General features: G+C 71.8%; 39 protein-coding genes and 3 pseudogenes. 28 read left to right on the forward strand and 14 right to left on the reverse strand.

What is annotated here, in order from left to right; genetic code table 11:
* The first annotated feature begins 230 nt into the window (after positions 1-230).
* From ACWD3D_RS06555 to ACWD3D_RS06575, 5 genes are all read left to right on the forward strand, one after another.
* Positions 231-1,382, forward strand: a complete 1,152-nt coding sequence (locus tag ACWD3D_RS06555; protein ID WP_451459803.1) for an ATP-binding protein — start codon at positions 231-233, stop codon at positions 1,380-1,382.
* A 202-nt stretch (positions 1,383-1,584) separates the two neighbouring features.
* Positions 1,585-2,724, forward strand: a complete 1,140-nt coding sequence (gene pheS, locus ACWD3D_RS06560; RefSeq protein WP_451459804.1) for a phenylalanine--tRNA ligase subunit alpha — start codon at positions 1,585-1,587, stop codon at positions 2,722-2,724.
* Entirely contained in the window at positions 2,724-5,237 is a 2,514-nt protein-coding gene (pheT, locus tag ACWD3D_RS06565; RefSeq protein ID WP_451459805.1) for a phenylalanine--tRNA ligase subunit beta, read from the forward strand. The genes pheS and pheT overlap by 1 nt, the downstream gene beginning before the upstream one ends.
* 489 nt (positions 5,238-5,726) lie before the next feature.
* Positions 5,727-7,070, forward strand: coding sequence for a transcriptional regulator (locus ACWD3D_RS06570; protein WP_451459806.1), 1,344 nt, complete (start codon positions 5,727-5,729; stop codon positions 7,068-7,070).
* An 87-nt stretch (positions 7,071-7,157) separates the two neighbouring features.
* The gene (locus ACWD3D_RS06575) at positions 7,158-7,688 is read left to right on the forward strand and encodes an NUDIX hydrolase (RefSeq protein ID WP_451459807.1); all 531 of its coding nucleotides are present in this window, start codon (positions 7,158-7,160) and stop codon (positions 7,686-7,688) included.
* Between the two features lie 228 nt (positions 7,689-7,916).
* Here ACWD3D_RS06575 and ACWD3D_RS06580 read toward each other — a convergent pair whose 3' ends face one another.
* The 3 genes from ACWD3D_RS06580 to ACWD3D_RS06590 all read right to left on the reverse strand — a co-directional run bounded on the left by ACWD3D_RS06580 (position 7,917) and on the right by ACWD3D_RS06590 (position 10,141).
* A complete protein-coding gene (locus tag ACWD3D_RS06580; RefSeq protein ID WP_451459808.1) occupies positions 7,917-8,537 on the reverse strand; it encodes a hypothetical protein in 621 nt (206 codons plus the stop codon).
* A gap of 945 nt (positions 8,538-9,482) precedes the next feature.
* Positions 9,483-9,938: a hypothetical protein gene (locus ACWD3D_RS06585; protein ID WP_451459809.1), complete on the reverse strand. Its 456-nt coding sequence runs from the start codon at positions 9,936-9,938 to the stop codon at positions 9,483-9,485.
* A complete protein-coding gene (locus tag ACWD3D_RS06590) occupies positions 9,935-10,141 on the reverse strand; it encodes a hypothetical protein (RefSeq protein ID WP_451459810.1) in 207 nt (68 codons plus the stop codon). Before ACWD3D_RS06590 ends, ACWD3D_RS06585 begins: the two co-directional genes overlap by 4 nt.
* Positions 10,142-10,384: 243 nt before the next feature.
* Between ACWD3D_RS06590 and ACWD3D_RS06595 the strand changes: the two genes are divergently transcribed.
* Positions 10,385-11,131: an HAD-IA family hydrolase gene (locus ACWD3D_RS06595; RefSeq protein ID WP_451459811.1), complete on the forward strand. Its 747-nt coding sequence runs from the start codon at positions 10,385-10,387 to the stop codon at positions 11,129-11,131.
* Positions 11,132-11,200: 69 nt separating this feature from the next.
* On the forward strand, positions 11,201-11,833 hold the full coding sequence (locus ACWD3D_RS06600) for an SUKH-4 family immunity protein (RefSeq protein ID WP_451459812.1): 633 nt from the start codon (positions 11,201-11,203) through the stop codon (positions 11,831-11,833).
* Positions 11,834-11,948: 115 nt separating this feature from the next.
* Here ACWD3D_RS06600 and ACWD3D_RS06605 read toward each other — a convergent pair whose 3' ends face one another.
* Positions 11,949-13,289, reverse strand: coding sequence for an MFS transporter (locus ACWD3D_RS06605; RefSeq protein ID WP_451459813.1), 1,341 nt, complete (start codon positions 13,287-13,289; stop codon positions 11,949-11,951).
* Positions 13,290-13,765: 476 nt separating this feature from the next.
* Here ACWD3D_RS06605 and ACWD3D_RS06610 point away from each other — a divergent pair, with 476 nt between their 5' ends.
* The 4 genes and pseudogenes from ACWD3D_RS06610 to ACWD3D_RS06625 all read left to right on the forward strand — a co-directional run.
* The gene (locus tag ACWD3D_RS06610; RefSeq protein ID WP_451459814.1) at positions 13,766-14,494 is read left to right on the forward strand and encodes a dienelactone hydrolase family protein; all 729 of its coding nucleotides are present in this window, start codon (positions 13,766-13,768) and stop codon (positions 14,492-14,494) included.
* A gap of 108 nt (positions 14,495-14,602) precedes the next feature.
* Positions 14,603-15,256: a DUF1707 SHOCT-like domain-containing protein gene (locus tag ACWD3D_RS06615; RefSeq protein WP_451459815.1), complete on the forward strand. Its 654-nt coding sequence runs from the start codon at positions 14,603-14,605 to the stop codon at positions 15,254-15,256.
* A gap of 758 nt (positions 15,257-16,014) precedes the next feature.
* Positions 16,015-16,206 (forward strand): hypothetical protein, encoded by a 192-nt coding sequence (locus ACWD3D_RS06620; RefSeq protein ID WP_451459816.1) that lies wholly within the window; start codon positions 16,015-16,017, stop codon positions 16,204-16,206.
* A gap of 48 nt (positions 16,207-16,254) precedes the next feature.
* Positions 16,255-16,628: pseudogene (locus ACWD3D_RS06625) on the forward strand (helix-turn-helix domain-containing protein); the annotation flags it as partial.
* Positions 16,629-16,780: 152 nt separating this feature from the next.
* On the opposite strand, the gene ACWD3D_RS06630 reads toward ACWD3D_RS06625, so the two are convergent.
* Positions 16,781-17,641 (reverse strand): 3-hydroxybutyryl-CoA dehydrogenase, encoded by an 861-nt coding sequence (locus ACWD3D_RS06630; protein ID WP_451459840.1) that lies wholly within the window; start codon positions 17,639-17,641, stop codon positions 16,781-16,783.
* A 197-nt stretch (positions 17,642-17,838) separates the two neighbouring features.
* Between ACWD3D_RS06630 and ACWD3D_RS06635 the strand changes: the two genes are divergently transcribed.
* Together ACWD3D_RS06635 and ACWD3D_RS06640 are read left to right on the forward strand one after the other, a co-directional pair.
* Positions 17,839-19,071 carry a glycoside hydrolase family 10 protein gene (locus ACWD3D_RS06635; protein ID WP_451459817.1) on the forward strand — a complete coding sequence of 411 codons (1,233 nt, stop codon included), beginning with the start codon at positions 17,839-17,841 and terminating at the stop codon, positions 19,069-19,071.
* A 215-nt stretch (positions 19,072-19,286) separates the two neighbouring features.
* A complete protein-coding gene (locus tag ACWD3D_RS06640; RefSeq protein ID WP_451459818.1) occupies positions 19,287-20,225 on the forward strand; it encodes a phosphotransferase in 939 nt (312 codons plus the stop codon).
* 55 nt (positions 20,226-20,280) lie between these two features.
* Here ACWD3D_RS06640 and ACWD3D_RS06645 read toward each other — a convergent pair whose 3' ends face one another.
* Positions 20,281-20,490, reverse strand: a complete 210-nt coding sequence (locus ACWD3D_RS06645) for a DUF1918 domain-containing protein (RefSeq protein WP_451459819.1) — start codon at positions 20,488-20,490, stop codon at positions 20,281-20,283.
* A gap of 44 nt (positions 20,491-20,534) precedes the next feature.
* Entirely contained in the window at positions 20,535-21,563 is a 1,029-nt protein-coding gene (locus tag ACWD3D_RS06650; protein ID WP_451459820.1) for a DMT family transporter, read from the reverse strand.
* Here ACWD3D_RS06650 and ACWD3D_RS06655 point away from each other — a divergent pair.
* Entirely contained in the window at positions 21,562-23,019 is a 1,458-nt protein-coding gene (locus ACWD3D_RS06655) for an aminotransferase-like domain-containing protein (protein WP_451459821.1), read from the forward strand. The two genes, ACWD3D_RS06650 and ACWD3D_RS06655, sit on opposite strands and share 2 nt — an antisense overlap.
* 156 nt (positions 23,020-23,175) lie before the next feature.
* Here ACWD3D_RS06655 and ACWD3D_RS06660 read toward each other — a convergent pair whose 3' ends face one another.
* Positions 23,176-23,559, reverse strand: a complete 384-nt coding sequence (locus ACWD3D_RS06660; RefSeq protein WP_451459822.1) for a winged helix-turn-helix transcriptional regulator — start codon at positions 23,557-23,559, stop codon at positions 23,176-23,178.
* A 158-nt stretch (positions 23,560-23,717) separates the two neighbouring features.
* Between ACWD3D_RS06660 and ACWD3D_RS06665 the strand changes: the two genes are divergently transcribed.
* From ACWD3D_RS06665 to ACWD3D_RS06680, 4 genes are all read left to right on the forward strand, one after another.
* Positions 23,718-24,599: an alpha/beta fold hydrolase gene (locus ACWD3D_RS06665; protein WP_451459823.1), complete on the forward strand. Its 882-nt coding sequence runs from the start codon at positions 23,718-23,720 to the stop codon at positions 24,597-24,599.
* A 317-nt stretch (positions 24,600-24,916) separates the two neighbouring features.
* On the forward strand, positions 24,917-25,348 hold the full coding sequence (locus ACWD3D_RS06670; RefSeq protein WP_451459824.1) for a GNAT family N-acetyltransferase: 432 nt from the start codon (positions 24,917-24,919) through the stop codon (positions 25,346-25,348).
* Positions 25,349-25,487: 139 nt separating this feature from the next.
* Positions 25,488-26,063: a histidine phosphatase family protein gene (locus tag ACWD3D_RS06675; protein WP_451459825.1), complete on the forward strand. Its 576-nt coding sequence runs from the start codon at positions 25,488-25,490 to the stop codon at positions 26,061-26,063.
* 69 nt (positions 26,064-26,132) lie between these two features.
* Positions 26,133-26,678, forward strand: coding sequence for a DinB family protein (locus tag ACWD3D_RS06680; RefSeq protein ID WP_451459826.1), 546 nt, complete (start codon positions 26,133-26,135; stop codon positions 26,676-26,678).
* Positions 26,679-26,951: 273 nt separating this feature from the next.
* Here the strand turns inward: ACWD3D_RS06680 and ACWD3D_RS06685 are convergent, their stop codons facing one another.
* The 3 genes from ACWD3D_RS06685 to ACWD3D_RS06695 all read right to left on the reverse strand — a co-directional run bounded on the left by ACWD3D_RS06685 (position 26,952) and on the right by ACWD3D_RS06695 (position 28,777).
* On the reverse strand, positions 26,952-27,449 hold the full coding sequence (locus ACWD3D_RS06685) for a peptidylprolyl isomerase (RefSeq protein WP_451459827.1): 498 nt from the start codon (positions 27,447-27,449) through the stop codon (positions 26,952-26,954).
* A 90-nt stretch (positions 27,450-27,539) separates the two neighbouring features.
* Positions 27,540-27,908: a hypothetical protein gene (locus ACWD3D_RS06690; RefSeq protein WP_451459828.1), complete on the reverse strand. Its 369-nt coding sequence runs from the start codon at positions 27,906-27,908 to the stop codon at positions 27,540-27,542.
* A gap of 86 nt (positions 27,909-27,994) precedes the next feature.
* Positions 27,995-28,777 (reverse strand): LysR family substrate-binding domain-containing protein, encoded by a 783-nt coding sequence (locus ACWD3D_RS06695; protein ID WP_451459829.1) that lies wholly within the window; start codon positions 28,775-28,777, stop codon positions 27,995-27,997.
* A 122-nt stretch (positions 28,778-28,899) separates the two neighbouring features.
* On the opposite strand from ACWD3D_RS06695, the gene ACWD3D_RS06700 reads away from it, so the two are divergent.
* The 3 genes and pseudogenes from ACWD3D_RS06700 to ACWD3D_RS06710 form a co-directional block, all read left to right on the forward strand.
* A complete protein-coding gene (locus ACWD3D_RS06700) occupies positions 28,900-29,304 on the forward strand; it encodes a DUF5997 family protein (protein WP_451459830.1) in 405 nt (134 codons plus the stop codon).
* 248 nt (positions 29,305-29,552) lie between these two features.
* A complete protein-coding gene (locus tag ACWD3D_RS06705) occupies positions 29,553-31,136 on the forward strand; it encodes a hypothetical protein (protein WP_451459831.1) in 1,584 nt (527 codons plus the stop codon).
* A gap of 72 nt (positions 31,137-31,208) precedes the next feature.
* A pseudogene (locus ACWD3D_RS06710) lies at positions 31,209-32,111 on the forward strand (NAD(P)-dependent oxidoreductase); the annotation flags it as partial.
* A gap of 63 nt (positions 32,112-32,174) precedes the next feature.
* On the opposite strand, the gene ACWD3D_RS06715 reads toward ACWD3D_RS06710, so the two are convergent.
* Positions 32,175-32,549 (reverse strand): hypothetical protein, encoded by a 375-nt coding sequence (locus ACWD3D_RS06715; protein ID WP_451459832.1) that lies wholly within the window; start codon positions 32,547-32,549, stop codon positions 32,175-32,177.
* A 186-nt stretch (positions 32,550-32,735) separates the two neighbouring features.
* Here ACWD3D_RS06715 and ACWD3D_RS06720 point away from each other — a divergent pair, with 186 nt between their 5' ends.
* Positions 32,736-33,467 carry an HAD family hydrolase gene (locus ACWD3D_RS06720; RefSeq protein WP_451459833.1) on the forward strand — a complete coding sequence of 244 codons (732 nt, stop codon included), beginning with the start codon at positions 32,736-32,738 and terminating at the stop codon, positions 33,465-33,467.
* Positions 33,468-33,494: 27 nt separating this feature from the next.
* Here ACWD3D_RS06720 and ACWD3D_RS06725 read toward each other — a convergent pair whose 3' ends face one another.
* Positions 33,495-35,018, reverse strand: a complete 1,524-nt coding sequence (locus ACWD3D_RS06725; RefSeq protein WP_451459834.1) for a multicopper oxidase family protein — start codon at positions 35,016-35,018, stop codon at positions 33,495-33,497.
* A 244-nt stretch (positions 35,019-35,262) separates the two neighbouring features.
* Between ACWD3D_RS06725 and argC the strand changes: the two genes are divergently transcribed.
* The 5 genes from argC (at position 35,263) to ACWD3D_RS06750 (ending at position 40,314) form a co-directional block, all read left to right on the forward strand.
* Entirely contained in the window at positions 35,263-36,291 is a 1,029-nt protein-coding gene (argC, locus tag ACWD3D_RS06730) for an N-acetyl-gamma-glutamyl-phosphate reductase (protein WP_451459835.1), read from the forward strand.
* A 121-nt stretch (positions 36,292-36,412) separates the two neighbouring features.
* Positions 36,413-37,567, forward strand: coding sequence for a bifunctional glutamate N-acetyltransferase/amino-acid acetyltransferase ArgJ (gene argJ, locus ACWD3D_RS06735; protein WP_451459836.1), 1,155 nt, complete (start codon positions 36,413-36,415; stop codon positions 37,565-37,567).
* Complete coding sequence (argB, locus tag ACWD3D_RS06740; RefSeq protein WP_451459837.1) at positions 37,564-38,550, forward strand: acetylglutamate kinase; 987 nt, start codon at positions 37,564-37,566, stop codon at positions 38,548-38,550. The genes argJ and argB overlap by 4 nt, the downstream gene beginning before the upstream one ends.
* Positions 38,547-39,752 carry an acetylornithine transaminase gene (locus ACWD3D_RS06745; RefSeq protein ID WP_451459838.1) on the forward strand — a complete coding sequence of 402 codons (1,206 nt, stop codon included), beginning with the start codon at positions 38,547-38,549 and terminating at the stop codon, positions 39,750-39,752. The genes argB and ACWD3D_RS06745 overlap by 4 nt, the downstream gene beginning before the upstream one ends.
* Before the next feature lie 25 nt (positions 39,753-39,777).
* Positions 39,778-40,314: an arginine repressor gene (locus tag ACWD3D_RS06750; RefSeq protein ID WP_328722689.1), complete on the forward strand. Its 537-nt coding sequence runs from the start codon at positions 39,778-39,780 to the stop codon at positions 40,312-40,314.
* Positions 40,315-40,383: 69 nt separating this feature from the next.
* On the opposite strand, the gene ACWD3D_RS06755 is transcribed toward ACWD3D_RS06750, so the two are convergent.
* Entirely contained in the window at positions 40,384-41,076 is a 693-nt protein-coding gene (locus ACWD3D_RS06755) for a L,D-transpeptidase family protein (protein WP_451459839.1), read from the reverse strand.
* On the opposite strand from ACWD3D_RS06755, the pseudogene ACWD3D_RS06760 reads away from it, so the two are divergent.
* Positions 41,074-41,167 (forward strand): annotated as a pseudogene (locus ACWD3D_RS06760) (polysaccharide deacetylase family protein); the annotation flags it as partial. The gene ACWD3D_RS06755 and the pseudogene ACWD3D_RS06760 overlap by 3 nt on opposite strands.

Raw genomic sequence — 41,167 nt, forward strand, 5'->3', positions numbered from 1 at the left:
GCTCCGGCGGATTCGCGGGCCGGCCGAAGTCGAAGCCGATCATCGACGCGGGGCCGCAGGCGCCGAGCCCCCGAGCGGAACGGTTTCGGCAGGTCCCGGCCGCGCCCGGGACCGTGTCCCCCGATGCGCCGTTCCGCGCGCCCCCGCAGGGTGTCGCGGGCTCGTCGGCGCCTAGTAGGGTGACGGACTCGGGGCCCACTGCACCGGTTCGAGAGGTGGGGTACGGGAAAATGGCTGTCGGCATGAGCAGGCCGCGTCGGACGGGGACCACCGTCGTCCGCCCCGGGGCGGACGAGTACGGAGCGGGCGCCTTCGCCCCCTCGGACGTCCTCCTCGGCGTCGAGCCGGACGACCTGCCGGACGGACTGATCGTCGCCGACCGCACCGGGCGCATCGTCTGCTTCAACGCCGCCGCGGTCCGGATCACCTCCATCGCACGGGAAACCGCCCTCGGCAGTCACCTGGAACACGCGCTGCCCCTCGAAGACCTCAAGGGCCGCCGCTGGTGGACCCTGACCGACCCGTACGGCGGTCTCTCCACCCGCGTCGGCCAGCCCGAGCGCAACCTGCTGCTCCCCGGCGGGCGCGAGGTCCTCGTCTCCGCGCGGTACGTCCGCGATCACCCCACCGGGCCCGTCCGCCGGGTGGTCGTCTCGCTCCGCTCGACCGAGGCCCGCCGACGCACCGAGCGCAGCCACTCCGACCTCATCGCCACCGTCGCCCACGAACTGCGCTCCCCGCTGACCTCCGTCAAGGGGTTCACCGCCACGCTGCTCGCCAAGTGGGAACGTTTCTCCGACGACCAGAAGCGGCTCATGCTGGAAACGGTCGACGCCGACGCCGGCCGCATCACCCGGCTCATCGCCGAACTGCTCGACATCTCCCGGATCGACTCCGGCCGGCTTGAGCTGCGCCGCCAGCCGGTCGACATCTCCGCCGCCGTCGCCCGCCACGTCCAGGCCCTCGTCGCCAGCGGCCAGTCGCCCGACCGCTTCCTCGTCCGCACCGAGCACCCCCTGCCCGATCTCTGGGCCGACCCGGACAAGGTCGATCAAGTGCTGGGCAATCTGCTGGAAAACGCGGTGCGCCACGGCGAGGGAACTGTCACGATCGACATCGCACCCGCCCCGGCGGACAACGACGAGACAGGAACGGCGGTCACCGTGAGCGACGAAGGGCCCGGCATCCCCGAGGAGTCGATGGCCCGCGTCTTCACCCGCTTCTGGCGCGGCAGCAAGCGCGGTGGCACCGGTCTGGGCCTCTACATCGTCAAGGGCATCGTGGCCGCCCACGGCGGCACCATCACCGTCGACCGGGCCCCCGGCGGGGGTGCGGAGTTTCGATTTATCCTGCCCGTGAGCACCCCCGCGTACCTGCGCTGATCAGGATCGCGCGGCGGGATCGGGCGCCTTCGCACCGAGCGGTGGAGGGCCTCCGAGCAGCCCACGGGCTTCGTACCACCCCCACGGCCTTTAGACTCGACCTTTGGCACCTTTGCGTCCTCCTGCCGTCGAGCAGGGCCACGGGGGTCTCGGGGTGTCCCCCGATACGGGCAGTATCAGCCAATCGGAAGCACGGGAAGAGATGTCGGCACCGAACAAGTCGTACGACCCAGTCGAGGTCGAGGCACTGAAACCGGAAGAGATCGAGCGCATGCGGGACGAGGCGTTCGCCGCCTTCGCCGCCGCGGGCGACCTCGACGCGCTCGCCCAGGCGAAGACCGCGCACACCGGGGGTACCTCGCCGCTGTCGCTCGCCAACCGCGAGATCGGAGCCCTGCCGCCGCAGGCCAAGGCCGAGGCGGGCAAGCGCGTGGGCCAGGCCCGCGGCGCCGTCTCCAAGGCCCTGGCCGCGCGCCAGGCCGAGCTGGAGGCCGAGCGCGACGCCCGGGTGCTCGTCGAGGAGGCCGTGGACGTCACGCTGCCCTACGACCGCGTCCCGGCCGGCGCCCGCCACCCGCTGACGACCCTCATGGAGCGCGTCGCGGACGTCTTCGTGGCCATGGGCTACGAGATCGCGGAGGGCCCCGAGGTCGAGGCGGAGTGGTTCAACTTCGACGCCCTCAACTTCGTGCCCGACCACCCGGCCCGCCAGATGCAGGACACCTTCTTCGTCCGCCGCACGACGGCCGACGGCCGTCCCACCGAGGGCGACGAGTCCGGCGTGGTGCTGCGTACCCACACCTCGCCCGTCCAGGCGCGCTCGCTGCTCAGCCGCAAGCCCCCCGTCTACGTGGTCTGCCCCGGCCGGGTCTACCGCACCGACGAGCTCGACGCGACGCACACCCCGGTCTTCCACCAGATCGAGCTGCTCGCGATCGACGAGGGCCTCACCATGGCCGACCTCAAGGGCACCCTGGACCACATGGTGCAGGCGCTCTTCGGCCCGGACATGAAGACCCGGCTGCGGCCGAACTACTTCCCGTTCACCGAGCCGTCCGCCGAGATGGACATGGTCTGTTTCGTCTGCCGCGGCGAGTCCGTCGGCAACCCCGACCGCCCCTGCCGCACCTGCGGCAGCGAGGGCTGGATCGAGCTGGGCGGCTGCGGAATGGTCAACCCGAAGGTGCTCGTCGCCTGCGGTGTGGACCCCGAGAAGTACAGCGGATTCGCCTTCGGGTTCGGCATCGAACGGATGCTGATGTTCCGCCACAACGTCGAAGACATGCGAGACCTGGTCGAGGGTGACGTCCGGTTCACCCGACCGTTCGGGATGGAGATCTGATGCGCGTCCCGCTTTCCTGGCTGCGGGAATACGTCGACCTGCCGGCTTCCGAGACCGGCCGTGACGTGCAGGCCAAGCTCGTCGACGCCGGTTTCGAGGTCGAGACCGTCGAGCGGACCGGCGCCGGCCTCAGCGGCCCGCTGGTCGTCGGACAGGTACTGACCATCGAGGAGCTGGAGGGCTTCAAGAAGCCCATCCGCTTCTGCACCGTCGACGTCGGCACGGCCAACGGCACCGGCGAACCGCAGGAGATCGTCTGCGGCGCCCGCAACTTCGCCGTCGGCGACAAGGTCGTCGTGGTCCTCCCCGGCGCCGTCCTGCCCGGCGACTTCGCGATCGCCGCACGCAAGACGTACGGCAAGACCTCGCACGGCATGATCTGCTCCACCGACGAGCTCGGCATGGGCGACGACGGCACCCACGGCATCATCGTGCTGTCGCCGGAGACCGAGGTGGGCACCGACGCGATCGAGCTGCTCCAGCTCGTCGACGAGGTCCTCGACATCGCCGTCACCCCGGACCGCGGTTACGCCCTGTCGATGCGCGGCATCGCCCGCGAGGCCGCCACCGCGTACGGGCTGCCGCTGCGCGACCCGGCACTGATCGACGTACCCGCACCGAACGCGTACGGCTACCCGGTCCGGATCACCGACCCCTTCGGCTGCCCGCGCTTCACCGCGCGCACCGTCACCGGTCTCGACCCCGAGGCCCGCTCGCCGATCTGGATGACGCGCCGGCTGCAGAAGGCCGGCATGCGCGCGGTCTCGCTCGCCGTCGACATCACCAACTACGTGATGCTGGAGCTCGGCCAGCCGCTGCACGCCTACGACCGCACCCGCGTCGAAGGCCCCATCGGCGTCCGCCGCGCCCAGCAGGGCGAGAAGCTCACCACTCTCGACGGTGTCGTGCGCGTCCTGGACGCCGAGGACCTCGTCATCACCGACGACCGGGGCCCCATCGGCCTGGCCGGTGTCATGGGCGGCGCCCACACGGAGATCGCCGACAGCGGCACCGAGTCCGCCGCCACCACCGAGGTCGTCATCGAGGCCGCGAACTTCGACGCGCTCTCGATCGCCCGTACCTCGCGCCGGCACAAGCTGTCCTCCGAGGCGTCCAAGCGCTTCGAGCGCGGCGTGGACCCGCAGGCCGCCGCCGCTGCCGCGCAGCGCACCGTCGACCTGCTGGTGCTGCTCGCCGGCGGCACCGCCGAGGCGGGCGTCACCGAGATCAGTGCCCCGTCCGCGCCCCGCACCATCGCGATGCCCGCGAACCACCCCAGCCGGGTGGCCGGTGTCGACTACGGCCGTGAGATCGTCGTCCGCCGCCTCCAGGAGGTCGGTTGCGACGTCTACGGGCAGGACGACCTCCTGGTCACCGTGCCGTCCTGGCGCCCCGACCTGAGCGAGCCGAACGACCTCGCCGAAGAGGTCATCCGGCTGGAGGGTTACGAGAACCTCCCGTCCACCCTGCCGACCCCGCCCTCGGGCCGCGGTCTCACCGACCGCCAGCGGCTCGGCCGCCGCATCGGCCGCGCCCTGGCCGGCGCCGGATACGTCGAGGCGCTGAACTACCCGTTCATCGGGAGCGCCGTCCTCGACCAGCTCGGCCTGGACACCGACGACGCCCGGCGCCGCACGGTCCTGCTCGCCAACCCGCTCTCCGACGAGGAGCCTGCGCTGCGCACCACGCTGCTGCCGGGCCTCTTCGGCGCGCTGCGGCGCAACGACGGCCGGGGCTCCCACGACCTCGCCCTCTTCGAGACCGGGCTGGTCTTCCGGCCGACCGGTCACGAGACGCAGGCCGTCCGGCTCCCGGTGGACCGGCGTCCCTCGGAAGAGGAGATCGCCGCGCTCAACACCTCCCTGCCGCGTCAGCCGCGCCACGCCGCCGTCGTCCTCGCGGGCGCCCGCGAGCAGGCCGGCTGGTGGGGCAAGGGCCGCCCGGCCACCTGGGCGGACGCCGTCGAGGCGGCACGCACCCTCGCCCGCGAGGCGGGCGTGGAGGTGACGGTCCGCGCCGACCGGCACGCCCCGTGGCACCCCGGCCGCTGCGCCGCGCTGTACGTCACGGTGAACGGCGAGGAGACCCTCCTCGGACACGCGGGCGAACTCCACCCGCGCGTCGTCAAGGAGCTGCACCTCCCCGAGCGCACCAGCGCCATGGAGATCGAGATCGACGTCCTGGAGCGGGCCGCCGAAGGCGCGCTCCGCGCCCCCCGGATCTCCACCTTCCCGGTGGCGACCCAGGACATCGCGCTCATCGTCCCCGCCGACGTCCCCGCGGCCGAGGTCGAGGCGACGCTCCGCGAGGGCGCGGGCGAACTCCTCGAATCGCTCCGGCTGTTCGACGTGTTCACCGGCGACCAGATCGGTGAGGGCCGCAAGTCGCTCGCGTACGCGCTGCGCTTCCGCGCCCCGGACCGCACGCTGACGGTCGACGAGGCGTCGGCCGCCCGCGACGCCGCGGTGGCACTCGCCGCCGAGCGCAACGGGGCGGTGCTGCGCGGGGCGTGAAGCCCGGCGCGGCGGCTGCCGCACGGTGAGGAGGGGCGTATCCGGTCATCGGATACGCCCCTCCTCCGTCTCGCCGTCCGCGGTGGGACCGCACCCGGGCCCGGAGTCGGGACCGGAAGCGTTTCGGCCCCGGCCTCCGTCCCGTGGCCACCCTCCTGTTCGTTCGGGCAGTGGGACCGTGCGGTCCGGCACCGCCCGCCCTGCCGTGGTGTGTCGGGCAGGCCGGCAGGGCGGGCGGTGCGGACGAGGGCCGTCGGAGCTGTACGAGGGGGAGCCGCGACGACCCGGCCGCTGTCCGGCGAGACGCCCAGTCAACCCACGTCGCCCGCGGTGCGGGAGGGCGCACAGGGGGACGGTTCGGGCATTCCGTTCACACCCCGTGTGAATCGGTGCTTGGCTGGAACCGTGCGGCGCACGCGTCCAGGACAGGTCCGACCCATCTGCTCAGGCCGATACGCGAGGGCGCGGCACGGAAGGGGGGAGGGGCGCGTGGAACCCAACATCCTGCTGGAGTCCCTCGTGGAAGAGGCGGGGGTCTCGCGGGCAGGGCTCGCCGGACACGTGAACCGGGCCGGCCAGGCCCGCGGGCTGCGGCTGCGGTACGAACACACGGCCGTCTCACGCTGGTTGAAAGGCCAGCGCCCGCGCGGCGAGGTACCTGACCTCATCTGCGAGGTCCTCGGGCGGCGCCTGGGGCGGCCCGTCACTCTCGACGACATCGGCATGGGCGCTCCGGGCGCACCCGCCGCACCGTCACCCGGCACCCCACTCGCCGGGTTCGTCGAACGGGCCACCGCGCTCTGGCGCGCGGACGGGCAGCACAACCCGCGACTGACGGGCGTACCCGCCGTCACCGGTACGGCCGCCGTGATGCCCGTGTGGGAGTGGGAGAACCCGCCCGAGGACATCGACGTCTCCCGCCCCGGCCCGTCCCGCATCGGCCCCGCCGACCTGGAGATCCTGCGCGCCGCCCGCAGCCACTACGAGCACCTCTACCGCAAGGCGGGGGGCATCGCCACGAGAGGCAGAGTGGTGGGCTTCCTCAACGCCGGGGTCGCGCCGCTGCTGCACGCCGGCCACGACGACGCGACGGGCCGCAGGCTGCACCGCGCGACGGCCGGACTCGTCTCGCTCGCGGGCATCTGCGCCTACGACTCCGACGCCCACGGCCTGGCCCAGCGCTACTTCCACCAGGCCCTGCGCCTGGCCAAGGCGAGCGGTGACCGGGCGCTCGGCGGCTATGTGATCGCGCTGCTGGTCAACCAGTCCCTGCACCTGGGGGAGTTCCGCCGCGCGGTGGCCTTCGCCGAGGCGGCGATACGGGCCGCCGGAGACCGCGTCAGCCCCGCGCTCGCCGCCGACCTCCACGCCATGCAGGCCAAGGCGTACGCCCGGCTCGGGGACGGGCGGTGCGCCCGCGAGCGCATCGGCCGCGCCGAAACCCTGGCGGCCCGCATCCTGCCGGGTGCCGAGCCGGAGGAGACGGCGTACGTCCAGCCGGGCCTGGTGGACGTACAGGTCGCCGAGGCCCTGCTCGGCCTGGGCGATCTCAAGGCCGCGAGGGAGCACGCGGCCCTGGCGGTGCGCGCCCCGGCGCACGACCGGGGGTGCGTGCACCGGCTCGCGATGCTGACCCAGGTGGAACTGCGCCTGGGGGAGGCCGACCGGGCGGCGCGAACGGCCACGGAGATGGCGGAACGGGCGCGCGGCGTCGAGTCGCGCCGGCTGCGCGAGCGGATGGGCGCGGTCCGCGACGACTTGGCGGCCAGCGGGAGCGCCGAGGCCGCGCGGGCGGCCGAGGTGATCACAGGAGCGCTGCGCGTGCCCCTGTGAGCCCCGGCGCATTCGGAAGCACACGTTCCCTCACCCTGCCGCCCCTGCTGCGATGTTGCCACTGATCGAACGAAAGGTGGCAGAACTGTGCAGTGGGCGAACTTGAACGAACAATCTGTCTACGAAAACCGATGGTTCCGGGTGAACCTCGCAGACGTCGAACTCCCCGACGGCACACACCTCGACCACTACGTCATCCGGCTGCGCCCCGTCGCCGCCGCCACCGTCGTCAACGACGCCGACGAGGCCCTGCTGCTCTGGCGCCACCGCTTCATCACCGACAGCTGGGGCTGGGAGCTCGCCGCGGGAGTGGTCGAGGACGGCGAGGACATCGCCGTCGCCGCCGCCCGGGAGATGGAGGAGGAGACCGGCTGGCGCCCCGGCGCACTGCGCCCGCTGATGACGGTGGAACCCTCCAACGGACTCACCGACGCCCGCCACCACCTCTACTGGGCCGAGGAGGCGCACTGGACCGGACCGCCCAGCGACGGATTCGAGTCCTCGCGCCGGGAATGGGTCCCCCTCAAGTCGGTACCCGACCTCATCGCGAGGGGCGAGGTGCCCGCGGCCAACATGGCGGCCGGGCTGCTGATGCTGCGCCACCTCAGGCTGGGGTGACGGGCCTCGGGTTGGGGTGACGGGCCCAGGGTTGGGGTGACGGGCCTCGGGTTGGGGTGACGGGCCCAGGGTTGGGGTGACGCGCCTCGGGTTGGGGTGACGGGCCTCGGGCTGGGGTGACAGGGCCGTGAAACGCGCCGGAGGGGCGGGCCGGCTTCCCGGCCGCTCCTCCCGGGGCCACTTCCCCCTCGGGCGCCCGGCCGCCCCACCGCCCAGCCGTCACCGGGCTCAGCGCAGTCCCGCGAACACCGCGGCAGCGGCCGTACCGCCCAGGAAGGCCCCCACGACGACCTGCGCCGTCGTGTGGTCCCGCAGCGAGACCCGGGACCACCCGACGGCCGCCACGCCGAGGAGGAGCAGCGCGGCCCACCACCCGTACGCCACGGTGATGACGACGGCGGCGCCGGAGGCGACGGCGGTGTGGACACTGACCTTCCACCAGACGGTGACCACCATGGTCAGCAACAGCCCGGCGATCATGGCGGCGACCAGGGCGACGACCTCCCGGGGAGCGTCGAGGGCCAGGAGCAGGCCGGTGCCGACGAGGACCGAGCCGAGGGTGACGAACAGTGGTGTCCACCGCTGTTCGCGGATCTTGAGGTGCTTGTCGGACCACCGGCCCCGGCGGACCCCGGCGACGACGTAGGCGATGGGCAGACCACCGCAGAAGACCCCGGCGAGCAGGCCCCAGCCGGCACCCCGGAGGGAACCGGTGGAGTGCACGCCGATGACGATCAGGACGAGGATGACGAGGTTGGGCGGCGCCAGCACCTCGGTGACCAGGCGCGCGGAGCGCCGCTCGGCGGGGGCGGCCGCGGCGGGCGGCAGCTGTGCGACGGGGGCGGTCATGCCGGTGTCTCCTGGAGGCGGGCGCGACGCGGAACGAGTCTGGGCCGCGCGGGAGTCATGAGCGGTTCTCGGGGTGGACCGAACCGGTCCGGTCCCTGGACGAACGGGGCAAGACTATGGTTCCGGCGTCGAACTCAAAGCCGCGGGTCCGCAGTTGTTCCCGACCGGGTCACCACGCTCACGATGAACTCGCCGGCGCCTTTTACCGCACGCTCGCGAAGGTGTGCCTTGTGTCCGCAGAAGCCGTGTGCGGTCGGGGTCGTGTCGTGATTGACCGGAGCGGACGCCGCCGACGGTTTCGCCAGGTCCTTGATTGCGGGTGTTTCATTCCACGGCCCGCGATGTGATACAAGTCACTCACTGGGTCATATTTCGATCCGTCGTTTCCACCAGGGAAGGTCATCTGGTGCGAACGGGTCGTTGACTGTCCGGGCGAGGATGCGGTCGTCGAGAGGTCCGAGTTCTCTGCGCAGTTCTCGGCGGGCCCGAGTTCGCAGCGCCCATACGGCCCGTTCCAGCAAGGTCCTGACGTGGTAGTACTCGCTTCGCGGGTCCGTGTCGTCATAGCCGTACCACGTCACCAGGTTGCGACGCGGGCGACGGCCGGTCCGGGCCCAGCTTCCGAATGCGTGAGCGACAGCGCCAGGGTGCAGTCCGTGGGCCTGCTCGAACCGGGCGATCTGGCGATTCGCGGAGGCCGAGAGCCCTCGAATGACGGGGGGTCGGTGGACGGCTGCGGTTCGGCTGCAGGTGAAGCGTCGCGGCAGGTGTGACCTGATCTCGCCCGGTGACCTGCGAGGCATGAAGACTTTTTTCAGAGATCCAGTTCGTGAGATGGCGCCTGGCGACCTTATCGGCATGTCGGTGGCAGGCTCAAGAGCGTGATCGAGTGCTTGAGTGGCGCCCACGTCGTCTGACTGCCATTCATGTCTACTGTCTCCTACGTCAACTGCACGAGCCGATCGTGCCTTCGCGGGCGGTGGGGAGCCGGGTCACGTGGTTGGCCGCACTGGCGGTCTCGCGCAGGTGGACGATCTCGTCGTGCTGGGCGGCGAGCCGGGCGAGGGCCTGAGTGCGGAAGTCGGTGAGCTCGTCGACGGCGCTGTCTGCGCGGGCCAGCCGCTCCTTGAGCTTGGTGATCTCTGTCTTGAGCCGGTCAATCTGGGCGTCCCTCCGGTCGGGGATGTCTCCGGCGGCTTGGAGGGACTGCAGCCGGTGTTCGAACTCCTCCCGGAGGTGGGCTTGGGGGCGGGTTCCGTAGAACGCGGTGCGGTCGACGGCGGCCTCGCGGACGAGGGTCTTGATGTCGCAGGTGCCGCCGGGCGGGATCTCGCCGCGCAGGAGGCGGTCCATGGCGGCCCGGATGCGGTTCTCGGTCCGTTGTGCTGCGGTGATCCTCATCCGGGGTCCTCGGTGGTGGCTGCGTCGATCTCGGCGACGACCCGGACGGCCCGGTCGTAGTCGCTTCGCAGACGGGCGTGTTCGGTCCTGCGGGTCTTTCCCAGGTCGCCGAGGAACGTCTTCGTCCGTTCGGCGTGCTCGGCCCAGACGGGACGGTGGCAGGGGTGGTGGGTGGCCTGCGGGCAGCGGGCGGAGTCACACATTCCGATCAGTGGCCGGTCGGCGGTGGGGTGCCGGCGAGATTGAGGCAGAGGGCGCGCGAGGGGTCGGTGAACCAGCAGAAACGCCACACGGCCCCCGGCAACTCGCAAACCCCAAGGCCACATGCCTACTTGAAGTCAATCGCCACACGGGAACCAAGCAGAGACAACGTGGCGCGGGACGTGGAGCCGGGATCAGCACGGGGCGGCGTTTCCACGGGGCCGACGGTGGGGACGCTCGCCACCATGCCCATGCCCGCCGGTACCCCCGAACCCACAGCCCCGCGCGGGCTCATCCTGGACTTCGCCGGAGTGCTGACCGCCGACCCCCGGCCGGCCCTGCGCCTCTGGGCCGAGGCCGAGGGCCTGCACACGGAGGCGTGGCGCGCCACTCTCAACGACAGCGCCGAAGGCCGACGCCTGTACGCGGCGCTGGAGATCGGACAGCTCGGTCAGGCCGAGTGGAACGCGCGGACGGCCGCTCTGCTCGGTACGAACGTCGATCCGGTGAACCTGATGGGCCGCGCCTGGTGCGAGGTGCCGGCGGCACTTCGCATGGCCGCCCTCGCCCGCGCGGCCAAGCAGGCGGGCTACCGGCTCGCCCTCCTGTCGAACAGCTTCGGCCTGGACCCCTTCAACCCGTACGAGCACGTCGGTGTCTGGGACCTCTTCGACGTACACGTCATCTCCGAACTGGTCGGCATCGCGAAGCCGGATCCCGCGATCTACCGACTCACCCTGGACCGTCTCGGTCTCCCCGGAACGGCGTGCGTGTTCGTCGACGACCATCCGGTGAACCTTCCTCCCGCCGAAGCCCTCGGGATCACCACCGTCCTCGCGGCGGACGAGGACACCGCGGTCGCCGAGTTGGAGAGCCTGCTCGGAGTGACGGCTACCGTCGCCCTGCGGAGCCACGGTGCGCAGGAGGACCAGGACGAGACACGCACCGACCGCGACGACAGTGGGAGACGATCGGTGTGGGCGGCGGAGTGACCGTCCAGCACCGACCTCGGCCGGGCCGAGAGCAAGTTCGTCCGGCAACGACGAGGCCCATGGGGTTCGATGCTGTTCGCGCTTTCCCGAGAAGAGCTCATCATGTCCCTGGGCGTCGAGGCCGTATTCATGGCGCCGTCCGGTTTCTGGGGGTCCGTGGCCGAGCATTCTCCAGCGGGGCGGATACTGACCTCGGTCGGCATCCCGACGGGAGTGTTCCAGCCGCAGAAGCCCGACAAGCCGGGCCGCTTTCCGCTCGTGGGCGAACGGTTCGAGCTTGCTGAGTACGAGGCCCCGCCCGGGTGTGGAACGGGGGTGGTCTTCGGCTGGATTCCACAGACGCACCTGGCTCTTGACCCGGATACCGGAAAGATCCACGGCTTCTCCGAGAACGGCGGTCCGGTACAACATGGAAGCGAACATGTGGTCCTGACCGGGATTCCGGAGGAACACCCAAGACAGCGCGGGCGTCCCGTGGGTTCCCGGGCCGGAGCCGGGTGGCCGGGACGTGTCGGTGGACTTCACCGCGGTGCGGGCTCATCAGCACGCTGTCGGCGCGGGAACGGCGTCACCGGCCGGAGCCTCCTCAGAAGGGAGCAGGGCGCGAACGGGACCCCCGCGAGACGTCCGGCTGAGTTCGGCTCGTGGACAGCGCTGCGATCACGATCAAGCTCACCTCCGACGGGCGCTCATCCTCTCTGACCGGAGGGAGCGGGTGCGCGGCGTCTGGCGTGCTCGAGAGCCCCGTGACTGACGCCCGCCCGGCCCCGGCGGCGCCTCCATGACGGGACGGCGGTCGGCGGCGCCCCGGCATCGGTCACGTGTGACGTGTCGTCACCTCATCCGATTCCTGGGACCGCGTCGCCTTCTCCACGCTCGCCGCGCCCCCGTCCTTCGGCTTTTCGCGGCGCCCCCCGGCCGACCCCGCGGCCAGGGCGGCCGCCGCGACCACGCCCACCACGGCGATCGCCCCGGCCGACAGCCGCAACGCACCGGTCGCGCCCAGGCCGGCCACCAGCGGTCCGCCGAGCGCGGTGCCCAGCGGCACCGACATCACCCGCACCGCCGAACTCGCGGCCAGCGCCTGCGGCAGCAGGGCGCTGGGCGTGGAGCGCTGGAACAGGGTGGTGGACAGCGTCGAGTACGGCGGCCAGAGCAGCCCGGCCAGGCCGAAGCAGACCACCGACACCGCCGTCGGCGCCCCCAGGCCCATCGGCAGCATGAGCGCCCCGAAACAGATGACGATGCCGATGGTGACGGGCCACAGCTTCCACTTGCTGAGGAACCCCGTGAGCACGGAGCCGACCACCGCGCCGATCCCGAAGGCCGTGTAGAACGACGCCAGAGCTCCGGCCGAGCCCGCCAGATCGTCGGAAACGTGCAGCGGAAGCGCCACGTACACCGGACCGAAGAGGAGGAAGAAGGTGAAGCTCAGCGCGAGCAGCCCGGACAACGCGGGAATGCGCCGCACCACGGCGAAACCGGCCGACCGCGAGGCCTCGTCCTCCTCCGGCTCGGGTACGCCTCCCTTCGGCACGGCGAGGAGGAAGGTGAGCGCGAGCACCAGGAACGTCGCCGCGTCCACGGCCAGCACGGTCGCCGGCCCCCCGAAGACGATGAGCAGCGTGGCCAGCGGAGGCCCCGCCACCGTCGCGAGCGACCCCAGTCCGGAGAGCACGGCGTTCCCCGCCAGATAGTCGCCCTCCGGCAACACCCTCGCGATCAGCGTGTACACCCCCGCCTGCCCCCACGAGTGCAAGACGGACGAGAGTGCCAGGAGCGCGACGTACCCCTGGATGTTCAGCGCACCGAAGGCGTACGACACCGGGATGGCGCCCAGTGCGCACGCCCGCAACGCCGCGTCCCAGCCAGCGAGTTGCGCCGGTGCGCGGTGCTGCAGGAAGCGGCCGAGCAGCAGCGCGCCCGCCGCCCCGGACAGGGTGTAGGCGGCAGCCGCCAGGGCGATCCAGATGCTGCGGTTCGCCTCCGGCGCCAGCTCGATCGCCAGCCAACTCACCGCCACGACGGCCATGCCGTCGCCCAGCGAGGAGACCGCGAACCCGGGCAGCACCCGCCGCAGCGTGCCGTGCGTCACCACGGGCCAGTACGGCGAAGAACGCATCATGCGGCTCAGGGCCATGGTCACGAGGAACCCCATCACTTCACGGAACCACCGGAAACCGGAACCGGAACCGGAAACCGGAACCGGAAACACGATCCTTGCCCGGAAAACGGGAGACGCGACGCGGCTTCACTCTCGGCATATTCGACGGCGTGGCTGTCAGGCCCGTTCGCCGGGGAGGTAAGTGAACTCGAACTCAAGGCCGTTGGCGTCGAAGGCGGCATCTGGATCGGTTGATGCCCCACAGGGTGTGGTTGCCGATCGAGTAGCAGCCATGCCGTGGACGTCTTCGCCCTGCCAGCGCTGCCCTCGGCGGCCAGTGCCGCATCAGCCGGCGTCTGACCTGGCGAGGCGCGGGTGATCGTCTGCGTGATATCTTCCGCTACGCTGTGCGCCACCGCACACTTGAGGAGGTGAGTCCGATCAACGCTGTGACCAGCCGGGGCTCCCTCCTTCGCACGGCCTAGCCAGGGAGCGCCCGCACAAGGCATCCCGAAAGGCCCGGAACGCTGATGCGCTTCACCTCCCAGACGTCGTCGGACGGCGTCAACGAACAGCACTTCATCCTTGATGAGATCCCTGGCGTGCTATGGACGCCGGAAGACTCCCGCGGTACTCGTCCCCTGATCCTGCTGGGCCACGGCGGTGGGCATCACAAGACGACCCCCGGCATCGTGTTCCGCGCACGCCGCTACGCCGCGGAGGGTTTCGCGGTCGTCGCGATCGACGCACCCAACCACGGAGACCGGCCCGCGGACGAGGAGTTCGGCCGGATCGTTGCCGAGATGCGGGCGGGCATGGCCGCCGGTGGGAATCCGGGCGCGCTGGTCGCCGGCATGCACAGGCATCTGGCCCCTCGGGCCGTCGCGGACTGGCAAAGGGTTCTGACCGCGGTCCAGCGCCTCGACCGAGTCGGCGTCGGCCCCGTGGGCTACTGCGGCATGTCGATGGGCTGCGGGCTCGGTATCCCGCTCGTCGCCGCAGAACCCCGGATCCGCGCCGCGGTTCTGGGTCTGCTCGGCGTGCACGGGCTGGCCGAGGACGCCGAACGGATCACCGTGCCGGTGCAGTTCCTGGTCCAGTGGGACGATCGGATGGTGCCGCGGGACCAGAGCCTGGCGTTGTTCGACGCCCTGGCTTCGCCCGAGAAAACGCTGCACGCCAACCCCGGCGAACACGGGTCGGTGCCGTCGTTCGAAGTGGACAGCTCGCTGCGGTTCTTCGTCCGGCATCTGAGCTGAGACGAGATCCCATTCGATGGGCAGGGGCACATGCTCCCACCGCACCCGGCACGGGAAAGGCACCGTGGATCATTGCCCGGTCCGTGTACCTCCCACCAGAATGCGGCCATGACAGTCGAGAACACACCGTTCCCACACGAGCCCGCGCAGGGACCCGGCGCCGAGTCCGCCCCCGCGTTACGCGCCTCCGACCGGGACCGGGACCAGGTCGTCGAGGTCCTCCAAGTCGCCGCCGGAGACGGCCGGATCACCGCGGAGGAGCTGGACGAGCGGCTGGACGCCGCGCTGTCTGCGCGCACGCTCGACGAGTTGGCAGTGCTGACCGCAGACCTCCCGGCCGACGGGATGCCGCCGCAAGCCAAGGAACTGGTGCGGATCGACCAGCGATTCGGAGACGTCTCGAGGAACGGGCGGTGGCTCGTCCCACGCCGCATGGAGATCCGATTGATGTTCTGCGAGGCCAGACTCGACTTCACCGAGGCGGTGATCACCCACTCCACGCTGGACATCGACGTCGATCTGCGGGTAGGGGGGAATCTGATTCTCGTCACCAGACCGGGAATCGTGGTCGAGACCGACGACCTGACCCGCGGCAGCGGCGAGGTGAAGGTCGGCCCGACGCCGGGTCCGGAGGAAGGCCGGGTCCTGAGAGTGAAGCTGACCGGGCAGTCCCGCGGAGGCGACATCACGGCCCGGCCCCCACGCCGAACGTTCTCGGAATGGGCGGGACGCCGCAAAATGCCCCGTGACAAGCGAACCTGAGACAGCGGTGAACCTCGCCGCACCGTAGGGCCGAGGACGAATGACGGGCGCACTTCGTCGCGTTCGATCTCCTGCGGCAGTCCGGTACGGGCACGATGCCCTGGCCGTGCGGGCCACGCCGCGCCCAGTCGGAAGAGCAGTTCGCGGAGCGGCGGCCGAGGGTGCCGTGGACCTGCGCCCGTCGATCTCCGACGCGGACATGGCCGGCCGATGGATGACCTGGTCGTCCGCCGGGACAGAGAGCCTGATGTTCAAGAGGATCGACGGTCTCTGCCGGCCCGGGGGCGGGTTCGGCACAAGCACATGGAGCGTGAACCGGCGAGACGATCGTCGGCGCGGTCACCGGCCCGGTGCCGGCCCCCGGCACGTCGCTGCTCGGCCGGTACGACGAGCAGCTGCGTCTCCGGTACACCGGACGCGCCACCCGCCTCCCCGGGCAGGGGCCTCGCTGGTGGGTGGCATGCCCGCGCCGGTGCACGGCGGGCATCCGCGGAACGGGGGACCTGGTGGCCGGTGCGCAGCGGCACGAAACGGAGAGTGGCGGTCGCCCTCCGGGTCGACCGAGGATGGCAACCTGACGCCGTACACGACCTGCGGTGGCATCGTGGCGTGGCGGTCCCCGTGAGGACCGCGAATTCATCGAGCACCGGGCTCGGTAGCACGGCTAAGGGCTGTCCCGTCATCGGCGTCCTGTTCGACGCAGGGTCTGCAGGACAGCGCGGCCGGAGCTGTTGTCTCAGCACCATGAGAGGGCATCGTTGAACCCGAACCCCATCTGCTGTTTCTGCTATCAGGTCATCGATCTCGACCAGGACGGGGCAGCAACCAAGCTCGGGCTCGGCGCGGTTGACATGGTGCGAGGCGGTACCGTGCGGCAGCAGGCCTATTCACACTCAAACTGCCTGCGCGAACGGGTCCACCCGAACATCGACCTCTGGTTCGAGTTCTGAGGCCAGGTAGCCTCCAAGGCTGCCGCCCGTAGGTGCGATGATCCTGCGATGCCTTGCGTGATCACGGCGTCGGGACCGTCCTGGACAGCCCCGTTCACCGGGCTGAGCCCGTGGGCCTTCGGCAAGCCGGTGACCGTATTGCGGCGCGAGGGTGCGGATGCGGTGCGCAAGGGCCGGCCGTGGAGTCTTCCGCTGGAGGACCGGGCACTGCTGGTCGCGGCGTACTGGCGCACGAACCTGACGTTGCGGCAGTTCGCGCCGCTGTTCGGGGGTCCAACTCGGCGGCGGACCGGACCATCGACCACCTCGGGCCGCTCCTTGCTTTCAAGCCGCGGCAGCGGTTCCCGAAGGACACCGTACTGATCGTGGACGGCACTCTGGCCCCGACCCGGGACCACGCCATTGCCGCGCAGTCGAAGAACTGCATTCGAGGAGGAGCCCGCCGACCAAACTGGTGAGGTCGGGTGCGTCGGGGGTGGTGCCGGCTTCCCTTCGGGGCCGCACACGGTCCTGACCTCGGGAAACGCGCTTCGGCGGGCCCGGCGGCGTCACCGCTGGGCCCACCGGCGGGCGGTCAGGCGTACGGGTAGAACCCCGCGCCCGACTTCCGGCCGAGCCGGCCCGCGTCCACCATGCGCTGGAGCAGCGGGGGAGCGGCGTACAGGGGCTCCTTGTACTCCGCGTACATCGAGTCGGCGACGGAGGCGACCGTGTCCAGGCCGATCAGGTCGGCGAGCTTCAGCGGCCCCATCGGGTGGGCGCAGCCCATCTCCATGCCGTTGTCGATGTCCTCACGGCTGGCGATGCCCGACTCGAACATCCGGATGGCGGAGAGCAGGTACGGGATCAGCAGTGCGTTCACCACGAACCCGGACCGGTCCTGAGCCCGGATGGGGTGCTTGCCCAGCACCTCCCGTACGAGCGCCTCCGCCCGCAGCACGGTCTGCTCGGACGTCGTCAGGGCGGGAATCAGTTCGACGAGCTTCTGCACCGGCGCCGGGTTGAAGAAGTGGATGCCGATGACCTGGTCCGGACGGGAGGTCGCCACGGCGAGCTTCACCAGCGGGATGGACGAGGTGTTGGACGCCAGGATCGCGTCCGCCCGGGTCACCACCTGGTCGAGCACCCGGAAGATCTCCGTCTTGACCTGCTCGTTCTCCACGACGGCCTCGATGACCAGATCACGGTCGGCGAACTGGCCCAGGTCGGTGGTGAAGCTCAGGCGGTCGAGAGCCTCGTCGCGCTCGGCCTCGGTGATCTTGCCCCGCTCGGCGGCCTTCGACAGGGAGTTCTGGAGCCGGGTACGCCCTATCTCCAGGGCCTCACCGGTGGTCTCCGCGACCATGACCTCCAGGCCGCTGCGCGCGCAGACCTCCGCGATACCTGCGCCCATCTGGCCACAGCCGACCACTCCGACGCGTGCAATGTCGGCCACAGTGTCCGTCACCTCGTGCCTCTCCCTGATCTTCGTATCGCGGGGCCCGTGGGTGGCGGTACCCGCTTCGACCTCCAGACGGTACCCGGCGACGCGGCCCAAGTTACCTGCGGGTCATCAACGGTCCGAGAAGGCATGATCTGCGTCACGCAGCCGACCGGAGCGGTACGGCGGAGCGCGAGCGGAAGGTGGAGCGTATGCGGCGCATGGGCCGGAGGGCATTCGTGCTGGGCGCGGCCGGGGTGGTGGCGGCCCTGGCCGCACCGGGCCCGGCGGGGGCGGCGGGGCCCGTGTCCCGTGACCGACGTCACCGCGCGGCGACGGGGCTGCGCGGGATGTGGATCGCCACCGTGGTCAACGTCGACTGGCCCTCGGCCACGGGCCTGTCGGCGGCCACCCAGCGCAGCGAACTGATCGCCCACTTGGACCGGGCCGTCCGGTTCGGCCTCAACGCGGTCATTCTCCAGGTCAGGCCCAGCGCCGACGCGCTCTGGCCCTCGCCCCACGAGCCCTGGTCGCAGTACCTGACCGGCACCCAGGGCAAGGACCCCGGCTGGGACCCGCTCGGCACGGCGGTGACCGAGGCCCACGACCGCGGCCTCGAACTGCACGCCTGGTTCAACCCGTACCGGGTCTCCAACCAGACCGATCCGAAGAAGCTCGTCGCCACCCACCCCGCCCGGGTCCACCCGGACTGGGTCGTTCCGTACGGCGGGAAGTTGTACTACGACCCGGGTCTGCCGGAGGTCCGCGCGTTCGTCCAGGACGCCATGCTGGACGCGGTCAGCCGGTACGACATCGACGCGGTCCACTGGGACGACTACTTCTACCCGTACCCCGTCTCCGGCCAGACCTTCGACGACGCCGACACCTACGCCGAACACGGCTCCGGCTTCAGCAGCAAGGCGGCCTGGCGCCGGGACAACATCGACCGGCTGGTGAAGGAAACCTCCGACCGGATCAAGGCGATCAAGCCGCACGTCCGCTTCGGCATCAGCCCCTTCGGCGTCTGGCGCAACAAGACGACCGACCCGCTCGGCTCGCCGACCGCCGCCGGAGTGCAGACGTACGACGATCTGTACGCGGACACCCGTAAGTGGATCAAGCAGGGGTGGATCGACTACATCTGTCCTCAGCTGTACTGGAGCATCGGCCAATCGGGCGCCGACTACGCCCAACTCGTCCCCTGGTGGGCCGAAGTGGTGGAGGGGACGGACGTCGACCTCTACATCGGCGAGGCGCTCTACAAGGCCGGCGACCCGGCCCAGAACTCCGCCTGGCAGAGCACGTCCGAACTCTCCCGCCACCTCACCCTCGCCGAGGACTACCCGGCCGTCGGCGGACACGCGTTCTTCTCCGCGAACAGCGTGAAGGCGGACCGGATCGGCGCCATGGCCCGGGTGGCGGCGGACCACTACGGGGTGGGGTGAGGCTGCTCGACCGGGCGGGGAGATGGCTTCCGCCTGAACGCTTCCGCCTGAACGCTTCTGCCTGAAGGCTTCCGCCTGAGGGCCGCCCACGTGGTCCGGGCTCGTCCCGCCGTCCGTGGGCCGCATGACGCACGCGGAACGCTCGAACGGCGTGGCACTCGCCGGGCTCGGCGCGTTCCTCGCGGTGAACACCAGCCCCGGGGGAGGACTGATCGGTGAGCGCAGATGCGGGACGGGCACGGTGGGAGGACCTGCCGAGCGGGGTACGGGAAGCGGTGCGGGGGAGGCTCGGTGCGCCGGTGGTGGACGTCATCCACCAGGGAGGCGGTTTCACCCAGGGGCTTGCCGCGCGGGTGAGGTGTGCCGGAGGCGGTGAGGTGTTTCTCAAGGCATCGCCGCTCGGCGCTCGGATGGCGTCGCACTACAGGGCCGAGGCCGTGGTCGGGGAGCATCTGCCGACTGTGATCGCGCCGGAGTTTCTGTGGTCGCTGGAGGTGGGCGACTGGGTCGTCAACGCCTTCGAGTCGGTGCGGGGCCGGGAGCCCGACCTGCGGCCCGGGTCGGCGGATCTGGTCGGCGTGCTGGAGGCGGTGGGCGGGCTGGAGCGGGGGCTGACGCCGTGTCCGGTGCCGGAGGCCGGTGCGGTCGGGGAGACCCTCTCGGCGCTCTCGGGACACTGGGTGCGGCTCGCGGCGGAGCCGGTCGGGTCGGTGGGGCGGAGCCCGTGGACCGCCTCGCGGCGAGCCCGGCTGGAAGACCTGGACAGCGCTGAGCGGCTGGTGGAACTGTCCGTCGGAGACACGCTGGTGCACTGTGATCTGCGCGCGGACAACATGCTGACCGAGACCGGCACGGGGCGGGTCAGAATCCTCGACTGGTCGTGGGGAGCGCGTGGCGCCGCATGGGTGGACGCGGCTTTCCTTGTCCCGCAGTTGATCCTCGCCGGTCACAGTCCGGCGGGCGCGGAGGCCGCTCTCGCCGCCCGGGTTCCGGCCTGGCGTGCGGTGGCTCCCGAGGCGGCGAGCGTGTTCGCGGTGGCTCTCACCGGTTACTGGACCTGGCACCACGCGCACGGCCCCGGCGGCGCGCTGGGCGCGTACCGGGGCCGTGCGGCAGGGGCAGGGCGTATCTGGATCGACCACCGGCTCGGCTGAGCGGGAGATTCCTGGGCCCGGTCCACGTCGGCGAGCTGGGAAAAGGGCGGCCCGATCAGGCGGTTCCTGGCTTGTCCCGCTCGCCTTCGTGCTGCACCACGCTGTCCGGCCCCGGGTACGCCAGTGACTCGTGGCCGTCCGCGTAGCGCAGCCGGTACGGCGGAGTGCCGTGCGGGCCCTTCACCTCGACGATTTCCGCGACCCGGTCGGGGTGGCCCACGGTTCTGCCGTGGGTCAGCAACCGGTCGCCGGTCTGAGCCTCCATGGGGAACGACCTCCTTCAGGACGGCGACCCCTTTGTCGACAAGTCTATGACCGTGCGGCCCGGCTCTCGCGCGGGCGCTTGGCCCCTGCCCGCTGGGTCGCCGCGATGCAGACGAGCACGGCCACCGCCGCGAGCGGGGCCGCCGCCGACAGCTCCTCGCCGAGCAGCAGGAACGACCAGACCAGCGTCAGCAGCGGCTGGGCCAGTTGCAGCTGGCTCGCGCGGGGGATGCCGATCTCCGCCATGCCCCGGTACCAGACGTACAGCCCGACGAACGCGGAGCCGGCCGCCAGCCACGCCAGGCCGGCGATGCCGTGCCCGGTCAGGTGTACCGGCTCGTACGCCAGCGCCACCGCGCTGCCCACCACCGCTACCGGAAGCGAGAGGATCAGTGCCCAGCCGATCACCTGCCAGCCCGGCATGAGCCGTGCCAGTCGCCCGCCCTCCGCGTACCCGGCTGCGCACACCACCAGCGAGCCGAACAGGTACAGGTCACCGGACGAGAGGGCGCCGCCGCTCTGCGCGATGGTGAACGCGAGCACCACGGCCGCTCCCGCCAGCGCCGCGATCCAGAACGCGCGGGGCGGACGGGCGCCCGTGCGCAGGGACGAGAAGACCGCCGTGGTCAGCGGCAGCAGCCCCACTACCACGGCGGCGTGCGAGGAGGTCGTCGTCCGCAGCGCGAGCGTGGTCAGCAGCGGGAACCCGGCCACCACCCCGCCCGCCACGACCAGTAGCCCGCCCAGGTGGCGGCGGCCCGGCCACCGACTGCGGGCCGCCAGCAGGACCGTGCCCGCGACCAGCGCGGCGAGCACACTGCGCAGCGCCACCAGCGACCAGGGCCCGAAACTCTCCAGCCCCCACACGGTGGCGGGAAAGGTCAGGGAGAAGGCGACTACCCCGAGGGAGGCGAGGGCGAAGCCGGACCGTTCGGAGGCCGGGACCTTTGAGGCGCGCCCTACAGGGCTGACGGAAGCAACGGGGATGCCGGAGGCGGCCGGAGGAACGGCAGACGGGGTGCTGGGCGTGAGCGCTATCGCCCCGGAACGGGTAGCGCTATTGTCGTCTCTCATGAATGAGCGTAGCAGTGTGGGGGAGTTGGCGGAATCCCTGCGTGGAGAGCTGAACCGCTACTCACCCGGGGGAAAACTGCCGTCGAGCCGCGCTCTCGTCGAACGCTTCCGGGTCAGCCCGGTCACCGTCACCCGGGCCCTCGCCCAACTGGCCGCCGAGGGGCTGGTCGTCACCAGGCCCGGCGCCGGGGCCTTCCGTGCCCGGGCGCGTACCACCGCACCGGCCCGGGGCGACACGTCCTGGCAGGAGGTCTCGCTCAGCGGTGACGGCGGACCCGAGGTGGTGCCCCGTACCGTCGACGCCTCGGGGGTCCTCGTCACCCTTGCCGCGCCCCCACCGGGCGTCATCGAGTTCAACGGCGGTTACCTCCACCCCTCCCTCCAGCCCGAACGAGCCCTGGCCGCAGCCCTCGCGCGGGCCGGCCGCCGCCCCGGCGCCTGGGACCGGCCGCCGGTGGACGGCCTGCCCGAGCTGCGCGCCTGGTTCGCCCGGGAGATCGGGCCCGGCGTCGGTGCGGCCGACGTCCTGATCACGGCGGGTGGCCAGAGCGCGCTGGCCACCGCGTTGCGCGCGCTCGCTCCACCCGGCGCCCCCGTACTCGTCGAGTCGCCGACCTACCCCGGCATGCTGGCCGTCGCCCGCGCCGCCGGGCTGCGGCCCGTCCCCGTACCGGTGGACGCCGACGGAGTGCGGCCCGAACTGCTGGACGCCGCGTTCCATGCCACCGGCGCCCGGGTGTTCGTCTGCCAGCCGCTCTTCCAGAATCCGACGGGCGCGGTGCTCGCCCCCGGGCGAAGGGCCGAGGTGCTGCGGATCGCGCGGGCGGCCGGCGCGTTCGTCGTCGAGGACGACTTCGCCCGCCGCCTCGCCCACGAGGACGCCGGCCCGCTGCCGCCGCCGCTGGTCGCCGATGATCCGGACGGGGTCGTCGTCCATGTCTGCTCGCTCACCAAGGTCACCTCGCCCAGCATGCGCGTCGGCGCGCTCGCCGCGCGCGGCCCGGTGCTGGAGAGACTGCGGGCGATTCAGGTCGTGGACAGCTTCTTCGTGCCCAGGCCCCTCCAGGAAGCCGCCCTCGAACTGGTCGGGGCCCCCTCCTGGGGCACGCATCTACGCTCCGTGGCCGTCGAGTTGGCCCGGCGCCGTACCCTGCTCGCCGGTGAACTCCGCAGCTCGCTGCCCGGACTCGACCTGCCGCTCGTACCGTCCGGCGGCGGCAGCCTCTGGTTGCGCGTCCCCGGCAACGGCGGCAGCGGTGCCGACGAGGCGGCGTTCGTCTCCGGCGCCCTGCGTGCCGGGGTCGCGGTGGCCCCGGGGCGCCCGTACTTCTGCGCCGAACCACCCTCCGCGCAGGTCCGGATCAGCTTCGCTGCGGCCTCCGACGCGGGCGAGATCGCCGAGGGGGTCCGGCGCCTGCGCCACGCGTACGAGACCCTCGGAGCCTTCGGGGAGTGACCGGAGGCGGCGGCGCGGGCGGACGTGACGTGGATGGACAGGTCCCTGGGGTGCGCCCCGAGGCGTCCCAGGGCGGTTGCGGACGTCCGCCCGCCCGGCAATGCCCCCGCACCTGCCGCCGGCACTGCCGTGCCGCCCCGCGGGGCCGGCCCCCGGTCAACCGTGGGAACAGCGCTGCTGGTCAGTACAGCTCGCAGACCCGTCGGCGAGCTGGTTGCTGCGGTCGATCTCCGGCATGTGCGTTTCGGCCCAGACCCGCAGGGCGGAGAGCGGCCCTTCGAGGGACAGGCCGAGCTCGGTGAGCCGGTAGTGGACGGCGGGTGGCACGGTGGCTTCCACCCGGCGCGTGACCAGGCCGTCCCGGACGAGACTCCGCAGGGTGACGGACAGCATCTTCTGAGAGATGCCGGAGACCCGGCGCCGCAGTTCCGCGAAACGGAGCTCGCCGGGCGCCTCCTCGGCCAGCACCTTGACCACCATCGATGTCCACTTGGTGCCGATACGGTCGAGCAACTGGCGGGTCGGGCACAGCGGATCCATTGCGTCGCCCCGCTCACCGGGCCGCCGACCGGGTTCACCGGGCCGCGATGCGGTCACTCCGGGCTCACCACCTGAAGGGAAAGTGCCGTCTTGGAGGAGCCAGGGTAGTTCCTTAGCGTGAGGTGGCCACTCCTCCTCACCACCTCTGGAGCCTCTCCATGCCCGAGCTGCGGCGCGTCCCCGTCAACGGCGTCGAACTGAACGTCGCCCTCGCCGGGTCGGGCCCGGCCGTCCTGCTGCTGCACGGATTCCCACACACCTGGGAGCTGTGGACGGACGTCATCGCCGGCCTCTCCGGCCGCTACCGGGTCATCGCGCCGGACCTGCGCGGATTCGGCGAGAGCAGCGGGACCGCCTCCGGGTACGACGCGAGCAGCGGGACCGCCTCCGGGTACGACGCGGGCACCCTGGCCGAGGACGCCGCCGCGCTTCTCACCGCGCTCGGCGTGTCCTCGGCCGCGGTGGTGGGCATCGACGCGGGAACGGCGGTGGCCTTCCTTCTCGCCCTGCGCCGCCCCGGTCTCGTCCGGCGTCTGGCCGTCATGGAGTCCGTCCTGGGCGGGCTGCCCGGTGCAGAGGACTTCCTCGCCGACGGGCCACCGTGGTGGTTCGGCTTCCATTCCGCCGCGCCGGGCCTCGCCGAGACCGTACTGGAGGGCCACGAGGCCGCCTACGTCGACTGGTTCCTGAGTGCCGGCACGCTCGGTGACGGAGTGCGCCCCGCCCTCCGGGACGCCTTCGTCCGCGCGTACACCGGCCGCGAGGCGTTGCGCCGGGCGTTCTCGTACTACCGGGCGCTGCCGGCGAGCGCGGTACAGATCGAGCGGGCGGTCGCCACTGCCCGTCTGACGGTTCCGACGATGGTGGTGGGCGCCCGGCCCGTCGGCGCCGCACTGGAACGCCAGCTCCGCCCGATCGCTGACGATCTCACCGGACACCTCATCGATGACTGCGGCCACATCATCCCGCTGCACCGGCCGCACGCCCTGCTCTCGCTGTTGCGTCCATTCCTCGCGGGTGAGGACGTCGAGGAGACATGACCGGGCCCATGGGCACCCGGCTTCCGGTTCATGCCCCCTGGCCGTGGTCCGTGGTCCGTGGTCCGTGATCTCGAGGGCGAGAGGCGCCGAAGGGGCAAGCGGCAGGCGGCCGGCAACGATCGTCCGGACGTGGTCGGTCACGGCATCGGGGAGACGGTTCTCCCTCCGCCCGACCGGGGCCGCCGGGACGCAGGTAGGTCACGGCACGGTGCCTTGCCGTCGGCACGAGGCGCACGGGGGCCGGACCGGTCGTTTCCGGCGATCTACCACGCGGGCATGAAGAGCACGGTCCGCGGCCAAAGTTGTAGCCTGTTCCGATGTCAGATGCGATCTCTCAGGACTACGACATCTCGACCGACGCCGCCCGGCTCGACCTGGCCCGTATCCACCGCTGGCTCTCCAGCGACGCCTACTGGGCGCTCGGTCGGAGCCGAGCCAAGCAGGACGCGGCCATCGCGGCCTCGCTCAACTTCGGTGTGTACGAGCGCGAGTCCGGCACACAGGTCGGATACGCGCGCGTGGTGACCGACCACGTCACCTTCGCCTGGCTCTGCGACGTCTACGTCGACCCGGCGGCCCGCGGACGGGGACTCGGCGTACGGCTGGCCGAGGCGGTACGCGACCACCTCGCCCCGGCCGGTGTCCGCAGGATTCTGCTCGCCACGGGCGACGCCCACGGGGTGTACGCGAAGGCCGGTTTCCTCGGGCTGGAGGAGCCCGGCCAGTGGATGGCTCTGACCAACGGATAGAGCCCTTCTCGTACCGGTGCCCCTCCCGGCGCGGTTCGCCCGCGACGGGACGGACCTTGACCGACACGTACCGGATTGCCAACTCCCTTATATGCGAGCCCTCTTGACCCGATGGGCTGTCGGCCTCACGATCGCGGCCATGAGTGTTCGGGTTTCCCTCGTGGCGGCAGCGCGAAGCTCGTCCCTGCTCGCCGAGCGCTTCGACGACGACCGTCCGCTCGACCATGCCGGATGGCACGAGGTGCAACTCGTCGCCCACACCCTGGTCCCGCTCGGCGCGGCCGACCTCCGCTACTGCGCGCCGAGCCCCCGCAGTCGGGCCACCGGTGACGCCCTCGGCTACGCCCCCATGGCCCAACCCGACCTGCGGGACTGCGACATGGGGCGCTGGCGGGGCATGACCCTGGCGGAGGTCGCGGCCCGCGAGCCCGCCGCCGTCGACGCGTGGCTGGCCGATCCCCGCTCCGCGCCGCACGGTGGCGAGCCGCTGCTCGGCTTCATCGCGCGGATCGGCCACTGGCTCGACACCCGTCCCTGTGACGGTGGTTCCATCGTCGCGGTGGCCGAACCCCCGGCGGTCCGCGCGATCCTCGTCTACGCGCTGAAGGCCCCGCCCTCGGCATACTGGAACATCGACGTGCGTCCCCTCGCGGCGGTCACTCTGGTCGGGCAACCGGGCCGCTGGAGCCTCTCCCTGGAACCGCAGGCCCGCTGACGTACCGAGCTCTCTCCGGAAGGGTGAAAACCGGTGCGACCGGGGTGGAGATCGGTCACAATCCCGGACATGCAACGGTTTGCGGAGATGTTCACCGATCCCGGCAGTGACCCACGGGTCGAGGTCCCGACGCAGAGCGACGAGCGGACCATGCTCGTCGCCTCACTGCGCCGCCAGCGGGACACCCTGGTCCTGAAGTGCTCCGGGCTCGACCCCGACGCCATGGCCATGCGGTCCGTGGACTTCTCCGGCCTGTCCCTGCTGGGACTCGTCCGGCACCTGGCCGACATGGAACACCGTTGGTTCAGACAGCGGTTGGCCGGCCAGGAGGGTCCTGCGCCCTTCTCCACGGTGGACGAGCCCGACGGAGCGTTCGACCGCGCCGTCCCCGGCGTCGCGCGCACCGCGGAAGCCTGGCGGGTCTGGCGGGAAGAGGTCGACTTCGCGGAACGCTTCGTCGCTGAAGCCCCCGATCTCGACGTGTCCGCCAACGACCCCTGGCAGGGGCGGATCTCGCTCAGGTGGGTTCTGCTGCACATGGTGGAGGAGTACGCGCGCCACAACGGCCACGCCGACCTGTTGCGCCAGGGAATCGACGGCGCCGTGGGGCTGTAGGGCGTTCTCGGAAGCCGATACCCCGGCTGCAACGGCAACGGCAACGGCAACGGCAACGGCAACGGCAGCGGATACGGATGCGGATACGGCGACGGCACCGCCCGATCTGCCGCCCTCCCCGGCATCCGCGCCGGGCGGGGCACGCGTCCGGCTGCGTCAGGTCCGGGTCGAGCGCCGGGACGACAACGCGCGGGCCGACGGATTCTGTCGGCCCGCGCGCTGTTCACGCCCGGTGCGCGAGGCAGGTCGCGCGAGGGGGTGCGGTGGCAATCCTTAGAGGACGCCGCTCTTCGCGATGGTGATCTTGGCCGAGGTACGGCCGCTCTGGGAGCCGAGGCCCTCGATCTTCTTGACCAGCTTCATGCTGTCCTCGTCCGCGACCTCACCGAAGACGACGTGCTTGCCGTCGAGCCACGGGGTCAGGATGGTGGTGATGAAGAACTGCGAGCCGTTGGTGTTACGGCCGGCGTTGGCCATCGAGAGCAGGCCCGCCTTGTCGTGCGTGAGCTTGAAGTTCTCGTCGGCGAACTTCTCGCCGTAGATGCTCTTGCCGCCCGTGCCGTCGCCACGGGTGAAGTCGCCACCCTGGAGCATGAACTCCGGGATGACACGGTGGAAGGACGAGCCCTCGTAGCCGAAGCCCTTCTCGCCGGTGGCGAGGGCGCGGAAGTTCTCCACGGTCTTCGGGACGACGTCCTCGAAGAGGTTGAACGTGATCCGCCCGGCGGGCTCGTCGTTGATGGTGATGTCGAAGTAAGCCTTGATGGTCATAGAACCATCCTGACACTTCTCGGGCCGGACCTCGCGCAGAGGGGGTACCCGGCGCGCTCCTGCGGGTCCAGTCGGCGGACGGCGAACGATTCAGCGTCCGCCCGGACGACCGTCCCGCCACCGCGCCCGTCCGGTGCGGAGGAGGCCCCGCCGTCCCGGCCGCGACCGCCGCGGGGCGGGCAGCCTCCCCGCACGGCCCCTGGGCCCGTACTCCGGCGCGGCGGGCCGTCGGCCGCGGTCCGGGGACGGCAGCGGAGCCTGCCGGTCCGCTTGGGCGAGGATCTCCTGGTGAGCGGCGTACGAAGTGGTCCGGAACGCCTCCTCGTACGAGGCGAGGGCCGCCCCGATCGCCGCCCCGGCCGCTCCCCGGCGCCGCACCCGGGCCGCGAGCGATCCGAAGAGGCCCATGACGGCGGCCAGACATCCGACGACGATCAACAACGGCAGAAGCGCACCCATGGGGGCGAGGGTAGCGAGCGGGTGGTCGGGGCGGCAGAGCTCCGACGACTATCGCCCGGTCCGGGGCGGCAAGAGAGCTCCGACGACTATCGCCCGCGCGGCTTTCCGCGCTTGGCGCCCCCCGCGCCCTTCGCGCCCTTGGCCCCGCCGCCCGACCCGCCCCGCGGGTTGCGGGACGACGGCTTGCCCGTGGCGGCGCCGCGACGCTGCCCGCCCGCGGCCGGCCGCTTCTCCTGCTTCGGTTGCGGGGGAGTGGGGGTACGCCCGCGCGAACTGTTCACCGTGCGGCCCCGGACGATGCCGATGAAGTCCTCGACCATCCCGGTCGTCTTCTCCTCCGGCCACGAGAGCGCGATACGCGACTCCGGGACGTCCGTCATCGTCCGGTAGGTGAGGTCCTTGCGGTGGTGGAGCCGGGCGAGCGACTGCGGCACGACCAGCAGACCGATCCCCGCCGCGACCAGCGCCACGGCGTCCTCCGTCGTCTCCGGCCGCTCGAACGCGGGCAGCCCCGGCGGGCGCTCCCAGCCGAGCGTGTCGTCGAGCGGATGCAGCACGATGTCCTCCGCGAGGTCCTCGGCGGACACCTCCTCCGCGGCAGCCAGCAGGTGGTCCTTGGGGATCACCACCACCGAGGTCTCGGTGTACAGGGGGATCGCGCTGAGCTCCTGGCGGCCGACCGGCAGGCGTACGAAACCCGCGTCGGCACCGCCCTCCAGCAGCAGCCCAGGGGCCTCGCCGGGCGGCACGGAGACCAGCTCCAGCGGGATGCGGGGGAAGCGCTCTTTCCAGATGCGCACCCACTTGGAAGGCGTCACGCCCGGTACGTAGGCGAGGCGGAAGGAGGGGGATGCGTCGGAGCCAGTCACCCCGCCAGGTTACCGGCCCCACCCCCGGGGAACGTCCGGCGGACCATGGCAGGGAACCCGTCGCACCCCCTGCCGCGGGCGGTGTGGTCGGCGGCCTCGCACACGCTCGCTACTCTTGACACATGACCTCGCACCAGACACCCCAGACGATGAAGCCCGCCACCGCGGCGAAGAAGCTGGGTGTGTACCTCGAAGCCACCCCCGCCGAGTTCCAGGAGGGTGTGGTCTCGCGCAGCGAGTTCAACGCGCTGCAGGCCGATCCGCCGGCCTGGCTGGAGGAACTGCGCCGCAACGGCCCGCACCCCCGCCCGGTCGTCGCCGCGAAGCTGGGCGTCTCCATCTCCGGCCTCGCCCGCGGTGGAGTCACCGAGCCGCTCACCACCGAGCAGATCGACGCCCTCAAGAACGAGATGCCGGAATGGCTGAGCGCCGAGCGCGCCACCCAGGCCGACGTCCGCAAGGAGGCCGTCCGCATCAAGGAGCGGAACGCCGAGCGTGCCGCGCGCGCCGAGAAGGCCGATTCCTGACCCAGGCTCCACACCCCCGCCCGGCCACCGGAACACCCCGCGCGGCCGGGCGGAGCTGTGCCCGCTCCGGCCGCGCGGACCGTACAGGTCCCAGCGGCGTGAGACGGGGACGGCCCGGGGCCCGGAACGGGAACGGCCCGGCGGCGCCCGAAGCGGACGAGCGGACGACCGGACGACCGGACGAGCGCATGAGCGCATGACCTGACGACCGGATAACCGGTGGCTCCCGCCCGGCCCCGCGCGACAGGATGCGTGCCGTGTTTCACCTCCTGCTCGGGCTGGCGGCCAACCCCTCGCTGCCCCCTCACCTGATCGACCGGTTCCTCGCGTACGAGGACGTCTGCCTCGAACCCCTCGACTGCGAACTGGCCCAAGCCCTCGGCGAGCGCTCCGATCTGAACCGCGAACAGGCCGGGCGCCTGGTCTCGGCGCACGAGGACTGCGCCGGGGTGTCCATGTCCAAGGCGCTACAGGTGTTCACGGCGGCCGACGTCGACCCGGTACGCCGGCCTCTCGTCGCGCTCGCCCTGCTGGAGGCCGGTGCCGGTTCCTCCGCGTGGGCCCGCCATCTCGCCGGGGTGCCCGAGTACTGGCTGCGGGAGTCCCTGGCCGCCCTCCCCGACCTGCCGGACGACGTCACCGGGACACTGGCCCAGGACCCCGACGTACGGGTGGTGACCGAGCTGGCGTTCTGGACCACGTCCACCGCGGTCGCCTCCCGGCTCGCCCGGCACCCGCACACCGAGGTACGCGGTGCCCTCGCCGTGAACCCGATGACACCGCCCCCGGTCCTGGCGGCGCTGATCACCGGCGAAGGGCTGCCGCCGGTCCGCCACTGCCTGGTCTGCGACCAGGAACCAGTTCCGTACACCCACGATTCCGGCTGCGAACGCCCCGGATGCGACCTGCGGTCCGGGGCGGCCTGTGACGGCTCCCACCAGTCCACCGTCCACGAGCTGCTCGTAAGGGCCCTGGAGAACGGGGCCACCCCCACCGAGGCGGTCCTCCCGTTCGCCGACGACCCCCGCGACCCGGTGCGCCGGGCACTGGCCACCCGCGAGGACCTGCCCGACTCCGCGTACGAACGCCTCGCACGCGACCCCGCGCACTGGGTCAGGGACGAACTCGCGGGAAATCCCGCGACCGGCGAGGCGGCCGTCCGCGTCCTCGCGGCGGACCCGTCCCCCGAGGTCCGCCGCAAGGTGGCACATCACCCGCGCCTGCCGCTGGACGTGCTCACCGCCCTGGCCGGGACGGTACGGACGGGCCCGGTGCCGCTCGCCAGGATCGCCGGGGCCACACCCGCCGAGATCGCCCTGCTGGCGGCCTCGCGGGACCCGGCCGTACGGGCCCTGGTGGCCGAACGCCACGATCTGCCCGAGGCGATCCGCGACCGGCTCGCCGCCGACCCCGACGCGAGGGTGGTCCGCGCGGTGGCCCCGCACCCCGGCCTCCCCGAGGCGACGCTGCGCGCGATGATCACGCGCTTCGGAGCGCAGGTGGCCGGGCGGGTGGCCGAGAACCCGGACGCCTCGCCCGCGTTCCTGGAGGAGCTGGCGCTGCGCACCCCGCCCGTACGGAAGGTGCTCCGCGCGGTGGCCGGCCGGCCCGGGGCGACGCCGGCGTCGCTGGTGGCCTGCCTGGCGGACCCGCGGGTTCGGATCGCGGCGGCCGGCCATCCGTCCCTGCCGCGGTCCGTGCTCGTCGGGCTGCTCGACCACCCTGACGCGGCACTGGCCGGGGCGGCGGCGGCCAATCCCGCCCTGCCGGTCGGCGAGATGGTCCGCCTCCTCCCGCCGCCCGGCCGCCCAAGGTTCCGCCGCACGACGTAGCGTGCAGATGGGGGCGCCGCCGCCCGTCGGACGAGGCACTGTGCCCGTCGCTGCCCTTCACGACAGAAAGGTCGACGACCGACCATGACCGACACACTCACCGTCAGCGTTCTGGGCACCGGAATCATGGGTGCCGCCATGGCCCGCAACCTCGCCCGCGCCGGGCACTTTGTACAGGTCTGGAACCGCACCCGCGCCAAGGCCGAACCGCTGGCGAAGGACGGCGCGCGGATCGCCGACACCCCCGCGGAGGCCGTCGAGGGCGCCGACGTGGTCCTGACGATGCTGCACGACGGGCCGGCGGTGGCGGAGGTCGTGCGGCAGGCCGCGCCGGCACTCCGCCCGGGCACCGCCTGGGTGCAGTCGACCACCGTGGGCGTCGACGCGGTCGAGGCGCTCGCCGCGACCGCCGAGGAGTACGGCCTGGTCTTCTTCGACGCGCCGGTGCTCGGCACCCGGCAGCCCGCCGAGTCGGGGCAGCTGCTCATCCTGGCAGCGGGCCCGGCGAAGAGCCGCGCGGCCGTCGCCCCGGTACTGGACGCGGTCGGGGCCCGGACCGTCTGGACGGGCGAGAACGGGGCGGACGGCGGCGCCACCCGCCTCAAGCTCGTCGCCAACAGCTGGGTCATCGCGGCCACCACCGCCACCGGAGAAACCCTGGCACTCGCCAAGGCGCTCGGAGTGAACCCGCAGGACTTCTTCGACGCCATCGGCGGTGGCCCGCTCGACATGGGATATCTGCGCGCCAAGTCCGGCCTCATCCTCGACGACGGCCTGGAACCGGCCAGCTTCGCGGTGACCACGGCCGAGAAGGACGCCCGCCTGATCGTGGAGGCCGGGCAGCGGTACGGCGTCCGCCTCGACGGCGCGGCGGCGAGCGCGGACCGCTTCGCCCGCGCCGCCGCCCAGGGCCACGGCCACGAGGACATGGCCGCCGCCTACTTCGCGAGCTTCGAACCGGACGGGTCACGCTGACGTCGGGGCCGGGGCAGCGACGTCCTGGGCCGTATCCGTCCGACCGGGCGCGGCCCGCGCGCGTCAGCTCGGTTCCGTGGCACGGCCGCCCCGGGTGAGGAGCCACCGCCACCGGGGGCGTTCCGTGACGAGGGCGAGGGCCGCGAGCACGGACACCGGAACCGCCGCCCGAGCGGGCCAGGCCGACCACGAGAAAACCACGGCGGCGGCGATCTGGAGGAGTACCAGCAGGATCGTGACCGTGCCGGGCACCGGGACGATCACCTGCTTCTTGTCGCCCGGTGTCGCGAAGACGGCCGGAAGACCGATCAGGACGACCACCGACAGGACCGCGAGAGGCCACGAGTACCGGGACAGCGCCCAGGGCGTGGCCACCCAGGCGGCGAGTTCCACCGCGAAGCGCAGGACGGACGCGAGCCGGTCGTCGGGTCGTTCCACGGTTCCCTCGAAGTGTGCGGAGCGGCGGGTCCGGGGTGTCCGCCCGGACCGGCCCGTCGGCGCGGGCGGCCGATCCTACGTCGCTCCGGCGCTCGCCGGGAGCCCGGGACGGCGACGAACGAACTCCGCGAACGCTGAACTCCGCGCGGGTAGTCGCCGGGACGCCCGTCGAGGATGATCGCGCACATGACAGACGTGATCTTCTTCGACCTCGACGGGACCCTGGTCGACCATCGCGGTGCGGTCCTGGAGACCATCGGCGCCATCGTCCGGGCGGCGCCGAACGCGACGGCTCCGCCGGAGGAGTCGGTGGCCGCGTGGTGGGCGCTGGAGGCGCGCCACATGCGGGAGTACCTGGCCGGCGAATGCTCCTTCGCCGAGCATCACCGGCGCAGGGTCCGGTCCTTCCTGCCCCTCCTGGGCGAGCCGGTCCCCGACAGCCCCGCTCTCCTGGACGCCTGGATCGACGAGCGTTACCTCGCCGTGTTCGAGGAGACCTGGCAGTGCTACCCCGACGTCCGCCCCTGCCTGGAGTCCCTGGAGCGGCTCCCCGGAGGGCCGCGGCTCGCCGTACTCACCAACGGGGATCCCGGGCAGCAGCGTGCCAAGCTCGCCCGCTTCGGTCTCCTGGACCACTTCGAGGCCGTCCTGACCCCGACCGAACTCGGCGCGGCCAAGCCCGCCGCCTACGCCGCCGCCTGCCGGTGGATGGGGACGGACCCCGCCCGCGCGGTCAACGTGGGCGACATGCTCAAGAGCGACGTGCTCGCCGCAGCCGACGCCGGGCTCACCGGTATCTGGCTGGACCGGGGCATCGACTTCGTCACCGGTGGGCCCTCACCCGTGGCGGACGGGTCGGTCCGCCGCATCGAACGGCTCACCGACCTCCCGGGCCACCTGGCGCGCGCGGACGCCTGACCTGCTCCCGGCCACCGCCTCGGCGCGTCACTCGACGTACTCGACGAGCTGCATCATCCCCCGGTCCTCGTGCTGGAGCTCATGGCAGTGGATGAGGGCCCGGCCGGTGAAGTCCGTGAAGCGGACGCGCAGGGTCACCGAGCCGCCCCTCCTGACGCCGACGGTGTCCTGCCACACCGGCGTGCCCAGGGGGACGCCGTCGACGGCGGTGACCAGGAAGCGGTTGGTGTGCAGGTGGAACGAGTGGTTGGGGTGGGTTCTCGAGTCGTTGCGCAGCGTCCACTCCTCGGTCTCGCCGAGCCGGAGGGTGTGGTTGACGACGGCCGGATCGAACCGTCCGTAAGCCGGGTCCGTCGGGTCGGCCTGGTCGCGGGCCGGCGGGGTCGCTCCGTCGCCCGTGATGCGGTACGCGTGGGGGAAGGGCTGGCCGGGAAAAGCGTTCATGTCGCTGTGGAAGGTCAGCGAACGGAGGCGGGTCACTTCCTGCGGGTCGATGTACGGAGCGGGCCCCGGCAGATCCGTGGGCAGCTCCATCCGTACGCCGGAGCCCGGAGTCACGGTCAGGGTCGCCAGTAGGACGCCGCCCGCCGTGACGCGGTAGTCGCCCGGGCTCTGCGCTCTGATCATGACGTCGGCGCGGTTGCCCATCGACAGGGTGACCCCGTCACGCTCGACGGTCCGGGTGAGAGCCACCCCGTCCATGGCGATCTGGTGCAGCGCGTGTCCCTCCACCCGGATCGGCAGGACGCTGAACGCCGACCCGTTGATCAGACGCCAGCGCTGCACCTCGCCCTCGCGCAACTGGATCACCGGTCGATAGGCGCCGTTGACCACGAACGTCGACGCCACCCTGTTGAGGTCGTTCTCGGCGCGCAGCTCGGGCACTTGCCCGTCGGAGAGCTTGAGTTCACCGATGCACATCACCACGTCGCTCGCGGCAGCGATCTCCGGGACCCTGTCGATCTCGCCTTCCACGACGAGCGCGCCCAGCAGGCCGCCGGCCAGTTGGACGGCGGTCGACCCGTGCACGTGCGAGTGGTACCAGAACGTGCCGCCCGGGTGGTCGGCGGGAATCTCGATGCGGCTGCGGTAGCTCGTGACGGTCAGACCGTTGGCCGGATCGTAGGGGGTGAACTCCCTGAAGACGTTGTCGGCGTCCCCGCTCGGTGAGACGTGGAGTCCGTGGGTGTGCAGATTCACCGTGTTGAAGCCGTGCGGCACGTTGTGGTCGCTGTGCGAGGTCTGATCGGGGTTGGGCGGCAGATCGTTGATGTGTTCGATGTCGAGCAGATCGCCCGGCCGCACGCGCAGGGTCGGCCCGTTGATGGAGCCGTTGTAGAGCCGGAGATCGAAGTCGCCGACACCGGCGAGCGTTCCCCGGGTGAACGCGACCCGCAGGGTGGTGGACAGGACTCCGTTCGCCGACCGGATCAGCGGAGGCGGGCCGAAGGGTGCCGCGGCCGACGCGCGGGGGGTCCGCAGCGCGCCGGACAGCAGGGCGGGTGCCGACACCAGTACCGCACGTCTGCTGATTCCGCGTGATGAGTCCATCGATGTCACTCCTGCTCGTGAACGGCCAAAGGCCGTTCAGCGTGGCGAGCGCACCACCGGTTCCGACGGACGACACGTCCCGCGCCGCGCGGCTTCCCCTGATCGGCTCACCCGACGGGGTGCCCCCCCGGTGGTTCATCCGTGCTTCTGGGGCGCATCGCCTCGCGGTGACGGCTTCATCTCCCGACCTTTGCATAAAAGTGCATCGCTGCGTATAGTCATGCCATCGATGAGGAGGATTCCGATGGTGGTACGTGCAGCGGTGGCAGGGGCGAGCGGATACGCCGGCGGTGAGCTGCTGCGCCTGCTGCTGGCCCACCCCGAGATCGAGATCGGCGCCCTGACCGGCCACTCCAACGCCGGGCAGAAGCTCGGCGCGCTCCAGCCGCACCTGCGGCCGCTGGCCGACCGGGTGCTGGAGCCCACCACCGCCGAGGCGCTCGCCGGGCACGACGTGGTCTTCCTCGCCCTGCCGCACGGACAGTCCGCCGCCGTCGCCGAGCAGCTCGGCGACGAGGTCCTGGTCGTCGACATGGGGGCCGACTTCCGGCTCGCGGACGCCGCGGACTGGGAGAAATTCTACGGTTCGCCGCACGCCGGTACGTGGCCCTACGGGCTGCCCGAGCTGCCCGGAGCCCGCGCCGCGCTCGCCGGGACCAAGCGGATCGCCGTACCCGGCTGCTACCCGACCGCCGTGTCGCTCGCGCTCTTCCCGGCGTACGCCGCCGGGCTCGCCGAACCCGAGGCGGTCGTCGTCGCCGCGTCCGGTACCTCCGGCGCCGGCAAGGCGGCCAAGCCGCACCTCCTCGGCTCCGAGGTGATGGGGAACATGACCCCGTACGGAGTCGGCGGGGGACACCGGCACACACCGGAGATCACCCAGAACCTCAGCGCCGTCGCCGGCGAACGCGTCACGGTCTCCTTCACCCCGACCCTCGCCCCCATGCCGCGCGGCATCCTCGCCACCTGCAGCGCCAAGGCGAAGCCCGGCGTGGACGGCGAGGCGCTCCGCGCCGTCTACGAGAAGGCGTACGCGGACGAGCCGTTCGTCGACCTCCTCCCCGAAGGCCAGTGGCCCTCCACTGCGGCCGTGTACGGCTCCAACGCCGTGCAGATCCAGGTGGCGTACGACCCCGCCGCCGACCGGATCATCGTGATCAGCGCCATCGACAACCTCGCCAAGGGCACCGCCGGGGGTGCCCTGCAGAGCACGAACATCGCCCTCGGGCTGCCCGAGGACACCGGTCTGACCACGACCGGCGTGGCACCGTGACCGACCCGCGCCCGGCCGCACCCACCCCGCGCGCCGGGCGTACGGACGCCCGGCCCCGGACCACCACGGAAACCGCCGCAGCGCCGCACCGCGCGGGCGGAGAAGCGAACGAGGAGATGCAGTGAGCGTCACGGCAGCACAGGGATTCTCGGCGGCGGGCATCGCCGCCGGGATCAAGGAGAGCGGCAACCCGGACCTGGCCCTCGTGGTCAACCTCGGGCCGCGCCGCGCCGCCGCGGGAGTCTTCACCTCCAACCGCGTCAAGGCCGCACCCGTCCTCTGGTCCCAGCAGGTCCTCAAGGGCGGCGAGGTCTCCGCCGTCGTCCTCAACTCCGGTGGCGCCAACGCCTGTACGGGCCCCAAGGGCTTCCAGGACACGCACGCCACCGCCGAGAAGACCGCCGAGGTCCTCGAAGGCCACAGCGCCGGCGAGATCGCCGTCTGCTCCACCGGGCTCATCGGCACGCTGCTCCCGATGGACAAGCTGCTCGCCGGCATCGACAAGGCCGCGGGCGCCCTCAGCGAGGAAGGCGGCACGGACGCCGCCATCGCGATCAAGACCACCGACACCGTCCACAAGACCGCCGTGGCCACCGGAGACGGCTGGACCGTCGGCGGCATGGCCAAGGGCGCGGGCATGCTCGCCCCCGGGCTCGCCACCATGCTCGTCGTCCTCACCACCGACGCCGACGTCGAGGCGTCCGCGCTGGACGCCGCCCTGCGCGACGCCACCCGCACCACCTTCGACCGGGTCGACTCGGACGGCTGCATGTCGACCAACGACACCGTGCTGCTCCTCGCCTCCGGAGCCAGCGGCGTCACCCCCGAGCAGGACGCGTTCTCCGCCGCCGTGCAGACCGTCTGCGCCGACCTGGCCCGCCAGCTCATCGGCGACGCCGAGGGTGCCTCCAAGGACATCCGGATCGAGGTCGTCGGAGCCGCGACCGAGGACGACGCCGTCGAGGTGGGCCGCTCCATCGCCCGCAACAACCTCCTCAAGTGCGCCATCCACGGCGAGGACCCCAACTGGGGCCGGGTGCTCTCCGCGATCGGCACCACCCGGGCCGCCTTCGACCCCGACCAGCTGAACGTCGCCATCAACGGCGTCTGGGTCTGCAAGAACGGAAGCGTCGGCGACGACCGCGACCTGGTCGACATGCGCTACCGCGAGGTCAAGATCACCGCTGACCTCTCCGCGGGCACCGAGTCCGCCGTCATCTGGGCGAACGACCTCACCGCGGAGTACGTCCACGAGAACAGCGCGTACAGCTCATGAGCACCTCGAAGAACACCCCGGAAGGCGCCGACAACACCACGGGCGCCGAGAACAGCACGGCCCGGAAACACACCGCCCTCCCGAAGGCGCAGATCCTCATCGAAGCGCTGCCCTGGCTGACCCGGCACAACGGCCGGACCGTGGTCATCAAGTTCGGCGGCAACGCCATGATCGACGACGAGCTGAAGGCGGCCTTCGCCCAGGACGTCGTGTTCCTGCGGCAGGCCGGCCTCAAGCCCGTCGTCGTGCACGGCGGCGGGCCGCAGATCAACGCCCAGCTCGACAAGCAGGGCCTGGTCAGCGAGTTCAAGGCCGGACTGCGGGTCACCACGCCCGAGGCGATGGACGTCGTACGGATGGTCCTGGCGGGACAGGTCCAGCGCGAGCTGGTCGGCCTGCTCAACCAGCACGGGCCGCTCGCCGTCGGCATGACCGGCGAGGACGCCCGGACCATGACCGCCGTCCAGCACCGCCCGACCATCGACGGCGAGCTCATCGACATCGGCCGGGTCGGCGAGATCACCGAGATCGACACCGGTGCCATAGAGGCACTCCTCGCGGACGGCCGCATCCCGGTCATCTCCTCGATCGCGCGCTCCGCCGACGACAACCACGTCTACAACGTCAACGCCGACACGGCAGCCGCCGCCCTGGCCGCCGCGCTGAACGCCGAGACGCTGATGGTCCTCACCGACGTCGAGGGCCTCTACGAGGACTGGCCGAACAGCGACGACGTGATCAGCCGCATCACCGCGACCGAGCTGGAGAAGCTCCTGCCCGAGCTGTCCAGCGGCATGGTCCCGAAGATGCAGGGCTGCCTGTACGCGGTACGCAACGGCGTCGAGACCGCCAGGGTCATCGACGGCCGGGTCCAGCACGCGATCCTGCTGGAGATCTTCACGGACGAAGGCGTCGGCACGATGGTCGTGCCGGACACGGACACGGCGGCAGAGCCGGGTACGGACACGGAGGGGTCAGCATGACGAACGCGGAACTCGGTCAGCGGTGGAGCGACTCGCTGATGGACAACTACGGCACGCCGCAGATCCCCCTCGTCCGGGGCGAGGGCGCCCGGGTCTGGGACGCCGACGGCAAGGAGTACCTCGACTTCGTCGGCGGTATCGCGGTGAACGCGCTGGGCCACGCCCACCCCGCGGTCGTCGAGGCGGTCTCCACCCAGATCGCCTCCCTCGGACACGTCTCCAACCTCTTCATCGCCGAGCCGCCCGTCGCGCTCGCCGAGCGGCTGCTCCAGCTCTTCGGCCGGAGCGGACGGGTCTACTTCGCCAACTCCGGCGCCGAGGCCAACGAAGCCGCCTTCAAGATCGGCCGGCTCACCGGCCGGACCGGCATGGTCGCCACCACCGGTGGCTTCCACGGCCGGACCATGGGCGCGCTGGCCCTCACCGGACAGGCGAAGAAGCGGGACCCGTTCCTGCCGCTGCCCGCCGACGTCACCCACGTGCCGTACGGAGACGTGGAAGCGCTCCGGGCCGCCGTCACCACCGACACCGCGCTCGTGATCATCGAGCCCATCCAGGGCGAGAAGGGCGTGGTCGTCCCGCCCAAGGGCTACCTCTCCGCCGCCCGCGAGATCACCCGGGCCACCGGCACCCTGCTCGTCCTCGACGAGGTGCAGACCGGCATCGGCCGGTGCGGCACCTGGTTCGAGTACCAGGCCCACGAGGACGTCGAGCCCGACATCGTCACCCTCGCCAAGGGCATCGGCGGCGGGCTGCCGCTCGGTGTCACCGTCGCCTTCGGTGCCGCGGCCGACCTGCTGAAGCCGGGTCACCACGGCACCACCTTCGGCGGCAACCCGATCGCCTGCGCGGCCGGCCTCGCCGTGCTGGACACCCTGGCGGCGGACGGGGCGCTCGACAACGTCAAGCGGCTCGGTGAGCGCATCCGTGAGGAGGTCGAGGGGCTCGGACACCCGCTCGTCTCCCACGTCCGCGGCTCCGGCCTGCTGCTGGGTATCGTGCTCACGGGGCCCCACGCATCGCAGGTGCAGCAGGCGGCCCAGGAAGCGGGCCTCCTGGTCAACGCCCCCGCACCCGATGTCGTACGGCTGATGCCGCCGCTGATCATCGGCGACGCGGAGGTGGACGCCTTCCTGGCCGTACTGCGGGGCGCGCTGGACACGGTGGAACCGGGCAAGGGCGACGGAGAACCCGGAGCATGACCACCCGGAGAATGAGGCGACGACGATGACCGAGGCGCAGGACAACGACCACGGCGGCCCTGCCGTGCCGCAGACCCGCACGGCACGCCACCGCCGGATCGTGGACATCCTGAACCGTCAGCCGGTGCGCTCGCAGAGCCAGCTGGCCAAGCTCCTCGCCGACGACGGGCTGAGCGTCACCCAGGCGACGCTCTCCCGCGACCTCGACGAGCTGGGCGCGGTCAAGATCCGCAACACCGGTGGCGAGCTGATCTACGCCGTGCCGAGCGAGGGTGGATTCCGCACCCCGCAGGCACCGCTGGGCGGCTCCGCCAAGGAGGAGCGGATGCGGCGCCTCTCTTCGGAGCTGCTCATCTCCGCGGAGGCCTCGGCCAACCTCGTCGTCCTGCGCACGCCCCCGGGCGCCGCGCAGTTCCTCGCCTCGGCCATCGACCAGGCCGAACTCCACGACGTCCTCGGCACGATCGCCGGGGACGACACGCTGATGCTCATCAGCCGTGACGCGGCCGGTGGTCAGGCGCTCGCCGACCACCTCCTGCGCCTCGCGCAGAACGAACGCTGACGCGTACCCCGTACGTGCGGGAGCCCGGACCGCCACCCGCGGACCGGGCTCCCGCGCGTCGTGGGGGCGTCAGTAGCGGGTGACCGCCAGCTCCCCGGCGGAGGTGCCGATGGCGATGTGCGGGTGCTTCGCCGGGTCGGCCCAGGCCAGGACGCGGTCCATCGCCTTCGCCGGCACCGAGACGCAGCCCGCCGTCGCCCCTGCGCCGTCGACGTGCAGGAAAATGCCCGCACCCCGGCCCCGTACCGGCTTCGCGTAGTTGAAGCCGATCACCATCGCCCGGGCGTACTGCGCCGGGTACGTGATCAGGTGCTCGGCCTCCGCGGCCCGGCAGTCGGACGGCAACGGCTCCACCCAACGGTTGTAGTCGCGCGCCCCGTTGTCCTGGCACCACCACGAACCCTCCGTCACCCTGCGGTACGGGTAAGCCGTCGCGGCCGGAGCCGGTCGGACGCCGAAGGCGTACGGGAGGTCGAACAGGCCCGTCGGGGTGGTGTTCGTGCCCTGGCGCCGGGTACGCCCCTCGGCGAGGCCCGCCGCCCCGAACCGGGCCGGCGCGGAACCCGCCCGGGCCCACCGCCCCCGCCGCAGCTCCCACCAGGTGACCGTGCCGGTGGTGGACCCGGCCTCCGGGGCTTCGGCGACGATCAGTTGCCGGCCCCCGCCGGTGTCGGCCAGCCGCTCGGGCGCGGGAGGGGCAGCACCCGTGGGCGCCGCCGCCGAGACGGAACTCGCCAGTGCCAGCAGGACGGACAGGGCCACGACGCGGGCGGCGACCGCGCCCAGACCCTGGACGCCCTGAGCGAGGTCCTGCCCTGGCTGAAGGAGCAGGGGTACTCCTTCGGCTTCCCGG

Source organism: Streptomyces sp. NPDC002690 (assembly GCF_053592415.1).

Excerpts from the sequence above, each read along its gene's own strand:
- ACWD3D_RS06555 (WP_451459803.1), top strand. The coding sequence starts at position 231 with ATGGCTGTCGGCATGAGCAGGCCGCGTCGGACGGGGACCACCGTCGTC.
- pheS (WP_451459804.1), top strand. The coding sequence starts at position 1,585 with ATGTCGGCACCGAACAAGTCGTACGACCCAGTCGAGGTCGAGGCACTG.
- pheT (WP_451459805.1), top strand. The coding sequence starts at position 2,724 with ATGCGCGTCCCGCTTTCCTGGCTGCGGGAATACGTCGACCTGCCGGCT.
- ACWD3D_RS06580 (WP_451459808.1), bottom strand. The coding sequence starts at position 8,537 with ATGACCGCCCCCGTCGCACAGCTGCCGCCCGCCGCGGCCGCCCCCGCC.
- ACWD3D_RS06585 (WP_451459809.1), bottom strand. The coding sequence starts at position 9,938 with ATGAGGATCACCGCAGCACAACGGACCGAGAACCGCATCCGGGCCGCC.
- ACWD3D_RS06590 (WP_451459810.1), bottom strand. The coding sequence starts at position 10,141 with ATGTGTGACTCCGCCCGCTGCCCGCAGGCCACCCACCACCCCTGCCAC.
- ACWD3D_RS06595 (WP_451459811.1), top strand. The coding sequence starts at position 10,385 with ATGCCCATGCCCGCCGGTACCCCCGAACCCACAGCCCCGCGCGGGCTC.
- ACWD3D_RS06600 (WP_451459812.1), top strand. The coding sequence starts at position 11,201 with ATGCTGTTCGCGCTTTCCCGAGAAGAGCTCATCATGTCCCTGGGCGTC.
- ACWD3D_RS06605 (WP_451459813.1), bottom strand. The coding sequence starts at position 13,289 with ATGGGGTTCCTCGTGACCATGGCCCTGAGCCGCATGATGCGTTCTTCG.
- ACWD3D_RS06610 (WP_451459814.1), top strand. The coding sequence starts at position 13,766 with ATGCGCTTCACCTCCCAGACGTCGTCGGACGGCGTCAACGAACAGCAC.
- ACWD3D_RS06615 (WP_451459815.1), top strand. The coding sequence starts at position 14,603 with ATGACAGTCGAGAACACACCGTTCCCACACGAGCCCGCGCAGGGACCC.
- ACWD3D_RS06635 (WP_451459817.1), top strand. The coding sequence starts at position 17,839 with ATGCGGCGCATGGGCCGGAGGGCATTCGTGCTGGGCGCGGCCGGGGTG.
- ACWD3D_RS06645 (WP_451459819.1), bottom strand. The coding sequence starts at position 20,490 with ATGGAGGCTCAGACCGGCGACCGGTTGCTGACCCACGGCAGAACCGTG.
- ACWD3D_RS06655 (WP_451459821.1), top strand. The coding sequence starts at position 21,562 with ATGAATGAGCGTAGCAGTGTGGGGGAGTTGGCGGAATCCCTGCGTGGA.
- ACWD3D_RS06650 (WP_451459820.1), bottom strand. The coding sequence starts at position 21,563 with ATGAGAGACGACAATAGCGCTACCCGTTCCGGGGCGATAGCGCTCACG.
- ACWD3D_RS06660 (WP_451459822.1), bottom strand. The coding sequence starts at position 23,559 with ATGGATCCGCTGTGCCCGACCCGCCAGTTGCTCGACCGTATCGGCACC.
- ACWD3D_RS06665 (WP_451459823.1), top strand. The coding sequence starts at position 23,718 with ATGCCCGAGCTGCGGCGCGTCCCCGTCAACGGCGTCGAACTGAACGTC.
- ACWD3D_RS06670 (WP_451459824.1), top strand. The coding sequence starts at position 24,917 with ATGTCAGATGCGATCTCTCAGGACTACGACATCTCGACCGACGCCGCC.
- ACWD3D_RS06675 (WP_451459825.1), top strand. The coding sequence starts at position 25,488 with ATGAGTGTTCGGGTTTCCCTCGTGGCGGCAGCGCGAAGCTCGTCCCTG.
- ACWD3D_RS06680 (WP_451459826.1), top strand. The coding sequence starts at position 26,133 with ATGCAACGGTTTGCGGAGATGTTCACCGATCCCGGCAGTGACCCACGG.
- ACWD3D_RS06685 (WP_451459827.1), bottom strand. The coding sequence starts at position 27,449 with ATGACCATCAAGGCTTACTTCGACATCACCATCAACGACGAGCCCGCC.
- ACWD3D_RS06690 (WP_451459828.1), bottom strand. The coding sequence starts at position 27,908 with ATGGGTGCGCTTCTGCCGTTGTTGATCGTCGTCGGATGTCTGGCCGCC.
- ACWD3D_RS06700 (WP_451459830.1), top strand. The coding sequence starts at position 28,900 with ATGACCTCGCACCAGACACCCCAGACGATGAAGCCCGCCACCGCGGCG.
- ACWD3D_RS06705 (WP_451459831.1), top strand. The coding sequence starts at position 29,553 with ATGCGTGCCGTGTTTCACCTCCTGCTCGGGCTGGCGGCCAACCCCTCG.
- ACWD3D_RS06720 (WP_451459833.1), top strand. The coding sequence starts at position 32,736 with ATGACAGACGTGATCTTCTTCGACCTCGACGGGACCCTGGTCGACCAT.
- ACWD3D_RS06725 (WP_451459834.1), bottom strand. The coding sequence starts at position 35,018 with ATGGACTCATCACGCGGAATCAGCAGACGTGCGGTACTGGTGTCGGCA.
- argC (WP_451459835.1), top strand. The coding sequence starts at position 35,263 with ATGGTGGTACGTGCAGCGGTGGCAGGGGCGAGCGGATACGCCGGCGGT.
- argB (WP_451459837.1), top strand. The coding sequence starts at position 37,564 with ATGAGCACCTCGAAGAACACCCCGGAAGGCGCCGACAACACCACGGGC.
- ACWD3D_RS06745 (WP_451459838.1), top strand. The coding sequence starts at position 38,547 with ATGACGAACGCGGAACTCGGTCAGCGGTGGAGCGACTCGCTGATGGAC.
- ACWD3D_RS06750 (WP_328722689.1), top strand. The coding sequence starts at position 39,778 with ATGACCGAGGCGCAGGACAACGACCACGGCGGCCCTGCCGTGCCGCAG.